52 protein-coding genes (1 of these 52 cut by a window edge) are annotated in these 57,671 nt (G+C 49.8%); 32 read left to right on the top strand and 20 right to left on the bottom strand.

Features of this window, described 5'->3' with window-relative positions; translation table 11 throughout:
• Window positions 1-170: the final stretch of a YcnI family copper-binding membrane protein gene (locus JFN88_RS22050; RefSeq protein WP_199021499.1), read on the top strand. Its footprint begins 490 nt before the window's first position; 170 of the gene's 660 nt are visible here — the last part of the coding sequence; its start codon lies beyond the left edge, outside the window; it ends in the stop codon at window positions 168-170.
• 134 nt (window positions 171-304) lie between these two features.
• On the opposite strand, the gene JFN88_RS25510 is transcribed toward JFN88_RS22050, so the two are convergent.
• The 4 genes from JFN88_RS25510 to JFN88_RS22030 all read right to left on the bottom strand — a co-directional run bounded on the left by JFN88_RS25510 (window position 305) and on the right by JFN88_RS22030 (window position 4,730).
• The gene (locus JFN88_RS25510; RefSeq protein ID WP_199021498.1) at window positions 305-505 is read right to left on the bottom strand and encodes a bacteriocin-like WGxF protein; all 201 of its coding nucleotides are present in this window, start codon (window positions 503-505) and stop codon (window positions 305-307) included.
• Window positions 506-555: 50 nt separating this feature from the next.
• Window positions 556-1,173, bottom strand: coding sequence for an ABC transporter ATP-binding protein (locus JFN88_RS22040; protein ID WP_199021497.1), 618 nt, complete (start codon window positions 1,171-1,173; stop codon window positions 556-558).
• Entirely contained in the window at window positions 1,170-3,347 is a 2,178-nt protein-coding gene (locus JFN88_RS22035; protein ID WP_199021496.1) for a DUF1430 domain-containing protein, read from the bottom strand. The genes JFN88_RS22040 and JFN88_RS22035 overlap by 4 nt, the downstream gene beginning before the upstream one ends.
• A gap of 537 nt (window positions 3,348-3,884) precedes the next feature.
• Window positions 3,885-4,730 carry a helix-turn-helix transcriptional regulator gene (locus JFN88_RS22030; protein WP_199021495.1) on the bottom strand — a complete coding sequence of 282 codons (846 nt, stop codon included), beginning with the start codon at window positions 4,728-4,730 and terminating at the stop codon, window positions 3,885-3,887.
• Between the two features lie 134 nt (window positions 4,731-4,864).
• Between JFN88_RS22030 and JFN88_RS22025 the strand changes: the two genes are divergently transcribed.
• The gene (locus JFN88_RS22025) at window positions 4,865-6,139 is read left to right on the top strand and encodes a TolB-like translocation protein (protein WP_199021494.1); all 1,275 of its coding nucleotides are present in this window, start codon (window positions 4,865-4,867) and stop codon (window positions 6,137-6,139) included.
• Window positions 6,140-6,281: 142 nt separating this feature from the next.
• On the opposite strand, the gene JFN88_RS22020 is transcribed toward JFN88_RS22025, so the two are convergent.
• The 4 genes from JFN88_RS22020 to JFN88_RS22005 form a co-directional block, all read right to left on the bottom strand.
• Window positions 6,282-7,835 carry an extracellular solute-binding protein gene (locus tag JFN88_RS22020; protein WP_199021493.1) on the bottom strand — a complete coding sequence of 518 codons (1,554 nt, stop codon included), beginning with the start codon at window positions 7,833-7,835 and terminating at the stop codon, window positions 6,282-6,284.
• 132 nt (window positions 7,836-7,967) lie between these two features.
• Entirely contained in the window at window positions 7,968-8,840 is an 873-nt protein-coding gene (locus JFN88_RS22015) for a carbohydrate ABC transporter permease (RefSeq protein WP_199021492.1), read from the bottom strand.
• Window positions 8,841-9,743 carry an ABC transporter permease gene (locus tag JFN88_RS22010; RefSeq protein ID WP_199021491.1) on the bottom strand — a complete coding sequence of 301 codons (903 nt, stop codon included), beginning with the start codon at window positions 9,741-9,743 and terminating at the stop codon, window positions 8,841-8,843. It abuts the gene before it with no gap.
• Window positions 9,744-9,761: 18 nt separating this feature from the next.
• A complete protein-coding gene (locus tag JFN88_RS22005; protein WP_199021490.1) occupies window positions 9,762-12,098 on the bottom strand; it encodes an AraC family transcriptional regulator in 2,337 nt (778 codons plus the stop codon).
• 374 nt (window positions 12,099-12,472) lie between these two features.
• Between JFN88_RS22005 and JFN88_RS22000 the strand changes: the two genes are divergently transcribed.
• Genes JFN88_RS22000 through JFN88_RS21975 form a run of 6 tightly spaced genes read left to right on the top strand, consistent with a single transcriptional unit; the run spans window position 12,473 to window position 19,664 of the window.
• Entirely contained in the window at window positions 12,473-13,933 is a 1,461-nt protein-coding gene (locus JFN88_RS22000; RefSeq protein ID WP_199021489.1) for a PTS mannitol transporter subunit IIBC, read from the top strand.
• Between the two features lie 34 nt (window positions 13,934-13,967).
• The gene (locus JFN88_RS21995; protein WP_199021488.1) at window positions 13,968-16,037 is read left to right on the top strand and encodes a BglG family transcription antiterminator; all 2,070 of its coding nucleotides are present in this window, start codon (window positions 13,968-13,970) and stop codon (window positions 16,035-16,037) included.
• Window positions 16,034-16,471: a PTS mannitol transporter subunit IIA gene (locus JFN88_RS21990; protein WP_199021487.1), complete on the top strand. Its 438-nt coding sequence runs from the start codon at window positions 16,034-16,036 to the stop codon at window positions 16,469-16,471. Before JFN88_RS21995 ends, JFN88_RS21990 begins: the two co-directional genes overlap by 4 nt.
• A complete protein-coding gene (locus tag JFN88_RS21985) occupies window positions 16,468-17,622 on the top strand; it encodes a mannitol-1-phosphate 5-dehydrogenase (protein ID WP_199021486.1) in 1,155 nt (384 codons plus the stop codon). Before JFN88_RS21990 ends, JFN88_RS21985 begins: the two co-directional genes overlap by 4 nt.
• Before the next feature lie 2 nt (window positions 17,623-17,624).
• Entirely contained in the window at window positions 17,625-19,382 is a 1,758-nt protein-coding gene (gene ptsP, locus JFN88_RS21980) for a phosphoenolpyruvate--protein phosphotransferase (RefSeq protein ID WP_233168285.1), read from the top strand.
• 18 nt (window positions 19,383-19,400) lie between these two features.
• Window positions 19,401-19,664 (top strand): HPr family phosphocarrier protein, encoded by a 264-nt coding sequence (locus JFN88_RS21975; RefSeq protein WP_199021485.1) that lies wholly within the window; start codon window positions 19,401-19,403, stop codon window positions 19,662-19,664.
• A gap of 77 nt (window positions 19,665-19,741) precedes the next feature.
• Here the strand turns inward: JFN88_RS21975 and JFN88_RS21970 are convergent, their stop codons facing one another.
• From JFN88_RS21970 to JFN88_RS21945, 6 genes are all read right to left on the bottom strand, one after another.
• Window positions 19,742-20,692 (bottom strand): ABC transporter ATP-binding protein, encoded by a 951-nt coding sequence (locus tag JFN88_RS21970; protein WP_199021484.1) that lies wholly within the window; start codon window positions 20,690-20,692, stop codon window positions 19,742-19,744.
• Entirely contained in the window at window positions 20,685-21,764 is a 1,080-nt protein-coding gene (locus JFN88_RS21965) for an ABC transporter ATP-binding protein (RefSeq protein ID WP_199021483.1), read from the bottom strand. Before JFN88_RS21965 ends, JFN88_RS21970 begins: the two co-directional genes overlap by 8 nt.
• A gap of 14 nt (window positions 21,765-21,778) precedes the next feature.
• Window positions 21,779-22,696 (bottom strand): ABC transporter permease, encoded by a 918-nt coding sequence (locus tag JFN88_RS21960; RefSeq protein WP_199021482.1) that lies wholly within the window; start codon window positions 22,694-22,696, stop codon window positions 21,779-21,781.
• 3 nt (window positions 22,697-22,699) lie between these two features.
• Entirely contained in the window at window positions 22,700-23,635 is a 936-nt protein-coding gene (locus JFN88_RS21955) for an ABC transporter permease (RefSeq protein WP_199021480.1), read from the bottom strand.
• 52 nt (window positions 23,636-23,687) lie between these two features.
• Window positions 23,688-25,370: a peptide ABC transporter substrate-binding protein gene (locus tag JFN88_RS21950; RefSeq protein WP_199021479.1), complete on the bottom strand. Its 1,683-nt coding sequence runs from the start codon at window positions 25,368-25,370 to the stop codon at window positions 23,688-23,690.
• A 588-nt stretch (window positions 25,371-25,958) separates the two neighbouring features.
• Window positions 25,959-26,441 (bottom strand): glutathione peroxidase, encoded by a 483-nt coding sequence (locus JFN88_RS21945; protein ID WP_199021476.1) that lies wholly within the window; start codon window positions 26,439-26,441, stop codon window positions 25,959-25,961.
• Between the two features lie 239 nt (window positions 26,442-26,680).
• On the opposite strand from JFN88_RS21945, the gene JFN88_RS21940 reads away from it, so the two are divergent.
• The 7 genes from JFN88_RS21940 (at window position 26,681) to zapA (ending at window position 36,433) form a co-directional block, all read left to right on the top strand.
• Window positions 26,681-27,139, top strand: a complete 459-nt coding sequence (locus tag JFN88_RS21940; RefSeq protein ID WP_332908532.1) for a MarR family winged helix-turn-helix transcriptional regulator — start codon at window positions 26,681-26,683, stop codon at window positions 27,137-27,139.
• 149 nt (window positions 27,140-27,288) lie between these two features.
• Window positions 27,289-28,326 carry an FtsH protease activity modulator HflK gene (gene hflK, locus JFN88_RS21935; protein ID WP_332908537.1) on the top strand — a complete coding sequence of 346 codons (1,038 nt, stop codon included), beginning with the start codon at window positions 27,289-27,291 and terminating at the stop codon, window positions 28,324-28,326.
• Complete coding sequence (hflC, locus tag JFN88_RS21930; RefSeq protein ID WP_199021473.1) at window positions 28,323-29,192, top strand: protease modulator HflC; 870 nt, start codon at window positions 28,323-28,325, stop codon at window positions 29,190-29,192. The genes hflK and hflC overlap by 4 nt, the downstream gene beginning before the upstream one ends.
• 372 nt (window positions 29,193-29,564) lie before the next feature.
• Window positions 29,565-30,599, top strand: coding sequence for a phenylalanine--tRNA ligase subunit alpha (gene pheS, locus JFN88_RS21925; RefSeq protein WP_199021472.1), 1,035 nt, complete (start codon window positions 29,565-29,567; stop codon window positions 30,597-30,599).
• Between the two features lie 44 nt (window positions 30,600-30,643).
• Window positions 30,644-33,085 (top strand): phenylalanine--tRNA ligase subunit beta, encoded by a 2,442-nt coding sequence (pheT, locus tag JFN88_RS21920; protein WP_199021471.1) that lies wholly within the window; start codon window positions 30,644-30,646, stop codon window positions 33,083-33,085.
• 147 nt (window positions 33,086-33,232) lie between these two features.
• Window positions 33,233-33,460, top strand: coding sequence for a hypothetical protein (locus tag JFN88_RS21915; protein WP_199021470.1), 228 nt, complete (start codon window positions 33,233-33,235; stop codon window positions 33,458-33,460).
• 27 nt (window positions 33,461-33,487) lie between these two features.
• Entirely contained in the window at window positions 33,488-36,433 is a 2,946-nt protein-coding gene (gene zapA, locus JFN88_RS21910; RefSeq protein ID WP_199021469.1) for a cell division protein ZapA, read from the top strand.
• A gap of 425 nt (window positions 36,434-36,858) precedes the next feature.
• Here the strand turns inward: zapA and JFN88_RS21905 are convergent, their stop codons facing one another.
• Both JFN88_RS21905 and JFN88_RS21900 read right to left on the bottom strand, forming a co-directional pair.
• Window positions 36,859-37,236 (bottom strand): cupredoxin domain-containing protein, encoded by a 378-nt coding sequence (locus JFN88_RS21905; protein ID WP_199021468.1) that lies wholly within the window; start codon window positions 37,234-37,236, stop codon window positions 36,859-36,861.
• Window positions 37,237-37,442: 206 nt separating this feature from the next.
• Window positions 37,443-37,799 carry a phage holin family protein gene (locus JFN88_RS21900; protein WP_199021467.1) on the bottom strand — a complete coding sequence of 119 codons (357 nt, stop codon included), beginning with the start codon at window positions 37,797-37,799 and terminating at the stop codon, window positions 37,443-37,445.
• 148 nt (window positions 37,800-37,947) lie between these two features.
• Here JFN88_RS21900 and JFN88_RS21895 point away from each other — a divergent pair, with 148 nt between their 5' ends.
• From JFN88_RS21895 to cysK, 5 genes are all read left to right on the top strand, one after another.
• Complete coding sequence (locus JFN88_RS21895) at window positions 37,948-40,311, top strand: endonuclease MutS2 (protein ID WP_199021466.1); 2,364 nt, start codon at window positions 37,948-37,950, stop codon at window positions 40,309-40,311.
• Between the two features lie 11 nt (window positions 40,312-40,322).
• Window positions 40,323-40,742: a DUF350 domain-containing protein gene (locus tag JFN88_RS21890; RefSeq protein ID WP_199021465.1), complete on the top strand. Its 420-nt coding sequence runs from the start codon at window positions 40,323-40,325 to the stop codon at window positions 40,740-40,742.
• Window positions 40,743-40,882: 140 nt separating this feature from the next.
• The gene (locus tag JFN88_RS21885; RefSeq protein WP_199021463.1) at window positions 40,883-41,398 is read left to right on the top strand and encodes a hypothetical protein; all 516 of its coding nucleotides are present in this window, start codon (window positions 40,883-40,885) and stop codon (window positions 41,396-41,398) included.
• Between the two features lie 89 nt (window positions 41,399-41,487).
• Window positions 41,488-42,777 (top strand): MFS transporter, encoded by a 1,290-nt coding sequence (locus JFN88_RS21880; RefSeq protein ID WP_332908531.1) that lies wholly within the window; start codon window positions 41,488-41,490, stop codon window positions 42,775-42,777.
• A 1-nt stretch (window position 42,778) separates the two neighbouring features.
• A complete protein-coding gene (gene cysK, locus JFN88_RS21875) occupies window positions 42,779-43,696 on the top strand; it encodes a cysteine synthase A (protein ID WP_199021461.1) in 918 nt (305 codons plus the stop codon).
• Here cysK and JFN88_RS21870 read toward each other — a convergent pair.
• Together JFN88_RS21870 and JFN88_RS21865 are read right to left on the bottom strand one after the other, a co-directional pair.
• Window positions 43,672-44,778, bottom strand: a complete 1,107-nt coding sequence (locus tag JFN88_RS21870; protein ID WP_199021459.1) for a CotH kinase family protein — start codon at window positions 44,776-44,778, stop codon at window positions 43,672-43,674. The genes cysK and JFN88_RS21870 overlap by 25 nt on opposite strands.
• A gap of 93 nt (window positions 44,779-44,871) precedes the next feature.
• Window positions 44,872-45,312 carry a hypothetical protein gene (locus JFN88_RS21865; protein WP_199021457.1) on the bottom strand — a complete coding sequence of 147 codons (441 nt, stop codon included), beginning with the start codon at window positions 45,310-45,312 and terminating at the stop codon, window positions 44,872-44,874.
• 349 nt (window positions 45,313-45,661) lie between these two features.
• Between JFN88_RS21865 and JFN88_RS21860 the strand changes: the two genes are divergently transcribed.
• From JFN88_RS21860 to JFN88_RS21805, 12 genes are all read left to right on the top strand, one after another.
• Window positions 45,662-46,345 (top strand): YwrJ family protein, encoded by a 684-nt coding sequence (locus JFN88_RS21860; RefSeq protein ID WP_199021456.1) that lies wholly within the window; start codon window positions 45,662-45,664, stop codon window positions 46,343-46,345.
• A 113-nt stretch (window positions 46,346-46,458) separates the two neighbouring features.
• Window positions 46,459-46,686, top strand: a complete 228-nt coding sequence (locus tag JFN88_RS21855) for a hypothetical protein (RefSeq protein WP_199021454.1) — start codon at window positions 46,459-46,461, stop codon at window positions 46,684-46,686.
• Window positions 46,687-46,708: 22 nt separating this feature from the next.
• Entirely contained in the window at window positions 46,709-47,125 is a 417-nt protein-coding gene (locus tag JFN88_RS21850) for a spore coat protein (RefSeq protein ID WP_199021452.1), read from the top strand.
• A 128-nt stretch (window positions 47,126-47,253) separates the two neighbouring features.
• Window positions 47,254-47,745 carry an Lrp/AsnC family transcriptional regulator gene (locus JFN88_RS21845; RefSeq protein WP_199021450.1) on the top strand — a complete coding sequence of 164 codons (492 nt, stop codon included), beginning with the start codon at window positions 47,254-47,256 and terminating at the stop codon, window positions 47,743-47,745.
• Between the two features lie 20 nt (window positions 47,746-47,765).
• Entirely contained in the window at window positions 47,766-48,986 is a 1,221-nt protein-coding gene (locus JFN88_RS21840) for an aminotransferase class I/II-fold pyridoxal phosphate-dependent enzyme (RefSeq protein ID WP_199021566.1), read from the top strand.
• 344 nt (window positions 48,987-49,330) lie between these two features.
• Window positions 49,331-49,573 carry an aspartyl-phosphate phosphatase Spo0E family protein gene (locus JFN88_RS21835; protein ID WP_199021448.1) on the top strand — a complete coding sequence of 81 codons (243 nt, stop codon included), beginning with the start codon at window positions 49,331-49,333 and terminating at the stop codon, window positions 49,571-49,573.
• 326 nt (window positions 49,574-49,899) lie between these two features.
• Window positions 49,900-50,472, top strand: coding sequence for a cob(I)yrinic acid a,c-diamide adenosyltransferase (locus JFN88_RS21830; RefSeq protein ID WP_199021446.1), 573 nt, complete (start codon window positions 49,900-49,902; stop codon window positions 50,470-50,472).
• Window positions 50,469-51,437: an RluA family pseudouridine synthase gene (locus JFN88_RS21825; protein WP_199021444.1), complete on the top strand. Its 969-nt coding sequence runs from the start codon at window positions 50,469-50,471 to the stop codon at window positions 51,435-51,437. The genes JFN88_RS21830 and JFN88_RS21825 overlap by 4 nt, the downstream gene beginning before the upstream one ends.
• A 12-nt stretch (window positions 51,438-51,449) precedes the next feature.
• Window positions 51,450-51,812: an arsenate reductase family protein gene (locus JFN88_RS21820; protein WP_199021443.1), complete on the top strand. Its 363-nt coding sequence runs from the start codon at window positions 51,450-51,452 to the stop codon at window positions 51,810-51,812.
• Window positions 51,809-52,894 (top strand): site-2 protease family protein, encoded by a 1,086-nt coding sequence (locus JFN88_RS21815; RefSeq protein ID WP_199021565.1) that lies wholly within the window; start codon window positions 51,809-51,811, stop codon window positions 52,892-52,894. Before JFN88_RS21820 ends, JFN88_RS21815 begins: the two co-directional genes overlap by 4 nt.
• Window positions 52,894-54,120, top strand: a complete 1,227-nt coding sequence (locus tag JFN88_RS21810) for an aminotransferase class I/II-fold pyridoxal phosphate-dependent enzyme (protein WP_199021441.1) — start codon at window positions 52,894-52,896, stop codon at window positions 54,118-54,120. Before JFN88_RS21815 ends, JFN88_RS21810 begins: the two co-directional genes overlap by 1 nt.
• Window positions 54,117-54,998: a 5'-3' exonuclease gene (locus JFN88_RS21805; RefSeq protein WP_199021439.1), complete on the top strand. Its 882-nt coding sequence runs from the start codon at window positions 54,117-54,119 to the stop codon at window positions 54,996-54,998. Before JFN88_RS21810 ends, JFN88_RS21805 begins: the two co-directional genes overlap by 4 nt.
• A gap of 335 nt (window positions 54,999-55,333) precedes the next feature.
• Here the strand turns inward: JFN88_RS21805 and JFN88_RS21800 are convergent, their stop codons facing one another.
• Window positions 55,334-57,166 carry a S8 family peptidase gene (locus JFN88_RS21800; protein WP_199021438.1) on the bottom strand — a complete coding sequence of 611 codons (1,833 nt, stop codon included), beginning with the start codon at window positions 57,164-57,166 and terminating at the stop codon, window positions 55,334-55,336.
• A 35-nt stretch (window positions 57,167-57,201) separates the two neighbouring features.
• Entirely contained in the window at window positions 57,202-57,450 is a 249-nt protein-coding gene (locus JFN88_RS21795; protein WP_199021437.1) for a hypothetical protein, read from the bottom strand.
• Window positions 57,451-57,671 lie beyond the last annotated feature (221 nt).

Here is a 57,671-nt window from a genome sequence, read left to right as displayed (position 1 = left end):
CAAGCGTCGGCACAACCACTCAGCAGCCGGCAGATCAGGCAGGCGGTCAAGAGGAGAAGGCCGCAACAGCAGGCTCCAACAGTGTGGACCGTGGAATGGCAATTGCGGCGCTGGCACTGGGCGTAATCGCAGTTATTATCGCGCTTGTGCGCAAGCCGCGCAAAGCTTAGTTAATTGGCTGGGGAGAAGGTTGGCATACGAGCTTCAGTTTAACGAAAGTTTGACCAGATATTTTCTGAATATTTTAATGAAGCGAAATACCGAATACTGCTCCCTGGGCTTAGGCGCAGAGAGCAGTATTCGATTACATGTTTCGCGATTTTTCTTTTGAGAAGATTAAAGAAATTAATAATGTAAGTACAAATATTATTGCAATGAATATCCCCCAATAAATAAAAACATTTTCAAAGGAGATATTAAAAACACGAAAAATAATCCGATGTAAGACCAAAGCAACAATAATAATTATACAATTAATTAATGATATCCCTAGATGTTTCAACATTTTATCCTCCAGAATATTATATACTTACAAGAGTTACATCCTATTGATTTCTACAGTTCGATATTTTTATCAGATTGTTTAGCAATCTCTGCATCATGGGTAACACATACAATTGTTTTTCCTTTTTGCTGTAATTCATGGAACAAGGAGAGTATTATTTTTTTGTTGTGATGATCTAAATTTCCTGTCGGTTCGTCAGCAAAAATAATATCACATGGTTTTAAAATTATTCGGGCAATTGCTAATCGCTGTTGTTCACCGCCACTTAATTGATAAATCCTTTTCTTTAAGTAGCTCCCGTCAAGTTTTACTTTTTCGAGCACTCCTATCAACTCATTTGAACTTACCTTTTTAGAGTATTGGGTTGATAAAAGAAGATTTTCTTCAACAGTGTTTTGATTCATAAGTACATAATTTTGGAAAATATAGCCAAAATGAAATCTTCTTAACCATTGGGTTTTCTTACGATCCGGATTTAAAATATTTCGAACTTTAACTGTTCCTTTATCAGGGACGTCTAATAAACTCATTATATTTAGAAGTGTTGATTTTCCTGAACCACTTCTACCTGTAATTGTAACAAATTGATTTGTGTCTATATTTATTGAGAAGTTTGTCAACAGTGGTCTTCCTTCATAAGATTTATTTACATCCTCTAGTTGAATCATAAACTTTCTCCTTTAAGAATTTTTCCCATATGCTGACGATTTAAGTATCTGCTATATAAATAAATAAGGATCATGTCAGTACCAATTAATAATAGTGTAGATAGTATAACAATTTCTGTATGCAGCCAAAAGAAAACTAATATACCTGAAATAAAATAAATACAAATAGAACTCAAAATTAATAGCTTATTTGTTTTCCAATAAGAATATCCAAATAAAAATTTAAGATAAAGTTGGTTGGCATTTGACATGTAGTAGCTCCAAACAAATACAATCAAAAAAGCACAAGAGAGAATAAACATAATAGAGAGTGCGACAATTTGCTGTAACAGTTGTTGTGTCAACCTCACTATCTCTGCGTTATTTTCTTGATAAACAGATGTAACATAAGGAATGTAGCCTAAAGTTCTTGTTTCTTTTAAATATCCAATAATATTATTATATGCATTCCCTTGTGAGTCATCGTAAAAATATAAACTGGTTGTCGTATAAGCACCAATAAAAGATGAGTCCACACTCTCATTAAAAATTATCGCTATAGGATCTACAATTTTATTTTTATTTTTAGGATCCCCTAAACTAGAGTTAAATGTAAAGTAAGACTGTGAGTTACTGGTATATATAATATTTATGTCTAAATCTGTTATATCAATTGTATTTAATGGAGCCCCTAATTCTTCATTATATATATTGTTCACTCTTACCTTTTGAAAGTAAAAATTCTTTAGATAATTCTGTTTTATTGATTGCTCATATTTCTTGAATTTTTCAGGTACTAAAAGATTCAAAATCATCGGGTTAGAGTTCAATTGATCCAGAATCTCTCTCTGATTGGCAGCAAGTATGGGGTTAATTTTTAAATAGTTTTCATTAATAACGATACTACGACCACGCGGTAAATAAAATTGTTCCTCACCTTCTGAATTATATTCAAACAGATATTTACCTCTTATATCCTTGTGATAAATTTTAACAAAATTAGCTGCATAAATAAGGAATAAGTCTTTATTAATTTTCAAAGATTGGTATAAATTTTCGAATTGATCATTAAGATATTTTTCTTTTTTTAAATCTCCGGATATATTTAAAGGACCTACTTGAATTCTATATATGTTTTTGGTTTCATTCCAATATGTTTGATTGGCTAATTTTTGATTTAAGTCCAATGCTTTCATAAATGAGAAAGCCGTAATCGATAAGAGTATCATGCTAAATATAGCTTTAAGAATTACAGAGGATATTTGGTAATTTTTAAAAGGCGGGCTTCCTTTCAGACTAACACTATCAATACCTGATTGACGAATAAAAAAGAGGCTGATTCCCAATAAGACCACTGTAACAAGCAACATTATCAACGAAATAATTATAGAGACAACTACAATATCAATCAAATAGTAGGTCTGGTTATAATATATAGTTAAAGTAATAACTAGAGCTTGCCCAGTAACAATAATTATAAGAATTGATTTAAATACTGGTCTAATAAAAGCAAGAAAACTACTGAAAACAGTATAGCCCCACAATTGGTGAAGATAAAACTGTGTCCGATTTTGAATCATATAATAGAAGATAATTATACTATAAGAAACGAGTGCAAATAGCACAACAAGAAATAGAGTTACATTTACCATTAAAAACGGGTTAGTTTGAACTTCTTCAAAACGAACTTCACCAAAAGATGAAAATGCTTGACGGGCTCGCTCAAGTAATTCATTATCCGATTTCGATAAATAAAAACTTCCACCTAATCCTACATTTCTAAGTTGATGAAAGTCAAAGTATTTAACCTCCAAGTTAGAAATAGGGAATGCAATAGTCCCGCTTTGATTCTGATCTATCACTGATTTGTTAGAAATGTAATTATTATCATACGGCCATTCACCACTGATAAGGCTAATATGAGAATCGCTCTGAATGTTAGATGAGTATATATGAAGAGTATGCTCATTAATGAAATGGTAACGGGATATATTTACTCCTTCATCCACAGAAAAGTCCACTAACTCTTGAATTACATTTGTTGATGTAGTTCTTTCTTCTTCAAAATAATGTATAGTCATGAGTTTATAATCATCATAAAGTATATTGGCAATTTGTTTTTTGAACAAGGCATCAAAGCTGAATAAGCTGATGGCTACTATTAAAAGTAGAAATGTTAGTAAGACTTTCTTCATAATGACTGCTCCTCTACGAAAACGGATTTGTCATCATTATGATGACAAATCCATAAATCCTAATTTCTACCTGGTATCCCAATTTGCTTTATTGCCTGAAGGAGTTGAGTAAATCCATGAATACGAAGATCCTTCATCCTTTTCTTTCCATGGTCCTTGAATAGTAGAATGAAAATTTCTCCTCATCACACATCACTCTTTTTTGCATGTGATAAAGTAATTGGGGCATACTCCCAGAAGAAACCCAACTAAAAGTATAAATCAAAATAAAAGATAGTTTCAACCTTTATTTTGATATTTTTATAAAATAGTTCTATTTTACCATGTAAAGGATAATTATCGAAAGAGACATATTCGATTTTCCAGCATCTCATATACATAAACCATATTACTCTAAAATAGAAAATATTGGTTGATTCTTGAGTTGTAAAACGGGGAGCTTGGTGAGGAGCGAATGATAGCACTCACATTAAAAATTTCTTTGAAGTTGGATTAAAACATTCCATTCATGACCAAGAACAGCAATCCGGACTGTGATCACTCCCCAAAATAAACATCCTTCCTCACTCCGCCTTGCTCCTTCTGCCGCCATCCTCCAGGGCTAACGCCTTCCAATTCCTTGAATACCCGGTTAAAATGATAGATTGTCTTAAATCCGGTTCGCTCCGCAATTTCTTTCAAGCTGAAGCTGGTGTCAGCCAGGAGCTCCCGGGCTTTGCCAATTCGCAACCGGCGCAAGTACTGGGAGAACGTGCAGTCGTAACTGCTGCGAAACACACGGCTCAGATAGCTGCGGTCATAGCCGAGCTGGGCGGCGATGCTGTGCAGGGTAATGTCTTCGGCATAGTGAGCTTGAATCATGCTTTCAACTTGCCGCGCCGCCTCCTGCGGCTCATAGGTCATTCCCGCAGGTACGGGGAGGGACGCCGTCTGCTGCTGTGTCAGCTCTGTCTGTGAACGTGCAATCAGGTAGAGCAATTGCAGTAAGTGGAGGGCAGCCAGGTGACTGAAATAAGGGCGCTTGGTTAACCCTTCATTTCGAATCGCCTCCAATAAGGCGCGCACGTTCTGCCCATCATCCAGGTGCGAGCCGGGAACCTTGGCGACAAGCAACTCCAATTCCTTGTTGATGATATGGAATTTCAAATCGAGTGTCTTGATTACGGAAGCGCGGTGCGCTGTGAAGCCGTGACGGACATGGGGCTTGATAAAGAAGAAGGCTCCCGGAGCAATCGGATAATCCTGCCCGTCCAGACTGAACCTTCCGCTACCGTCGACAAAATAGATCATTTGATAGAAGCTGTGGTCATGTATATGAAGATTGCCGCCTTGCTGATATTGATAGCGGGCCGTCCACTGAATATCGATGCCGAATTCTTTCATGTGCACCTCCTGTTATGCGTAATCGCACCAGATGTCATCTGCAGACAAAAGCAGTCTGTTTGCAGATAACACATGCTGCCGGGTCTGTATTTACAATAAATATGAACATCATAGATAGCAAAGGAGCGATTATATTGATCATTAGTGAACGATTTCCCCGTTATACGGCGTACGATCCGCTTGTGCCGGTGTGGTGTTTGACCCCGAATAGCAAAGGAAGCTTCCACCGCTTCTTCGATACTTCCCCTGTCAGCCCATCGGGCAGATACGTTGCCGTATTGCAAATGCCGCAGGAAGAGCGCTTGCCGCAGCCCGGCGAGCAAGCTGTCATTGCGCTCATCGATCTGCATACCGGGACAGAGCGCCCGATTGCAGCCACCTGTGGCTGGGAACCGCAGCTTGGCGCCAATCTGAACTGGGGGACAAGCGATGAGAAGCTCTACTACAATGATGTCGAACCAGGAGAATGGGAGCCCTATTGTGTGGAGCTGAATCCCTTGACCGGCGCGAAGCGCAGGCTTGAAGGGGGCATCTACCGGATTTCCCCGGACGGAAAGTCCATCATCTCTGCTTGTATGAAGCGAATGCGGCGTACGCAATACGGGTATGGTGTGATGGTACCTGATGATCGGGTTCCGCGCAACTTCGGATTTAGCGAGGACGACGGATTGTATGTGACCGATACCGAGACAGGCAAAAGAAGACTGCTCGTTTCTATTAAAGAAGTATTCGACCGGGCGCAGCCTGCTATTGATCGGCAGTTGTACGCCCATGGCGAATGCTATGGCTTCCATTGCAAGTTCAATCCGCAGGGGGATCGTCTGATCTTCACAATGCGCTGGTTCCATACGGAGGAAGAGCAGCCGTGGAACATGCTGATGAAGCACAATCTGAAATTTTGGGTCATTACGATGAAGCCCGATGGCAGCGATATTCATGTTGCGGTCGGTCCGGAGCAATGGGACAAAGGCGGTCATCATATCAATTGGTACCCGGATGGCCGGACATTGTCGATGAATCTGTGCCTGGATGGCGACCGCAAGCTCAAGCTGGTGCGTGCTGGCTACGACGGGTCCGGGCTGAGTACAATTATTGAAGGAATTCCCGGTTCCGGTCATCCGACGGTCCACCCGAACGGCCGCCATATTCTAACGGATGCCTACGAGCAGGAGCATGTCGCTTACGGTGACGGCACGGTCCCTTTGAGGCTCATCGATTTGAAGGGAGGCAGTGAGCGGGCGATTATCCGGATTCCGGTGGGCAACCCTGGGACGAAGACGACATCGGCGCTGCGGGTAGATCCGCATCCTGCCTGGGCCCCCGACAACCGGCATGTAATCTTCAACGGCTTTGTAGACGGCACTCGTCGGGTATTCCTTGCTGATCTTGGCGGCGTAATCCGTGAATAAGCAGCTTGCGGCTGCTTGCAATACAGCATGAAGAAGTGTCCGGCCCGCTGGTCAATCAATCGACCAGCGGGCCGGACACTATTTGTGCCTGGATACGGGCAGTCGCATGCGGTAATCAATAGATGCGGCCGTCCGGAGAAGCTTATTGCTTTCTTGCAGCGAACGCTTCGTTCATTTCATCAATAACCTTCGTATAGTTCGCGTCCGCCTTCAGGCTGGCTACATATTTGTCCCACGCCTCAATCGGCTCCTGTCCCATAATAATTTTGGTTTTGAGGTCGTTCATTTTCTTAGTGTAATCCGGTCCGATCTTCAGCCAGGTTTCCGAGATCAGGCCGACGCTTGGATCATCAACCGAATGCGTCTGGCGCTCGTCAACAATCTTCTTGTTGCGTTCGAATACTTCCTTCGGCATGCCCGTGCGGTAAGCCCAGAGATATTGGTCGAACCGCTCGAAGATTTTACCGAAGGAGCTTTGGGAGACACTGTCCTTGAAGGCCTGATCCGTGGCGACCTTGAAGCCGTCTTCCCCGACTGTATAATGAATGCCTTCGATGCCGTAGCAGGCCAGAGTAAAGCCTTCTTCGGAAGCGCCGTAATCCATCAGCTCAAGAATTTTCTTCACTTTCTCTTCCGGTACCGATTTCGGAATCAGGAACACGCCATTGAATCCAGGCGAGGAAGGAGCATAAGTGCCGGCATCGGATTCCAGGTAGCTAAGCGGCAGGAAGTCCGCTTCCGGGTTCGTCTTGATCAGTTCCGCCTGCACCCTCCATATGGCTTCAATCGTATTCGGGTACATGCCTACGCGTCCTGTCTTGGCCAAGTCCTCGGATTGGGTTTCTTTCATCACCGCATAATCTGCCGGCATGTAACCTGCCTTATACACCTTGTTCAGCCATTCCAGCGCTTCTCTTGTGCCAGGCTCGAAGGTTGTATCGATCAGCTTGCCGTCCACTTGTTTCCATTTGCCATTGCTGTGGTTCAGCACTCCCTCGGCCCAGCCGAGATCGTTGCGCGGCAGCAGCGGAATTGTATCCTTAACTCCGTTGCCATCCGGGTCCTGCTCGGCAAAAGCCTTCATGACATTGAACAAATCGTCAAGTGTCTTCGGCACTTCCAGTTGCAGCTTGTCGAGCCAGTCTTTACGGACAATCGGCATCCATGGTCCGCCGTGCAACGGACGCACAGAAGGGATGACGTAATTTTTGCCGTCAATTTTCGTCTTTTCCCATACGCTCTCAGGATACTCCATCAGGTGAGGGTAATCGGCGAGGAACGGACTCAAATCCCAGAATGCGCCCTGCTTGACCATTTGTCTCATCAGGGAGCTATTGAAATCCAGCACCTTAACCAGATCAGGCATATCCCCGGAAGCCAAAATCAGATTCACCTTGTCTCCGTAGCTGTTGGGGGACGTCCACATAATATTGAGCTTCGTGTTGGTCTTTTTCTCGAATTCCTTCTGCACCGGATTATCTGGCCCAGGAGCCTCCGGTGTATTGAATTCAGTTATAATGCTGATGGACACAGGCTGTTCGCTTGTTCCCCCCGTCTCTTTGCCGGCGCCGGTATTGCTCGGGGTATTCCCATTCCCGGACCCTGGAGCCGGGCTGGATGTGCAGGCCGAGAGCAGGGTCAATGCCAGTAGGGCAGTGCCTGCGGTTTTGGCAAATTTGCTAAGCGAGTTTTTCATCGATATAGATCCTCCCTTTTGATTGCGATGTCTGTTTGTTGAAACTGCGAATTGCAAGCCAAATTCCTCTGATGATTGGCAGCCTCAGGAGCCAGTGGTCACCCCCTTTATCGTAATGGGCAATCACTGGAGCTACTCTTTGATGGAACCGAGCATGACCCCTTTGGCAAAATGCTTTTGCAGCAGTGGATAGACGAACAATATCGGAAGCGTGGCAACGACCACCGCCGCCATCTTCAACGTCTGGGCGGGGAGCTGCTGCTCGTTCATCAGCTCTGCCGCTCCCGAGCCGGATGAGGATGTTGAAGAGTCGATCAGAATGTTTTGCAGCAAAATTTGCAGCGGCCACTTGGTTGAATCATTAATGTACAGTACAGCATTGAAATAGGTGTTCCAGTAGCCGACCGCATAGAACAGTCCGAATGCGGCGATCGCCGGCAGAGACAATGGCAGAATAATGCGGAAGAAAATTCTGAAATCATTGTAGCCGTCTACCATGGCAGCTTCCTCCAAGCTTGGCGGAATGCTGTCAAAAAAGCTTTTCATCAGGAAGACATACCATCCGCTGCTTAGCGAAGGGAGAATGAGCGACCACAGATTATTGATCAGGTTCAAATCGCGAACGAGAATATAATGCGGAATAATGCCCGGACTGAACAGCATCGTAAAAAGTACCATCAACATGAGCGGCTTGCGTATGCGCAAGCGCTTTCGGGATAGTCCGTATGCGAGCGCGGCTGTGACCATCAGACTGAGCGCCGTTCCGACAGTAGCCAGGAATGTGCTGACCCCCGTCGCTCGCAAGTAAGAAGAGGTCGACAAAATGTATCTGTAGGAAAGCAACGACCATTTCTCAGGAAACAGGACAAAGCCTTGCTTGGCGATATACTCTGCCGGATCGGTGAAGGAGACGACAAAGACGTAATACAGCGGGAAGAGCGTGAGGGCGCCGATGACGGCGAGCAGCGACCCGTTGATCAATCCGAATATTCTACCCTCTTTCATCTAGTACAGCCCCTCCTCTCCGTAGCGTTTGGCCAGCTTGTTAGCTCCTACGACCATAATGAGGCCGATGACCGATTTGAACAGTCCGACAGCGGTGCTGTAGCTGAATTGTCCTTGCTGAATGCCGTTGCGGTAGACATAGGTTTCGAACACATCGGCTACATTGGATACCGCACTGTTCATCATTAGAAACACCTGCTCGAAGCCGACGTCCATAATGCTCCCGAGTCTTAAAATAAGCAGGGTGACCATGACATGGCGGATTCCGGGAAGCGTCACATGCCAGATTTGACGCACGCGGCTTGCCCCGTCCATTCTAGCCGCCTCGTACAGCTGCGGGTCGACGCCAGCCATCGCGGCCAGGAAGATAATCGTTCCCCATCCGGTCTCCTTCCAGATGCTTTGAACAGTCAGCATCTGCCAGAATACATTCGGGTTCGTCAGAAAATCAAACGGCTGAAATCCCAGCTTGATTAACATCATATTGATGATTCCGGTGCTCTGAGAGAGCAGGAGGAAGGAAATCCCGGAGATAATAACCCAGGACAAAAAATGCGGCAGGTAAACAATCGATTGCAGAACCCGCTTGTACCGCTCTGTCCTCAGCTCATTGAGCATCAGCGCCAGAATAATCGGCATCGGAAAATAGAAGACGATATTCATCAGACTGATCATCATCGTATTGCGGAACAGGATCGGAAAATCTGGATTTTTAAACAGATTCGTGAAATGCTCGAAGCCCACCCAAGGGCTCTTCCAAAAGCCCATATAAGGGGAGTAGTCTTGAAACGAGATGACAATTCCCCACATCGGCACATATTTGAAAATAAGAAAATAGAGTACGCCGGGCAGAATCAGCAAATATAGAAACAAATCCTTGCGCAGGCCGTCCAGCAGCTTCATTATTGTGTTCCTCCTAAATCAAGCTCCATCGGTATGCTTTTCGCGGAATTGACCGGGTGTCATACCTTCGTGCTTTTTGAAAATGCGGTTGTAGTAGGTCGGCTGATATCCGACCTGTTCAGCGATGTCGTTAATTTTCATTTGGGTGCTGATCAGCAGCTCCTTGGATTTATCCAGTCTCAGGCGGGTCAGATAATCGATGAAATTGATCCCGATAATTTGACGGAAGCTGGCGCTCAGCTTTTGGGCATAAGTTCCGAAGCGGTCGGCGCACATCTCCAGCGAAATATCGTGCATGTAATTTTCCTGCAACATGACCAGCACTTTATCAATGATTTGCTTCGATTTCAGATCTTTAATCGATTGCATCTCCCGGATCGTCGGTGTAATGATCATCGATTTGAACCAGGACAACATGCCAGCGGGCTCGCGAATGTGCAACAATTGATCGAACAGATTGACCCCGCGATGCATCTGCTGCAGATTGCAGCCGATTTGCAGCATAGCGAACTGAACATTGCCCAATAGTTGCAGCATTCCTTGCTGAATCGCAAATTCTTTAGTTGAATGGGACTGCAAGGCTGCCATGAACGCATCCGCCTGCTCAAGCGCCTGCTCTTCGGCGCCGATCTGAATCAATTGAATTAATCCTTTCTCTGCAATGAATGGATACGGCGTTGAATGATCCCCTCTCAGAACGATATCCTCCGCGTCGATAACGGCATTATCCGCTGCGATGTCCCGATGGGAAATCGCATGGCGGGCATCTTCCAGTGCGGACGGGATTTGCTTGAGCACCGTGGCGATGGGGCTAAGGCTGACGGCAACCTGAAGCTTCAAATAAAGCTGCAAAGGTGAGATTACCGCATGGGCCAGCTCGAACAATCCCGACTTGATGTTCTCTCCTGACTGGTCGGCAGGGGAGAGAAGCAATACGCCGATGGTCAAGTCCTGAAAGTTGATGACAAACGCCTTCAATGCCTGCTGTTTCAATATTTCATCGATAATGTTAGCGGCCGCGAAGGAAATGAGTTGCTCATCTCCTTTGGCCAAATTGGCGTAATAATGCGTAAATCCGTAGAGCTGAATGAGCAGCATGGAAAACTGCTGATCCTGAGTATGGATATCATACTGGATCAATTGCTCGCGAATTCGCTGCTCGGATAAGGAATCCAGATGGCCCTGTACAAGTTGAAGCAGAAAGCCCTCTCGCAAGGCGGGGGTAGCTTGCTGCAATTTGGCCTGCAAGTGGCTGCGTTCCCCGATCAAATAGTGCCAGCGTGACTCGATGAAGTGAAACTCGCCTCTACGCTGCTGGTCTTTGCTGTACTCATAGCCGAATACGCGTGTCAGCTGCTGCAAAGGGCGGTACAACTGCTTGGACCCGAGCCAGGACAAGACAAGGGCGAACAACAGTCCAAGCAGAATAGAGAACAGCGGTATTTTAAGCAGATGCTTCACCGGATTCAGCAAATGGGACAAGGGAGCAGCAGACACATACAGCCAATCCGTATTGTCCAAATGGTCGTAAGTGACAACATAATTATCGCTTCCCGAACTGAAGGAAAAGGTTCCGGAGCGTTGACCGGTTTGCAGCACGGTTTGCCGAAGCTCATCGTTAAGCCCGTTGTCGGCAGCTTCGGTTTGCTCGTCATTGGTGACGAGGTAGGCAGCTCCTTCATCCAGTATAAAAGCAGTTCCTTGTTCAGGCGGACTGAGCACCTTCAGCATGGACCTTAGCTCATTCTTGTTCAACTCTACAATTAGCGCGCCAAAGACAGGTTCCATTGTGACCGGTATTTTCTGAATCAAAGCGAGTGGAAATATTTTTCTTTTTTCCTCTTCCTGATTCGCTGCCAATTCAGGATTAGTCCCCCAGAAAATGCTGCGCTGATGTTCCAACAGCGATTGATAGCGACGTTCAAGTTGGTCATCATCAATCGTACGGATGCCGTTCTCGCCTTCAATCAGAAGCAGCGATTCCTGCTGAAGCAGCAGGGATACTTTCTCGATCAGCGGATCGGCGTTCTTCATGACGATTAATTGATTGAATAAATCCAGCGTAAAACGAACGTCCCTGCCGACCGTATACTGTTTGTTCAACTCCATCAAAAACGGGTGATAAGCCCATTGATTGACGGTCAGTTTGAGCCGGTTCAACTGGGCATCCAATCTTTCGGCTGCTTGTGCATATTGGAGCTGTTGAGTTCTTCCGACCTCCTGCCTGATTTCCCGGACACCGATGGAATAGGTCATTATCGATAGCGCAGTGACCGGTATAATGGATATGAGCAGTGTGATGATCAAGCTTTTGTGGAAAAAGCTGAATTTGTTAAAGCGTTCGCGAATCTTCATTCTTCTGTACCCTTTCCCCATCTGCTTACGATTCACTATAAAAGTGATAACGCTTACACTCAATTGGATTTTTTTATTTGCTGCGTTTTCTCGCTTGCACTTTTTTATTTCCTGGCCTTGCACTTTTTAAACACTAATTTTTTTGTCCAAAAAAGCAGCCTTTTACACGTATTATACAGGTTGTTCCCACCTGAAGGCTCGGACAAAGAAGTAAAAAAACGCTCCCCATCTGAACTTCATGAATGAATTATTAAATCCTGTCAACATTATTCATGACGGAATAGAATTTTCCTTTTGTTGAAGCGAAACGGATTGTGGCCTATTATTTTGGTGTAAACAAGTATGAAAACGTTATTATAAAAGGAGGAGCTGCAGTGACAACGACTGACGCAAAGAAGCAGAGAGCAGGCGGCGCTAAAGTAGGCATACAGCGTGTCGGAAGATTCCTGAGCGGGATGGTAATGCCGAATATTGGTGCATTTATTGCATGGGGGCTGATTACCGCTTTATTTATTCCGACCGGGTGGTTTCCCAATGAGAGCTTGGCCAAACTTGTTGAGCCTATGCTGTTCCACCTGCTGCCGATCTTGATTGGCTATACAGGCGGCAACATGATTTACGGCGTTCGCGGCGGTGTCATTGGAGCTGTGGCCACTACGGGCGTTATCGTCGGCGCAGATATCCCGATGTTCCTGGGAGCTATGATAATAGGACCATTATCGGCATGGATATTGAAGCAGTTTGACCGTTTGCTGGAAGGTAGAATCCGTTCCGGCTTTGAAATGCTGGTGAACAATTTCTCTTCGGGTATCATCGGCGGGCTGCTTGCCATCATCGCTTATGTTGCTATCGGACCAGTTGTACAAGGAATCAGCAGTGTGCTGGCTAATGGCGTGCAGTTCCTGGTTGACAACGGCTTGCTTCCGCTGGCGAACATTTTGATCGAGCCTGGCAAGATCTTGTTCCTCAACAATGCGATCAATCACGGCGTACTCGGTCCGATCGCGCTGGATCAGGCAGCCAAGGCGGGCAAGTCCATTATCTTCATGTTGGAGTCCAACCCGGGTCCTGGGCTTGGCATTCTGCTGGCTTATATGATTGCCGGCCGCGGGTCTGCCAGACAATCTGCTTCAGGAGCGGCTGTTATTCACTTCCTGGGCGGGATTCATGAAATTTACTTCCCTTACATTTTGATGAGACCTCTATTGATTGTAGCTGCAATTGCCGGGGGGATTACGGGTACATTTACTTTCTCCCTGTTCAACGCAGGTCTTGTTGCAACGCCATCGCCAGGCAGTATCTTTGCTTATGTGGCCATGGCGCCTAAGGGCGGTCTGCTGGCAGTGTTCTCAGGCGTTATCACTGCAACGGTTGTTTCCTTCCTCGTCGCGGTATTAATTCTCAAAACCTCGCGCAAAAACGCTGACGAGGATGATCTGGAGCAGGCGCAAGCGAAGATGAACGAAATGAAGAGCGAGGCTAAAGGAACTTCGTCAGGTGCTGCGACAAGCACAGCCGGAACTGCTCAAGCACAAGCAGCAGGCGCTGCAAAAGCGAAGGAGGACGTTCGCAAAATCGTCTTCTCCTGTGATGCCGGAATGGGCTCCAGTGCAATGGGAGCTTCCATCCTGCGCAAAAAGATGAAAGAGGCCAATGTCGATGTTGCTGTAACGAATACCGCGATCAGCGACATTCCGAATGATGCAGATATCGTCATTACCCATCAGACCTTGACTGACCGGGCGAGAGTAAAAGCGCCAAGCGCAGAGCATATTTCCATTGACAATTTTCTGAAAAGTCCCGAATATGACAAACTGGTTGAGCGCTTGAAATAAAACAATGCTGTTTTAGAAGAGGACTATGATGCCGATGAAGGTAACAAACAGGCAGCGGCAGCTTCTTGATCTGTTGCTGAATAGCAAGGAAGAAATCACGGCTGCGGACATTGCCGCTGCAATTAATGTCAGTGCCCGCACTGTGCATCGAGAGCTGCCGGAGCTTGAGCTGTTGCTGGAGAAATACGGCATCGAGCTTCAAAGAAAGTCCGGGATTGGCATCCAGGTTAGCGGGCAACCGGCGCAGCTTGACATGCTCAAGCAGGAGCTCTCCCGCATGAATTATACCGAATATACGGCGGAAGAGCGCCGGATATTTATATTATGCATGCTGCTGGAGAGTGTCGAGCCGGCCAAACTGTTTGCACTGGCCCATAACCTGCATGTGACAGTTGCTACGATGAGCTACGATTTGGACGAATTGGAAAAGGGTATAATCAAGTATGACCTGCAGCTTGTTCGGCGCCGCGGCTATGGCGTCCTGCTCGAGGGTTCCGAGCACGTGAAGCGCGAACTGCTGCTGACTCTGGCTCGGCAATACATCGATAATTCCGACCTGTTCGGCAGCTCGCTCAGGTCGCAAGAGCAGCCGGTCATTAGTCTGATGCTTGATCAGATTGGCAAGAGCAACTTGCTCCAGCTTGAGCAGGCGCTTTGGGAGCTTGAGCAGAAGCATCCGCTCGAGCTGACGGATCAGGCTTATACGAAACTTTTGCTCCAGCTCTCCATTGCCCTGCGAAGAATACATGACGGCCATCTTATCGCTCCGTCAGATGAGTCTCCGGACGCTTGTCTTCGTCCAGAGATTGCGTCATTGCTGCGGCAGCTTGAAGAAGAGTTTGCAATCAAGCTGCCTGCGTCGGAGCAGCGCTACATTAGCGGTCTGATCCGGCAGTATTCCGAGGAAGAGAGCGGCTACGAGCTTCTGCCGCATGGCGATCTGGATGTGCTGGAGAAGACGGTTCAACTCATTGGCTTTATGGATCGCCACTATGATGCAGCCTTTCACAGGGATTATTCCCTGCGTGACGGGCTGCTTCGCCATTTGGTTCCGGCGCTGATGCGTATCCGGGAGGGGAGTGAAATCCGCAATCCACTGCTGCCCCAAATCAAGGCGGACTACAGCGCTTTGTTCGACCGTGTCCGGCAGGGAGCGGACGAAGTGTTCCCTGAGTTGAAGATACCCGATGAGGAAGTTGGATTTCTTGTCATGCATTTCGGCGCTGCGCTTGAGCGGGGGACACAACCTGTCCCTCCAGTCCGCGCGATCGTCGTATGCAGCAGCGGGATCGGCTCTTCCAAGCTGCTGGCTGTGCGCCTGGAGAGGGAACTGCCGGAAGTTGTTATTGTCGGCAATGTGCCCTGGTATGAAGCCGCCAGAATACCGGAGAACGAGTACGATGTTATTATTTCAACGATTGATTTGCCGTTGCAGCCAGATAAATATTTCAAGATTAGTCCGCTGCTCACGGATAACGAGGCGAGCCAGTTGCGAAGATTTTTACAGCACTGGTTCCTGTACGCACAGCAGCGCACGCAGAACGAACAACTTGCAGTCAAGAACGCTCCATCACAGCGGCTGAAGCAATTGAAGGCGTGTCTCGACGAAATTTGTTTCCTGCTGGAGCGATTTCATCTATATAAGCTGCCGGATACCGAAGGACTTGATGTGGGGCAAGTTTTATTTGATGCCTGCAAGCTTGCTGCGGCAAGCGGCGCGATAAACGATATAGATGCTGTTGTTCGGCAATTGCTGGAGCGAGAGCAACAAGGAAGCGAGATTGTGACGGATACAGGGCTAGCCCTGTTCCATGCGAGAAGCAAAGATGTTTTGCAGCCGCTGGTTGTCATGTTTCAATTGAAACAGCCCATGCTGCTTCAGGCGCACAGCGTCCGCCCGGCATCCTATATGATGCTGATGCTTGGACCGCTTGCGCTTGGCAAGGAGAGCCTGGAGGTGTTGAGTGAAATCAGCACTTTGCTGCTGCTTCCTGAGCTGCCGGATGTATTGGCAACAGGCAATGAGCTTGCGATTAAGGATTTTATGGCGAATGCGCTGCTTGGCTATTTTTACACAAAAACAGAAGCGGAGATGACGTGGTGAGTATTCTATCTGTAGATAAGGTAAAGTTGAATGCCAAAGTCGAGGATAAATGGGAAGCGATTCGAATAGCAGGCCAATTGTTGGTCAGCGGCGGACACGCGCTGCCTGGCTACGTGGATAAAATGATTGAGCGCGAACAAACGCTGTCTACTTACATGGGCGGAGGCCTGGCCATTCCGCACGGCACGAAAGATTCCAAAGATTTGATCCAATCTACAGGCTTGTCCATTGTGCAATTCCCGGACGGCATTGATTTTGGTGATGGAGAGAGGGCATATCTGCTGGTCGGGATTGCCGCTGAAGGTGATGATCATCTGGACATTTTAACCAATGTTGCGATGGTCTGCTCCGACGAAGACAATTTGGAGCAGATCCTGAAGGCATCGACAGCCGAGGAAATGATTCGCATCTTTGAAAGCGGGATGGAAGCATGAGAGCCGTCCATTTTGGCGCAGGGAATATCGGAAGAGGGTTCATTGGGCTGATCCTCTCCCGTGCAGGCTACGAGGTATGCTTTGTGGATGTAAATGAGGAACTGGTATCCCAACTGAGGGAGCGGGGCTCCTACAAGGTTGTGCTGGCAGACGGCACCGGGCATGCCGAGCAGGTGACAGGGGTGACCGCCATTAACGGCGCCGATCTGGAGCTTGTGGCTCAGCATGTAGCCGAAGCCGATCTCGTCACAACAGCTGTCGGGGTCAACATTCTGAAGCATATTGCTGCCGGAATTGCCGAGGGTATTGCCAGACGGGTGAAGCAATCCAAGTCGTCTCTTCATATCATTGCCTGTGAGAATGCCATTGGCGGGAGTTCGCGTCTGAAGGAGCATGTTTACGGACTTCTGGATGAGGCGACCCGGCAGCAAGCGGACCGGATTGTGGCATTCCCGGATGCCGCCGTTGACCGGATTGTGCCGATTCAGCACCATCAGGACCCGCTGGAAGTTACAGTCGAACCGTTCTATGAATGGGTCGTGGACCGCAGCGCTGTGCTGGAGGGTTATCATAAAATTGAAGGCGTCCATTATGTGGACCGCCTGGAGCCTTATATTGAGCGCAAGCTCTTTACCGTGAATACCGGTCATTGCTGTGCAGCCTACGCCGGCTATTTGCGTGGTTATGATACGATACAACAAGCTATGGCAGACCAGTCTATTGCCGGGGAAGTGAGATTGGTTCTGGAAGAGACTGGTGCTGTATTGGTACGACGCTATGGTTTTGACAAGCAGGAGCATGAGCAATATATCGGTAAGATTCTGGAGCGGTTCCGCAATCCGCATCTGACCGATGAGACGGTGAGGGTAGCCCGTTCGCCAATCCGCAAGCTGTCACCGGAGGACCGTCTTGTCCGTCCTGCGCTCCAGGCTGTAGAGCTTGGTTTGGAGCCGATTCAGTTGGTAAAAGCAATGGCGTCAGCTCTTCATTTCGATTATCAGGATGACCCGGAGGCATTGGAACTTCAGGAAACAATTCAGACGCAAGGAATTAAGCAGGCCATAACCCGTTATACCGGGATTGAAGCTGGACAGCCGCTTTTTGCCCTTATCCTGGACAATTATCATCATTTGAATAAAGGAGCGCATTAACGATGAAAGGAGTTATGGAGCCAATGACTGAGCATACAGCAAGAACCGCAACAATTGGCGGTATCGCCGCATCTCCCGGCTATGCGATTGCCAAGGCTTATCGCTTGCAGCGAGACGAAATCAAGCCGGTGCAAAAACAAGTCGCAGATGCGGCGGCAGAGACAGATCGATTCAGGCAGGCAATCGGCAAGGCGAAGGCAGAGTTAAAGCAAATTCATGAACTGACGCGCCAGAGATTGGGCGAGGAGAAAGCTGAAATTTTCGAGGCCCATTTGCTGCTGCTTGAAGACCCGGACCTGATTGATGTGGCAATGGAGCAAATTGAACAGGACAATGTCAATGCAGATTTTGCGCTTCACAGTGTCGCGGCAACCTTCATTGACGCATTGCTCGCTATGGACAATGAACTGCTCCGTGAGCGTGCGGCAGATATCCGCGACGTATCCGGGCGTGTCATTGCGGCGCTGCATGGCGCTGCCTATACGACAGTCTCCGGCGTGACGGAGGAATCGGTCATTATTGCCGAAGACCTTGCGCCATCAGATACTGCTTTGCTGGATGTCAATATTGTGCGCGGCTTTGCTACTGAAATTGGCAGCCGGACTTCCCACTCTGCGATTATGTCCCGTTCGCTTGGTATCCCGGCAATCGTTGGCGCCGGGTCATCCTTGATGGATATTGAGACAGGCACAATGATTATTCTCGATGCTGTCAAAGGGAAGATTATTGTGGCTCCAAGTGATGGGGAGTTAGAGCAGTATCGTCACATTCAGGAGCAATACGAGCAGCGGCGTGCTGAGCTGGCCGGGTTGAAATCGGAGCCGACCGTATCCGCAGACGGCGCGCATATGGAGCTTGCCGCTAATATTGGGAGCGTGGAGGATGTTCAGAAAGCGCTGGATAACGGAGCAGAGGGCATCGGGCTTTTCCGTACCGAATTTCTGTATATGGGGCGCAGCGCGCTGCCGACAGAAGAAGAGCAGTTCAACGTCTATAAGTATGTGCTGGAGAAAATGGACGGCAAGCCTGTTGTCATCCGCACGCTGGATATTGGCGGTGACAAGGAGCTCCCATATATGAAGCTGCCGAAGGAAAGCAACCCGTTCCTTGGGCTTCGCGCCGTAAGGCTCTGTCTGCAGGAGCAGGACCTGTTCCGCACTCAGCTTCGTGCGCTGTTGCGGGCAAGCCGCTACGGCAATCTGAAGATTATGTTCCCGATGATTGCGCTTCGGGAGGAGTTGCGCGAGTGCAAGCGACTGCTCCAGGAAGAGCGTACAAAGCTGATCGCCGAGGGCATTGAGGTTGCAGAGCGGATTGAAGTGGGGATCATGATTGAGATTCCGGCAGCTGCGCTGGCGGCCGATCAATTTGCCAAAGAGGTCGATTTCTTCAGCATCGGTACGAATGATCTGATTCAATACACCATGGCGGCCGACCGTATGAATGAGACCGTATCCTATCTGTATCAGACTTGCCATCCATCCGTGCTGCGTCTGATCCGCATGGTCATCTCCGCTGCAAGCAAGGAAGGCAAGTGGGTTGGCATGTGCGGCGAAATGGCGGGCGACGAGTCGGCGATACCGCTGCTGCTAGGCATGGGACTGCATGAGTTCAGCATGAGCGCAAGCTCCATCTTGCCGGCCAGAGCGCAAATCCGCAGTTTGTCCAGGCAGCAATGGGCAGAGCGGATCGACAGCGTGCTGGAGCTTGGAAGCGAGCAAGAGATTAAACAAGTTGTGCAGCAACATGTAAACAGTTAATAAGGAGTGATGAGAGAAATGGCAACTGGAACTTTTACTGTACTCAATCCATCGGGGTTTCATGCCCGTCCGACGAAAGTGTTCGTTCAAGCGGCTACCGCTTTTCAATGCAAGGTGAGTCTGAGCAAGAACGGCAAAAAGGTAAACGGCAAGAGCTCTCTGAGCATTCTGACGCTCGGAATTGCCGTAAATGATGAAGTGATTTTGGAGACAGACGGTGATCAGGAAGAGAAAGCGCTGCAAGAACTGGGCGCATTGCTGACCAAGATTTACGAGGAATAGACAACCGGCGATTTATTCATCGAGCCTCCGTAAATGAGCAAAAAGGAGAGGCCGCTCGGCCTCTCCTTTTTGCTCATCTATCCGCCCACTCTCGCCATTGCCATTCTTGAGGTATATTGTTCCAGTTCCCTCTCCGAGCAATAAACGAAATGCCCTGGTGTGACCTCATGCATCTGCGGTTGTTCCAGCACTGTGTACTGGTGAATGGTCGGATCATACAGTTTGCGCCGGCGTGCCCGTTCTGCATCCGGGTCGGGGACCGGAATTGCCGACAGCAGCGAGCGCGTATATGGATGAAGCGGGTTGTTGTACAGCTCATCCGCCGGCGCAAGCTCGACTAGTTTGCCGTAATACATCACGCCGATCCGGTCGCTGATGTATTTGACCATCGACAGGTCATGGGCAATGAACAGGTAAGTCAGATTGTTCTCACGCTGCAGCTTCTTCATTAGATTGACGATCTGGGCTTGGATGGACACATCCAGCGCCGAGATCGGCTCGTCCGCGATGATAAACTCCGGGTCCACGGCGAGCGCGCGGGCAATGCCGATCCGCTGCCGCTGTCCGCCCGAGGCTTCATGCGGGTAGCGTCCGGCGTAATCCCGGTGCAGCCCGACCTTGTTCAGCAGTTCATGAACCTTGGCCGTACGTTCCTCCCGATTCTTTGCCAGACCGTGAATATCGATGCCCTCTGCGATAATATCTCCAACCTTCATACGCGGGTTCAGCGAGGCATAAGGGTCCTGGAAGATCATTTGCATCTTGCGGTTGAACTTCTTGAGCGCGGACCTGCTTTTGCGGCCATGGACATTCTCGCCTTCATACAAGACCTGGCCTTCTGTGGCCGGATACAGCCGGATAATGGTTCGCCCGGTCGTCGATTTGCCGCAGCCTGATTCACCGACAAGTCCGAGCGTCTCTCCGCGGTAAATATCAAAGCTGATGCCGTCTACCGCTTTCACGATATTGTTCTTGTCCATATGAAAATGCTGCTTCAAGTTTACAACCTCAATCAGCTTCTCAGCCATGATGCCTTCCTCCTTCCGCAAGCAGAGGCTTGTCGTAGTTCGTAGCAAGCTTGCGCATCCGCCGTCTGACCGCTTCGGGTATTTCTACCTTGGGGGCTTCCGGATGAAGAAGCCATGTCTTGGCAAAGTGGGTGTCAGATACTTGGAACATTGGCGGCTCCTGTTCAAAATCAATCTCCAGCGCGAACCGGTTGCGCGGCGCGAACGCATCACCTTTGGGCGGATTCATCAAATCAGGCGGCGTACCGGGAATATCCATGAGCTCCGTGGAATTGTCTGTATCCAGATCGGGCATCGAGGCCAGCAGTCCCCATGTGTAAGGATGACGGGGATCGTAAAAGATTTCATCGACGGTTCCGACCTCGACAATTTGCCCGGCATACATAACGGCAACCCTGTCAGCGATATTGGCGACAACACCCAGATCATGGGTGATGAAAATAATCGACATGCCCAGTTGCGCTTGAAGCTCCTTGAGCAGTTCCAGGATTTGCGCCTGAATCGTCACATCCAGAGCTGTAGTCGGCTCGTCGGCAATCAGCAGCCGCGGATTGGCGGCCAGCGCCATGGCGATCATCGCCCGCTGCCGCATGCCTCCCGACAGCTCATGGGCATACAGGTTCATCCGCGTCTCCGGCAGGGCAATGCCGACGAGTTTGAGAAGTTCAATCGCTCGTGCCCTAGCAGCGCCGGAAGACATCTTCTGATGTTTTGCCAGCACCTCGGTAATTTGCCTGCCGATTTTCATCGTTGGGTTCAGCGAGGTCATCGGGTCCTGGAAGATCATGCTGATCTCTTTGCCCCGGATTTTCTCCATCTCCTTGCCTGATTTCGATACAAGATCGATGCCGTTCAGTAGAATTTCCCCGCTCTTGATCTGTCCCGGAGGCATCGGAATCAGCTTCATGACCGACTGGGCGGCCACGCTCTTCCCGGAGCCGGATTCGCCAACGACCGCCAGTGTTTCTCCTTTGTACACATCAAACGAAATATCGCGCACAGCCTGGACCTCTCCGCCGTATGTTCGGAAGGACACCTTTAAGTTTTTGACCTCTAGCAGCTTGTCTCTCATATTCCGGCTCCTCCTTATTTCCGCAGTTTCGGGTCCAGTGCATCACGCAGACCGTCTCCGATGACATTGAATGCAAAGATTGTCAAACAAATGAACGCTGCCGGGAAGAACAGCCGCCACGGATAATATTTGATGGCGGGCAGCCCGTCGGAGGCCATCGTTCCCCAACTCGCCAGCGGCGGTGACAATCCGAGCCCAAGATAGCTCAGAAACGATTCGGTGAAAATCGCCGTCGGAACGGTAAGCGTCATGGTAACCAGAATAGGGCCCATCGTATTGGGGATGAGATGCTTGCGCATAATTCGACTCATGCCTGCGCCAAGTGTCCGTGCTGCGAGCACATATTCCCTGTTCTTGAGCGACAACACTTCGCCGCGTACAATCCGGGCCATATTGATCCACCCGGTAATCGTCATCGCCAGAATCATCGTAGCCAGGCTCTGGCCGAGCACCACCATGAACAGAATTGCCAGCAGCAGATAAGGCACGCCATATAAAATATCTGCGGCACGCATCATGGCCTCATCGGTTCTCCCGCCTCTATAGGCGGCAATACCGCCCCAGATGACACCGATCAGCAGATCGATGAGCGCCGCAGATACGCCGATAAGGAGAGAGATGCGCGCGCCTTCCCAGGTGCGGGTAAATACATCGCGTCCCAAATCATCCGTGCCGAACCAATGCTCGGCGGAAGGAGCGAGATTCTTCTGGCTCAGATTGTTCGTACGGTAATCATAACCGGTCATATGCGGACCGAAAACGGCCATAAATACCAGTCCGATCAGCAGCGCCAGTCCGATCATGGCCAGCTTGTTCTTGTAGAAACGGGTCATTACATCCCGCCAAAAAGAGAGGCCGCTTCGGGATACATTGTCCGCATCCTGATGCTTGATGCCTGCCAGCTTGAATTTGTCTCGAAGCACCGGTTCCATCTGTCAGGCACTCTCCTTTCTGCCGGTCAACTTGATCCGCGGGTCAATCAGCACGTACAAAATATCTACAAGCAGGACGCACAGAAGCAAGATAATACTGTAAAACACGGTAACGCCCATAATGACGGTATAGTCGCGATTGCCGATGCTCAGCACGAAGCTGGAGCCAAGTCCCGGAATGCCGAAGATTTTCTCAATGACGAAGCTTCCGGTAATAATGGTTGCTGCAAGCGGTCCCATGTAAGAGACGACAGGCAACATGGCATTGCGAATCGTATGGCGGACTGTAATTGATGATTGACTGAGGCCTTTGGCCCTGGCTGTCTTGATATAATCGTTGCTCAGCACTTCCAGCATGCTGGAGCGGGTCAGCCTGGCGATGAAAGCCGTTGGCGTCGAAGCCAGCGCCAGCGCCGGAAGTACCGTATGCATGAACGACTCCCAGCGGGCGACCGGGAAAATGCCGAGCTGGAGGGCGAATACGTATTGCAGCACGGTCGCCATAATGAAGGAGGGGACGGAAATCCCCGCTACGGCGATAATCATGGCGCCGTAATCCTGCCATCGATTATGCTTAAGCGCAGCAATTGTCCCAAGAATGACGCCGACTGCCAGCGCAATGAAGATCGCCATCAGGCCCAATACAGCTGATACTTGGAAGCCGTCGGCAATGAGCTGATTAACCGTTTGGCTCTTGTATTTGAATGAGGGACCGAAGTCCCACTGTGCAATCTTGACCAGATATTCCCCGTACTGCACGTACCAGGGCTGATCCAGTCCGTAATGTGCTTTCAAGTTTGCTTCAATCTGCGCAGGAAGCCGCTTCTCTGAGGTGAATGGATTGCCGGGCGCAAAGCGCATAAGGAAGAACGTTGCTGTCACAATGAGCCATAGAGAAAGCAGAATATACAGCACGCGCTTGCCGATGTATCTCAACATGATGGCCGGACACCTCCGTATTTATTGATAAGGATTGTGTTCAGCATGAGGGTCAGGCCTCAAAGTAAGCCCATTTGAAATAAATATTGGACAAGCCGTCAATAAAGACATCCTTGAGCTTGTCGTTCACGACCCAGTTATTCGTATAGAAATAGATCGGCAGCACCGGTACTTCATCCATCAGAATAGCTTCTGCATCTTTCAGGAGTTGCGTGCGCTTGGCAGCGTCTTTTTCAGTGGAGGATTTGGCCAGCAGGTCCTTGAACTGTGCATTTTCCCAGCCGGTATCGTTGTTGCCGCCGTCCTTGTCGCGGAACATCTCCAGGAAATTGACCGCATCGTTGAAGTCTGCTATCCAGCCCATGCGCCCGACTTGATAGTCCAGGGAGTGAAGCTTCTCAATATAAACCGCCCACTCGGAGTTTTCCAGCGTGACTTCTACGCCAAGATTTTTCGTCCACATGTCCTGAATCGCCTGGGCGATCTTCTGATGGCCTTCGCTTGTATTGTAGGAGAGAGTGATGGCAGGAAGCTCGGATACGTCTTTATATCCCAGCTCTTCGAGACCCTTTTGGAGGAACCCCTTGGCCTTGTCGATATCATTGTCAGCAAAGAATCCCTTGCTGTTATCCGCAAAAATGGAAGGCGGTACAAAAGCGGTCGCCGGGAACTGGCCGCCCTGCGTCACGTTGTCAATGATGGCTTGTCTATCGATAGCATAGGCGAAAGCTCTTCGAATATTCGCATTGTTAAACGGTTTCTCTGTGGTATTGAATTTATAGAAATATGTCGAGGCAGCGGCCTGTGAATGAAGCTTCCCGGAATCGCGCAGCGACGGAATTGCATCTGTCGGCAGGGCGCCGATCGGGCTGCCGGCCCAATCCAGCTCATTTTTCTCAAACATGCCGAGCACGGTATTTTCGTCATTTACGATTGTCATCGTAATTTTATCCAGCTTGACGGTATTCTTGTCCCAATACGAATCGTTTTTTAACAGCACGACTTTGTCGTTGTGGGACCACTCAACCAGCTTGAAAGGACCGTTGGAGGTATAGAGATCGCCCGCATTGTCCGCCCAGTTTTTATTGGCTTCCGCAATTTTGCTGTTAATCGGCAGATACGTATAGAAGCTTGTCAGCTCCAGGAAGAATGGCGTTGGATTGACCAGTTTGACTTCCAATGTTTTCTCATCCAGCGCGTTGATACCGATGGCATCATCCGAGCCCTTGCCCGTATTGGCCTGTTCTGCGCCTTCAATATAATAAAGCTGATAAGCATATTTGGCCTCATTAGCGGGGTCCAGTACCCATTTCCAGGCGTATTCGAAATCATGAGCCGTGACCGGGTCGCCATTGCTCCATACTGCATCACGAAGTTTAAAGGTATACACCTTCTGATCATCCGAAACATCAATTTGCTCGGCTATCGCCTTCTCGGGCTTGCCGCTTTTGCCGATTGTCGTCAAACCTTCAAGAATCTGATTCAGCACGCCGCCGGATACATTGTCATTTGCAAGTCCCGGATGAAGGCTAGGAGGCTCTGAGTGCAGATTATACCGCAGCTCCTGGCTCGCATTGCCACCCGCATCTCCTTGTGCAGGGCTTTCTCTTTCGCTAGTTGTTCCCTTGTTGTTGCCGGTATTGCCAGGCTGATTGTTTGTCGGCTTGGAGCATGCCGCAAATACGAGACTTGTCATTAATAACATACTGAGAACGATCATGATTCTTTTCTTCATAAATATGCCTCCTTGTTTTTTTTATATTTCAAATGGATCAGGCAGCAGTCCCCCCAAGCAATTCAAGCATTTTACATAAATAAATGGGAAATATAATATTCATAATATTGAATACAACATTACTGTCAAAATATAAGATCACATTGCTCTAAATCTACTAACGGAAAAAATAGATGCTCGAAGAGGGGATGACCCGTACATAATCCATCTGATAGCCTTGGTAAAAAGGAATGCCAAGTCAAGTTGGATAAAGACCGTCTTGGTTGTAAAATGAGGCGAGTTTTCTCGAACTGTGATTTACGTGTGAAGTTGACGGACGAGGAACATTGGTGTAGTAATATGCTGATTCCTGATTTTGAAAACATTCGTACTATTAGGAATAATATCCTCATTTTTGTAAAAATAGCATTAACAAACTCAGTATAAATGATAAATTAAGAGAAAAATGTCGAAATATAGGATTTGTAAAATAAAAAATGTACCCGATCAAATTTACACGCCTTCTTGTAAAATCTGATATTCTAAAAAAAAGACCAAGCAAAGCGCAAAAAGCGCTGCTTGGTCTTTATGGAAGTAAATGACGGATGCTTAGCGGGCGAGCAGGTCTTTAATATATTGTTCAATGCTCTCCGGTGTGTCAGTTGGCGCGAAGCGCTTCAAGACACGGCCGTCGCGATCTACGAGAAACTTGGTGAAGTTCCATTTGATCTGCTTGATGCCAAGCGCGCCGGGAGCTTCGCTTGTCAGGTGCTTGAAAAGCGGGTGCGCGTTTTTCCCGTTGACATCGATTTTGGAGAACAGCGGGAAGGTGACGCCGTGATTGATTTCGCAAGCTTCCGCAATCTGGTCATCCTGGTCCAGCTCCTGATTCATAAATTGGCTGCTCGGGAAGCCCAGTATGTTGAAGCCTTGATCCTTGTAGGTCATGTACAGCTTCTGCAAGCCTTTGAATTGCGGGGCAAAGCCACATTTGGTGGCTGTGTTTACAATCAGGAGCACCTGACCTTTGTAATCGGTCATGGTTTGCTCAGTTCCACGAATGGTGCTGACTTGAATGTCATATAAACTCATTGTATAGTCCTCCTTGTGGGTGGCAGCCACATAAATTGGTTTATTGTCGTGCGATTAAGGTGGTATCGCAGTCATGCTATTCCATCATTATTGCTTGCAATTAAATTGTATACAATCTAAATTCACTTGTCAACAGGTTGCCATTAAATTAATTGTATACAATTAGATTGTAAATCATCTATTAAATCACTATAATGGAGCTACAACATGAACATGTGGTAGAGAAAGGAGAAAATCATATGATGGAGCAACAGGATTTGTTCTTGAAGCTGGAGCAGCATCTGTGCTTCACAGCTTATGCTTGTTCGAAAGAGATGACTAAGCTGTACCGGCCTATTCTGGATGAGTTCGGCTTGACTTATACGCAGTATATTACGTTAGTGGTGCTATGGGAGCGACGTAAGCTGCCCATGAAGGAACTGGGCGCGCGTCTGTATCTGGATTCTGGCACCTTGTCGCCGCTGCTCAAGAAGCTGGAGGGGATGGGGCTGATTACACGCATCCGTGACAAACAAGATGAGCGCACTGTCTTGGTCGGACTGACAGAGGCGGGAACAAAGTTGAAGGATAAGGTGAAAAATATTCCGCTGCGTCTGTTCGATCAGAGCGATGTGTCGGAGGAGAAGCTCCTGCAAATTCATACCCAAATGAATGACTTGTTAAACATGCTGGAGGAACTTAATCCGAAGAAGGACTGATTTTTTTGAAACGTCTGGCTGGTTGATGCGTATGGATGTATCATACGGCTTTTATAAGGAAGCGTTATAATTCCGTACCATTAGAGAAAGGGTGTGAACAGATGGAGGTTTTTCCCGGGGGGAGAGAGAACCAGAGCCCACAGAATGGAGTGCCCCAGTTGCCAAAGGGCTCTATTCAGAAGATTATTGCCGGTATTATTGTAGTGGTGGCGCTGGCTATCGGGTGGAGTTCATTTTACACGATTCAGGAGCAGGAGCAGGCCGCGATATTGACCTTCGGCAAATATTCGCATACGGAGGAAAAGTCCGGGCTTCATTTTAAATTGCCTTATCCGATTCAACAGGCAGTTATTGTACCGGCTAATTTGACGCAGCAGCTTCAGATTGGCTACAGACAGGCAGACGGGCAACAAAATATCGGGATTGAAGAAGAAGCGCTTATGATCACAGGGGATGAAAATCTCGTTTCTGCTGATGCAGTCGTAGAGTGGAAGGTCTCCGATCTGCAAAAATTCCTCTATAATATTGAAAATCCGGAGCAGTTTCTCCGCAATTCCGCTGTATCTGCCATTCGTTCTGTAATCGGCTCAACCAATTTGGATTTTGCGATCACAGAAGGGAAGACGGTCATACAAGGCGAGGTCAAAAAGCAGCTTGAGGAGCTGCAGCAGCATTACAACACCGGTATTCATATTGTCGACTTGAAATTCCAGGACATCGAGCCGCCGGAGGGCACGGTGCAGCAGGCGTTCAGAGAAGTGACGAATGCCCGCGAAGAGAAGAATACGAAGGTCAACCAGGCGCAGAAATATGTCAACGACAGGCTTCCTAAAGCAAGAGGGGAAGCGCAGGCGCTGATTGAGCAGGCCGAAGCGGAGAAGCATTCCCGAATCGTGAACGCTCAGGGGGATGTCGCCAAGTTCAACGCGGTCTATAATGAATATGTGAAAAATCCGGATATCACGAGCGATCGTCTCATCCTGGAGACACTGGAGAAGATTCTTCCAAATGCGAAGGTGATCATTACCGATGGCGGCGGGGATACAGTGAAATATTTGCCGCTGAACGAGTTGCTTGGCCCATCCCGTTCGAATCAGTCCCAAGCGGTTGTGCCGCCGGCGGCGCCTCAGGCTCCATCGTCTCAGGGACAGTCATCCGAGGATGAAAAGGGAGGAAACACGCCATGAATAAGAAATGGATTCCCGCAATAGTTGGCGCTGTCGTCCTGGTCGTACTGTTGTCTGGTTCACTGTTTGTCGTAAATGAAGGCGAATACAAGGTTGTGCTCCAGTTCGGGGAAGCGAAGAGAATTCATCAAGATCCGGGCATCAAGGTAAAAATTCCGTTTATTCAGACGGTGACGAGCCTGCCGAAGTACCAGCAAATTTATGAGAGCAACCCGACACCGATTTTGACCAAGGATAAAAAACCGATCAACGTCGACAACTACACAGTCTGGCGGATCAAGGAGCCGCAGAAGTTTCTGCAAACGCTGCGCACCGTATCAGCCGCTGAGGGACGTATCGGCGACGCCGTATACAACACAGTCAGAAGAAAGCTCTCCGAGGTGGAGTACGGGAGCATTATCAGTGAGGATACGGCGCGTGGCAATCTAAATGATGATATTACCAAAGATGTATCCGAAATGTCGGAGCGTCAAAGCTACGGGATTGAAATCGTAGACGTTCGCATCAAGCGCACCGATTTGCCGAAGGAGAATAAGGAGAGCGTATACAACCGGATGATTTCCGACAGGCAGTCGATTGCCGCAGGATATTTGTCTGAAGGGGATGAGGAATCCCGCAAAATTACGTCCAATGCAGATCGCCAGGCCAGAGAGCTGATTGCCAAAGCTGAGTCCGATGCGAAGAAAATTGTCGCTGAAGGCGAGCAGGAAGCAGCGAGAATTTATAATGAGTCTTACGGTAAGGACAAGAATTTCTATAAGCTTTACCGTACGTTGGAAAGCTATGTGACGACCATTCAAGGGGAGACGATAATTATGCTGCCGATCGACTCGCCGTATACCCAAGTGTTGCTGGGCAATAAATAAGAAGCCCCTCTTGCATCGCCAACGAGCTTTGCATATAATGAAGAAATGAAATGAAATGCAATGAAAGAGAAGAGTACGCAGTGCCTTCATTCAGGGAGAGGACACCGGAGACTGGAAGTGTCTTTATGAAATCAGGCTGCCGAAGTTCGCTCTTGAGCAGGTTGCTGAACGGTCGTCATTTTGTTCAAAATGAGTCCCATTAGGATAACCCGGCGCCGAACCGTTAGTCGGATTTTGAGGGATTGAGGTTTTGGCTTTTCGCCGGGGCTGACAATCTGAATTAGGGTGGTACCACGGTCTTTCCGTCCCTTGCGGGGGAGGAAGGGCCTTTTTTTATTTTTCACTTGCATATCCAGTTGAGGAGGGCTATTCATGAAGGAACGATTGGAAGCATTGCGCCAGGAGGCGCTGGAGGAGCTGAAGCAGGTTGCCGATCCGGGTGTGCTCAATGATTTGCGGATCAAGTACCTGGGCAAGAAGGGGGCGCTGACGGAAATTTTGCGCGGCATGGGCAGCCTGAGCAATGAAGAGCGTCCGATTATCGGACAAGTGGGCAATGAAGTGCGCGCGGCAATTGAAGCGGTCATCAGCGAGAAGCAGGAGCTGTTCATTCGTCAGGAGACGGAAAACCGGCTGCGTGCGGAGACGATTGACGTGACGCTGCCTGGAACAAAGACAGCTGCCGGGGCTGTTCACCCGCTGAACAAAGTGGTTCAGGAGATCGAGGATATTTTCATCGGCATGGGCTATACGGTCGCGGAAGGCCCTGAGGTGGAGACCGATTATTATAACTTCGAGGCGCTGAATCTGCCGAAAAATCACCCGGCCCGCGATATGCAGGATTCGTTCTATATTACGGATGAAATTCTGATGCGTACGCAGACGTCACCGGTACAGATTCGTACGATGAAGGCAATGAACGGCAAGACGCCTGTTAAAATCATCTGCCCGGGCAAGGTATACCGCCGCGATGATGATGATGCGACACACTCCTTCCAGTTCAATCAGATTGAAGGGCTGGTTATTGATAAAAATATCCGCATGAGCGATTTGAAGGGCACGCTGCTTCAATTCGTGCAGCAAATTTTCGGCGAACAGACGCAAATTCGGCTGCGCCCAAGCTTCTTCCCGTTCACGGAGCCTAGCGCCGAGGTGGATGTGACTTGCGTACAATGCGGCGGACATGGCTGTCGGATGTGCAAGCAGAGCGGCTGGCTCGAAATTCTCGGCTGCGGCATGGTTCATCCGCGTGTACTGGAGATGGGCGGCTATGACCCGAACGAAGTTAGCGGCTTCGCGTTCGGAATGGGTGTTGAACGGATTGCGCTATTGAAATACGGCATTGACGATATTCGTCATTTCTACACGAATGATCTGCGCTTCTTGAGCCAGTTTGCAAGAATGTGACCGTGGGAATCCAGCGATAAGAGCGAAGAAAGAAGGGGTATAGAATGAAGGTATCGTATAAATGGTTGAAAGATTATGTGGATGTGTCCGGATTCAGCGCCCAGGAGCTGGCGGAGAAGCTTACTCGCGGCGGCATTGAGGTAGACGGCGTCGAGGCGCGCAACCAGGGCGTGACCGGTGTTGTCGTCGGCTATGTGAAGTCAAAGGAAAAGCACCCGGATGCGGATAAATTGAATGTATGTCAAGTAGATGTAGGTACAGGCGAAGAACTGCAGATCGTCTGCGGCGCACGCAATGTGGATGCCGGACAGCATGTACCGGTAGCGACAGTAGGCGCGAAGCTGCCCGGAGGCTTGGCCATCAAGCGCGCCAAGCTGCGGGGCGTGGAATCACAGGGAATGATCTGCTCTGCGAAGGAATTGGGTATTAACGACAAGCTGCTCCCGAAGGAACAGCAGGATGGCATTCTCGTGCTGCCGCAAGGCCTTAAGCTAGGTACGCCGATTGCGGACGTGCTCGGTCTGGATGACGAGATTCTCGATCTCGATCTGACGCCGAATCGCTCCGATGCGCTGAGTATGCTCGGTGTTGCTTATGAGATTGCTGCTCTTACCGGTGGTTCGGTCAAGCTGCCGGAATTTCAGATTCCTGCTTCCTCGGCCAAAGCAGAGGATCATATTTCTGTTCAAATCAGCTCGCCGGAGCAGTGCTCCCACTATGCTGCGCGCTATATTAAAGGCATCAAGCTGGCTCCGTCCCCGCAATGGATGCAAAATCGCCTGATTGCAGCTGGTGTCAGACCGATCAGCAATATCGTCGATATTACCAATTATGTCATGCTTGAATACGGACAGCCGCTGCATGCATTTGATGCGGACAAGGTAGCCGGCGGCAAAATCGATGTCCGTCTGGCCCGCGAAGGCGAGACATTGGAGACATTGGACGGCCAATTGCGCAAGTTGGAGCCGCATATGCTCGTCATTACCGACGGTACGCAACCGATCGCCCTTGCGGGTGTTATGGGCGGTGCAAATTCCGAGGTGTCTGAGGACACGGTCAACATCCTGCTGGAATCCGCCCATTTTGACGGAGGTACAGTTCGTAAAACATCACGCCAGTTTGGCCTTCGCTCCGAAGCAAGCATCCGCTTCGAGAAGGAAGTTGATCCGGCAGTTGTGCTGAAGGCGCTGGAACGCGCAGCTTCTCTGATAGCTGAATATGCAGACGGTCATATTGCAGAAGGCGTCGTAGCCGCCGGCTCTGAAGCGATCAAGTCTGTGCAGATCAGCGTATCCCGTGAACGGATCAACCGTTACCTCGGTACAGAGCTGTCGGGACTCGAGATCAAGACAATTTTTGGCCGTCTGAATGTGGAGTATGAAGAGCCGCAGCCGGACAGCTATGTGGTGAGGGCGCCAAGCCGCCGCGGCGACATCACCCGCGATGTCGATATTATTGAAGAAATTGCCCGTCTGTACGGCTACGACAATATTCCGACGACGCCAATCGAGGGCGCGACTACACCGGGCGCACTGACCGCATCCCAGGCAATCCGCCGTCAGATTCGCAACCGCCTGACCGATGCCGGCTTGCATGAAGTAATCAGCTATTCTTTCACTTCACCGGAGCGTACTAGCTTATTCCCGGCCATCTCAGGCAATGCGGTGCCGGTCAGATTGTCCATGCCGATGAGCGAGGACCGCAGCGTGCTGCGTACAAGCATCCTGCCGAATCTGCTGGACATTGCGGCGTACAATCGCAACCGCAAGAACGAGAATATCGCCATCTTTGAAGCAGGCAGCGTGTTCCTGACAGACGAAGCCGAGCTGACACGCCAGCCGCATGAGCGCCAGAAGCTGGCTGCGCTGCTGACCGGCAGCCGCCGCCATCCGCAATGGAATGTGAAGGCGGAAGCTGTGGACTTCTACGATATCAAGGGCGTTCTGGAAGCCGTCATTGAACTGCTCGGATTGTCCGGCAAGGTGAATCTGCAAGCGGCTGCGCCGGAGCAGATGCATCCGGGGCGTACGGCCGCGATTCTGCTGGATACGCCTCGCGGCAGTGAGACGATCGGCTATATTGGACAGCTTCACCCGGATACGCAGCGTGAGCTGGACCTGGCCGATACGTACGTCTTCGAGCTGAACCTCGAGGCGCTGTATGAAGCTGCCGACAGCTCAATTGTATACCGCGCGCTGCCGCGCTTTCCGGCGAGCACTCGGGATATTGCCGTGGTCATTGACCGGAAGCAGGAGACAGGCAGTCTGAAGACGGCAATCGTGGAGACGGCAGGCGAGCTGCTGGAGTCGGTCGAGGTATTCGACATCTATACCGGCGAACGGCTCGGAGCTGACAAGAAGAGCGTGGCGCTGTCCCTTGTATACCGCCATGCCGAGCGCACTTTGACGGATGAGGAAGTTACGGAGCTTCACGCCAAAGTCGTCGAAAGATTAGAACAATCTTTTCATGCGGAATTGAGAAAATAGGCAGGAAACCGCTTGGGCCATATCGAATTAGTTCTTTGGAACTTTTCGATATGGCTTTTGTTTTTTTAACGTTTTTTTCGCTTTGGGGCGGCGCGTGTTAGGCTGCGGATAGAAGGGTTCTACGGTTCATCATGAAGGATGCAAGGCATGAAACAGGTTTTGAACAGATATGATTCTCCAGAACTCTTCATTTCTATCACTTCGTTACTTGAATCGCAGCAAGCGCTTATTTACAAGTCCCGCTATTTTATCGACTTCAGGCTTTCTACTAAAAACGAATGTTGTCATGACTTCTTAGGATATATGGCATTACTTTTGTCGGGCTGCTGCTTACCAGGCTGCCGCTCGCTTGGGCAAGGCGCGTATATCGATTGAAAAGTTATTTGGGGAGGTACAAACGTGATGGATGCTGAACGCACAAAGGTTACAGTTGACATATATGGGAATCAGTACAAGCTGGTAGGACATTCAAGCGTTGAATATATCAAACAGGTCGCCATGATGGTGGATGAGAATATGAACAAGCTTGCGAACGCCTATAGCCGGCTTGATATGCCGCGGATTGCGGTGCTCGCCGCTGTACATATGGCTGATGAGGTCAATCGGCTTAGGGAAGAGAATAGGCAGCTGGCGGTCGAAACTGAGCGCAACAGGAAGCTGACCCGGGAGTTGGAGGCTGTACAGACGGCAATGGGCGACCTGCGGGAAGAGCTTGCCGGACAGGAGGCGCGCAGCCGGGCCGAATTGGAGCGCCTGCAGACAGAGCATGGCAGGCAGCTGGAGGAACTGGAAGCTAAGTGGAACAGCAAGCATGGGCTTGCGCTGGAAGGCTTCGAGGAGGAACGGCAGGAAACAGAGCGTCAGTGGCAGGCTGTTCAAGAGCAGCATGAGCGGCGTCTGGCGGAAGAACGGGCTGAGCTGGAGTCGGAGCTTGCCCGACGCGAACAGGAGTGGCTAGAGTTGAAGGGCGTGCTGGAGCTGGAAGCGGCTGAGCGCGAGTCAACGCTGCAGGAGCATCAGCAGCAGTGGCGGTCCGAGCGCGAGAACCAGATTGAGGAATGGCAGTCTGCTATGCAGCGCCAGGAACAGCAAGCGCAGGAGCGGCTTGGACAACTGGAGCAGGAGCATGCCGCGGCATTTGCGGAGCTGGAAGCCCGCGGCAAAGCAGACCTTGAGGCTGCAAGGCAGGAGGCGCAGCAGCGGGAGCAAAAGCTGCGTGACAGCTTTGCCAGCCAGCGTCAGCAGAAGGAAGCCGAATGGCAATCCAAGCTGGAGCAGATGGAAAGCGGCAGAATTGCTGATCTGGAGCAGCATGAGGAACGCTTGGCTGCAGCCAAGCAGGCCGCCGCAGATGAACTGGCCCAACACGGTCAGGAATGGGATGCCCGCCGCCAACAGCTGGAGCAGAAAGCCGAGCAGGAGAAGCTCAAGCTTGAGGAGCTGGAATTGCAATGGCTGGCCGAGCAGGAACAGTATGAGCAGCAGAGCAAGACTGAACATGAAAGGCATGAACAGGCCCTGGCTGCCCTAAAGCAGGAGCAGGAAATTCAACTGGCGCGACGCGATGAGGAGTGGCAAGCGGAGCGTGAGCAGCGCAAGAAGCAGGAGCAGCAACTTCGTGAGAGCTTCGCTCATCAGCGCCAGGAGGTCGAGGAGCAATGGCAGCTCAAGCTTGAAGAGCATGAACAGGCGCTCGCTGCACAGCAGGAGTTAGCTGCGGCCGAGCTTGCCCGCCGCGAGGAGCAGTGGGTGGCTGAGAAGCTGAAGCTGAGTCAGGAGCAGGAGCAGATGCTTGCCGAATTCGAGGAGCATTGGAACGAGGAGCAGGAACGATTCCGTACCGACGCCGAGCAGCGAGAACAGGCCCTGCTTGAGGAACAGACGGCTCTGCGTGCGGAACTTGAGCAGCAGCGGCTTGCCGAACTTGAACAGCAGGAACAGGCATGGACTGATGAGCGGAAGAAGCTGCAGGAAGTGAAAGAGACTGAGCTGTCTGAATGCGAGCAGTACTGGAAGTCGGAGTTCGACCGTGCTGAAGAAAAATGGGCGCAGGAAAAACAAGTTCTGGAGCAGGAGCAGTTGCAGGCGCTGGAGAAGAGTCAGCAGCAATGGCAGACAGAGCTTGCCCGCCGCAGCGAAGAGTGGAATGAGCAGCAGCAGGCGCTCGTGCATGAGAAGGAAGCGGCGCTTGCCGAATGGGAGCAATATTGGCAAGACGAACTACAATCCGCACAGCAGCAGGCTGAGGCCGAAAAACAGGAACTGCTTAACCGGCAGGAGTCAAGCCGCATAGAGTTTGAGCAGCAATGGCAGTCCGAGCTGTCCAGGCAAAAGCAGGAGGCGGAGGCTGCACAGCAGCGTGTCGTCAAAGAACAATGGAAGGCGCAGCAGGATCGGGAACAGTATTGGGAAGGCGAACTGGAGCGTATCCAAAGCGAGGCGGCAGAGCAAGCTGCCCAGAAGCAAAAGCAGTGGCAGGACGAGAAGACGCATCTGCTCAAAGAATTAAAGGAAGAATGGAGCGGACGCTTGTCGGCGGCTTCAAGCCAGTGGGTGATGGATCGTGAGCAACTGGAAGAAATGAATATGGCTTCACGTAAGGAAGCAGAGGATATTTGGCAAAGCAGCTTCGCCGAGTTGCGAAAGCAATATGAGCTGGACTTGAATAAGTGGAGCGTCCGCTGCGATGAGGCGGAGAATCGCACGCTGGAACTGATGGAGCAAGAAGACGAGCTTAGAAGCCAATTGCATGAGCTTGAAGCAGAGATGCGCAAGCATCAAGCCATCGAGCAGGAGATTCAGGGAGCTGTCGAGACGTATAAGCGCAAAGAAGAAGAGCAATTGCAGAAGCTCCAGCAGCTCGATGACCAACTGATCAAACAGCGGGAACAGTTGTCCGCAGCTTACAAGCTTGGCAATGAGCAGAAAGAGCAGTACCGAGAGTTGACGGAGCAGTACACCCGCTTGAAAGAAGAGCAGGAGCAGCATGAAGCCCGCGAACAGGAGCTTACAGATAAGTATCAGCAGCTCGAAGCGAAGCTACAGGAAGCGCTGGAACTTGCAGAACTGTCCCAGGATGAGGAGGGAAGATTGCAAAGGCGGGAGACGGAGCTGAACGGGCAGTTGGAGGAACTGAACAGACAGTCGGAGCAATCTGAGGCCGAGGCGACGCGTCTGTCCGAGGAACTGGAGCGGCTGCAGGATATTCTTGTTTCCCGTGAGCGGGAGGAAGGTTCTTTGAAGCAGGCCCATGATGCGCTGCGGCAGGAGCATGACAAGCTGCGGATTGAATATTCGAAGCTTCAGACAGAATATAATGAATGGATTGAGCTAATCGAACAAAGCTAGATCCGGGATCATGGCACAATGGGCAGAGAAGACGGCAAGCGGGCTTCTCTGCCTTTTTGTTTTCTTGAATTTTTGACCACTAGCCAGAGGACATTTAGTTATGACATTCGCATAAAAAAAGGCGATGAATGCGTCTGTCGCATTTACCGCCGAAATAGTAGCAGTTCCTTCGCTAGAGGTTAAACACTGATTTGAGCTAATTTTATGACTCCCCCTTAAAATCAGTGCTTGACAAACAGGAGAAAGCAGCGAAGGGGCAGAGGAATTCTGGAGAAACGATAGTGGTCGCCTTTAAAGCCCGATTCCCCCTGCTAACCTCCATGAAATCAAGGAATCGGGCTTTAACAGCGATCGGAAGAATCCTCTGCCACGCAGCGTTCCACGCCTCCCTAGAGGTCAAGCACTAATTTTGGTTTTAAGCTAATTTATTCCACAATAAGTGTTGCTTTCATATTGGCATGGCCTGATCCACAAGGGATATTGCAATGAATTTCATAGGTGCCAGGCTCATTGATGGTAACGGTCTGTGGCTTCTTCTGTGTAACTTTAATGTTCAGATTGGAAATTTCAATGCCGTGGGTACCGGAAGTGTTCTTCAAGCTGATTTTAACAGGTTCTCCTTTTTTGACCCGGTATTCCTTTTGATCAAATTCATAATTTTTGGCTGAGATGACAATGGCTTGTCCGGCAGTATCTTCAGCTGCCGAACTATTGTTAGCCTGCTCCCCAGCTTTATTGCCGCAGGCAGCCAGTACGAGCATCATCGCAATAATTGCTGAGAAGAAAAATAGCTTTTTATTCATGAATCGCGAGCCCCCAGTTTGAGATAGTAAAATATTCTACCTTATTATTGTACTGTTTTTTTATCGGTTATAAAGTGACAAACTGTTGAAGTTAATATGTATAAATGATGAACGCGCTTTAAATAAGTACGAACAGCTTATACCGAAACTTATGTAAAGAGCCTTTATCACAAAAGGACAAAGGCTCTTTTGGCTTGCAATCGGAGTTAGCTGCGGCTGCGTCCAGCTTCATAAGGCGTGCTGACCGGAATGAACAAGTCGATGATCCCGATTACCAGGGCTGCAAGGACTGCTCCAAGCATCGTTACGGCAACACCGCCTACAATGAACTGGGCAAGCCAGATTACGAATGCGCTGGCGATAAAACCTACAATTCCGCGGCCGAATGGAGTTACCTTTTTTCCGAAGATGCCCTCGATTACCCAGCCGAGAGCGGCGATGACCAAAGCGAGGAAAAATGCGCTCCAAAAGCCGCCGACGCTAAAACCGGGAACAATAAAGCCAACAACCATCAGCACAAGGGCTGAAACGATAAATCGAACAAGATGTCCAAGGAAATTCATTATTTGCTGACCTCCTACACTTGAGTTGATGTGCTTGGTTATACTATTCCCTTAAAAGAAGGAATCATTCGTGGATGTGATTGTCTCCGGTCATGGCGCTTGCACCATTCATCCGCTATAATAAAAGCTGAGAGGAGTTGTGCTCGATTTGAACGATAAAATACTGACTACCCTTGAATATTCCAAAATTATAAATAGGCTCGGCTCTCATGCGGCCACCTCTCTTGGAAAAGCTGTCGTGGAAGCGTTAAAGCCAAATCCCGACCTTGAACAAGTGAAGCTTTCGCTGCAAGCAACAGATGAAGCTTATAAAGCAGATCGTCTGAAAGGCAGCGCTCCGTTCGGCGGTATTACCGATATTGCGCCTGCCCTACAGCGAGCTAGAATTGGCGGCACATTGAATCCCGCTGAATTATTGGCGATTTCCACGACGGCGCGCGGCTCCAGGCAGATCAAACGCCATATCGGAAACCTGCATGAAAATGATCCGATTCCGCTGCTTCAATCACTTGCTGACCAGCTAAGCGAGGTAAAGGATCTGGAGAATCAGATTAATGCCTGTATTGACGAGCAGGCCGAAGTTATGGACAGCGCCAGCACAGAGCTGGCAGCAATCCGCAGGGAACTGAAGAACGGCGAATCCCGTATCCGGGAAAAGCTGGAGCAATTAATTCGTTCCTCCTCTGTGCAGAAAATGCTGCAGGATTCCTTGATAACGCTGCGCAATGATCGTTATGTCATCCCGGTCAAGCAGGAGTATCGCTCCCATTTTGGAGGAATCGTGCATGATCAGTCCGGCTCCGGGGCGACGCTGTTTATTGAACCGGAAGCGATGGTTGCGATGAATAACAAGCTTCGCGAGCTTAAGGTTGCCGAAACCAGGGAGATCGAGAAAATCTTGCAGAAGCTGACGGCTGCCGCAGCTGAATACGAGCCTGATTTGATGATCGACCTTGATCTGCTCGGCAAGCTGGATTTTGCTTTTGCCAAGGCGCGCTATGCGCATGGTCTGAAGGCGACGCTTCCGCGGATGAATGACCGGGGTTTCCTGAAAATTAAGCGCGGACGGCACCCGCTGCTTGATCCTGCTGCTGTCGTCCCGCTTGATGTTGAGTTGGGCAATTCCTTTACAGGCATTATTGTGACCGGACCGAATACGGGAGGCAAGACCGTTTCCTTGAAAACGATCGGCCTGTTGAGCTTAATGGCCATGTCGGGCTTATTCGTTCCGGCGGAGGACGGCACGCAGCTTTGCGTATTTGATGCCATTTATGCAGATATCGGAGATGAGCAGAGCATCGAGCAGAGCCTTAGTACGTTCTCCAGCCACTTGACGAATATTATCCGAATCTTGAAATTCATGACGCCCAAGAGCCTTGTGCTGCTTGATGAGCTTGGGGCTGGGACAGATCCTGCGGAAGGCTCTGCGCTGGCGATTGCCATTCTGGAGCATATCCACAAGACCGACTGCCGTCTTGTGGCAACTACCCACTACAGCGAGCTAAAGGCATATGCGTACAACCGTAAAGGTGTCATCAATGCCAGTATGGAATTCGATATTCAGACGCTTAGTCCTACATACCGGCTGCTTGTTGGCGTGCCGGGGCGAAGCAATGCCTTTGCTATTGCCGAGCGGCTCGGATTGTCGCGTAACATTATTGATCATGCGCGCGGCGAAGTTAGCGAAGAGGATATGCGGGTAGAAAATATGATTGCCTCGCTTGAGGAAGACCGTCTGGGTGCGGAAGCAGAACGGAATACGGCAGAGGCGTTGCGCCGTGAGCTTGAGGAGCAGCGCAAGAAATTTGAGGAACAGCGTGAACGATTTGAACAGCAGCGTGATCGTATGCTGGCCAAAGCTCAGGACGAGGCAAGAGAAGCGATTGTCAAAGCCAAGCGTGAAGCAGAGCAGATTATTGCTGATTTGCGCAAGCTGGCTCTAGAGGAGGGCGCTTCAGTCAAGCAGCACAAGCTGATTGAGGCCAAGCGGAAGCTGGAAGAAGCCGAGCCTCAACTCAAAAAGCAAGGCGGCAACAAGCCTGCCCAAAACAAAGCGTCGCAGAAGATCGAAGCGGGCGATGAGGTTATGGTCTACAGCTTGAATCAGAAGGGTCATGTTGTGGAAGTTTCTGGAGGTGAAGCACAGATACAGCTTGGTATTCTGAAAATGAAGGTCAGCTTAAGCGATCTGGAGTTGATCAAGCAAGCACCTGCCAAGTTGCAGCAGCCCAAACAGGCGGCGAGTTTGAAGCGGAGCCGTGACGATCAGGTTCGTGCGGAGCTTGATTTGCGAGGGGCGAATGTTGAAGAAGCGATTATGGAAATTGACCGTTTCCTGGATGAGGCATTCCTGTCCAATATGGGTCAGGTCTACATTATTCATGGCAAAGGAACTGGCGTGCTCCGTATTGGGGTCACGGACTTCTTGCGCAAGCATAGGCATGTGAAAAGCTATCGCTTGGGCAATTACAATGAAGGCGGAGCCGGTGTGACGGTGGCCGAGCTGGAATAAGGAGGGACAATATGCAACGAGAGGTGGATTGGCTGCTAAGCAACCCCTATACCTCTACACTTGCGTTTGTATCGGTTGCCGTAATGGCCTTGATATTTTGCCTGTTTTGCTTTGAGCTGGTGACCCGTTACAACTGCTGGGACGAGATCAAAAATGGCAATGTGGCGGTCGCTATGGCGACAGGCGGTAAAATTTTCGGCATTTGCAATGTGTTCCGATTTTCGATTGAGGCCAATGACACGGTATACCAGAGTATGATTTGGGCGTTGTTTGGCTTTGCTATTTTGCTTGCCGCCTATTTTTTATTTGAGTTTTTAACTCCTGTATTCAAAATCGATGAGGAAATCAAAAATGACAATCGGGCTGTAGGCCTTATTGCGATGATTATTTCGGTTTCCTTGTCCTATCTGATCGGGGCAACCATTATTTAAGGCAGCTTCTAAGTAAATAACTGCTGCAGGGTACTGGAGGAACACAGGCAATGAAATATTTATGGGGAACTTTATTTGCGCTCGCGATATTGTTCGTCGTGCTGGGCGTATTGTATCTGCTATGAAAGGGGCTGTAACTTGTGACTGAATCAACTGTATGTCCCTGGTGTCAGACAGAAATCGTCTGGGATAAGGAACTGGGACCGGAAAAGCATTGCCCTCATTGTGACAACGAGCTTGATGGCTATCGAACCATCAGCTTGAACCTGGAGGAAGATGAAGAAGAGCTGGATGAGGAACTCGGACCTTCGGAAGAGGAGTATCCGGTAGAAGAAGAGGACGAGGCATCAAACCGGCGTCCTCCGCATCAGGCTATTCTTGCATTAGAAGATCACGTGCAGCAACTGCTGGCCGAACAGGAGGACATGCCTGAGTGCTCGAGCTGCCGGGAGTTTATGATTGAAGTTGGACGGCAAAAAAACGACAGCGCTGCCGGCTTTACGCTGCGTGAGACGGGAGAATCGGCCAAGCCGTTATTGCGCAATGCATTTGAAATCGTATGGTATGTATGCCCGTCCTGCTTTGAGACCAAGAGCAGATTGTCTTATGCCGACCAGCACTTTTTTGCCCAGCGACTGAGCGAAGCTACAGAATAGTTCTGAGCTGGTAATCAATGTACAGCATTTCCCCCCTCGCTTTAGGGAACCTTATGGAAGAGTTTTTCCAGCAGGCAGGAGGGAATGATGTGGAGCGTACCCGATCGGTTTGGCAAGCGCCGTTTCAGAAGAACACTGAAACAATAGTTACCGTCCCTAGAGGCGGCAGAAGCTTTGACAGAAAGCCTGGAACATTGGACAAGCAAGCGGCGCTTTTGCTCGCTGTACACGCGTTGTTTGCAGTGGCCAATGCGTTGTCCGGAACTTTCGTGCCGGTCTATCTATGGAAAGCCAGTCAGTCCTTTATGGTGATCGGCTGGTTCACCTTATGTCAGCATTTTATTTCCGGCCTGACATTCTGGCTTGCGGGCAGATGGGTCAAGGAACATAACAAAATGAACTGTCTGCGGGTGGGCGTTATGCTCTCCGGTATCTTTTATCTGACCGTCTTAATGCTTGGTCAGGCAGCCAAAGCGTATGTGATTCCGCTTGGAATTCTTAATGGCATGGCATCAGGTTTTTTTTGGCTTGCATACAATGTTGTGTATTTTGAAATTACCGAGCCTGATAATCGCGACCGCTTCAACGGGTGGGCCGGCTTGCTCGTTTCAGGGTCCGGAATCGTCGCTCCCTGGATTTCCGGGGTGCTTATAACAGCTTTTGCAGGCAATCGCGGGTACCAGATTATATTTACTATCTCTCTGTTTGTATTTTGTTTGGCTGCTGTCATTAGCTTCTTTCTGAGGAAGCGAGAGTCCAGCGGAACCTATGACTGGTCTCTCCCGTGGCGCAAGCTTAAGGACAGCAGTCTGCCATGGCGCAATGTTTTTTTTGCCTTGATGGCGCAGGGGCTGCGGGAAGGCATATTTATGTTTCTCGTCGGTCTGATGGTATTTATCGCTACATCGAATGAGCGCAAACTGGGTGACTTCACATTATGGACATCCCTTGTCGGTCTGGTTGCCTTCTGGTTGATTGGACGCTGGATCGGGAGGACATGGCGCAAGCAGGCGATGCTGGTTGGCGTCATCATGCTCGTAGTCGTCATTTTTCCTCTGCTATGGAAAATGAACTACATAACGCTGCTCTGGTTCGGAATCGGCACCGCCTTGTTCATCCCGTTGTATTCCATCCCGATGACCTCTTCCGTGTTCGATATGATCGGCCAATCGGAGGACAACGCCAGTCAACGGGAGGAATACGTAATATTGCGCGAGCTCGGTCTTGTGCTGGGCAGGATGCTCAGTCTTATGATTTATCTGCTGGTCATGTCATGGGCAAGTTCGCCTCAGGCCATGGTTTGGCTGTTGCTCGGCGTTGGAGCAGCGCCGCTGATTGGCTGGTGGTTTATGAAGGATAATTTGCAAAGGGTGAGTTAATATGCCGCGTGTAGTACAGCACATTACAGATTTAATTGGTGAAACACCAGTCGTTCGGCTCAGCCGCCTGTCGAACCTTGAAGGGGCAGAGGTGCTGGTTAAGCTGGAGCGCTTCAATCCGAGCGGGAGTGTAAAGGATCGTGCCGCATTTGCGCTGATAGACCGTGCGGAGCGTGAAGGGAAAATTGTCCCAGGCGCTACCATTATTGAGCCGACAAGCGGCAACACGGGGATCGGTCTGGCGATGAATGCCGCAGCCAAAGGCTACAAGCTTATTCTTATCATGCCGGACAATATGAGTGTGGAACGGATTCGCTTGCTGCAAGCGTATGGGGCTGAGGTTGTGCTGTCTCCTGCGTCCGAACGGATGCCGGGAGCGATTCACAAGGCACTGGAACTGCAAGCTGGTATCCCGGGCAGTTTCATCCCCAACCAGTTCGAAAATCAGGCGAACCCGGATATTCATCGGATCACGACAGCGCAGGAGATTTTGCAGCAAACGGATGGCAAACTCGATGCTTTTATTGCCACTGCAGGTACAGGGGGCACAGTGACCGGAACAGGAGAGACGCTGAAGGAGCAGCTTCCATCCCTGCATATCGCCGTAGTAGAGCCAAAAGGGTCTCCGGTGCTTTCCGGCGGAGAGCCTGGCCCGCACAAGCTGGTAGGCACAAGTCCGGGATTCATACCCGCTATACTCAATACATCTGTCTACGATGAAATTATACAGGTTGCAGATGAGGATGCGTTGACAACGACACGGGATTTGGCCCGAATGGAAGGGCTGTTGCTTGGCCCGTCATCAGGCGCATCGGTTTGGGCAGCTATGCAGGTCGCCCGGCGTCTTGGGGCAGGTAAAACTGTGCTTTGCATCGCTCCGGATACAGGAGAACGCTATTTGAGCATGGGAATCTTTTGACGATCGGCGCGTCTCCACTGCTTTAATTCCTTCTGGATCACGCGCCTTCGTTCACGTATATAATTCATAATCATGCTGTATTCATTCTCGAAAGCAGTATAAGACCATTTGCGTGTAACATCTCGCTGGATATTCTGAGCAATGGATTGATGCATGGCTTGCACGAGCGGGCCAAGCTCTCTTTCCGTGAATGAGGTGTCCAGCAGTTCGGTCAGCAGATTGCGATAATAGCTGCGGCAGGTTGGAACGGCGAGCACCAATTTGGTCAGCCTGTTGTATCCCTGAACACGGACAAGTTCTGCTCCGCAAGGCTTGCCGTAGCAATTTCTTCCCCATGTCCCTTCATAATCCCACGGAGCAATCCGGTATTTGCCTCCTTGCTTTACCTCATACAATGCATAATTTTGGTCAAATCCGTCATAATTCCCTGTCAGCACGGCTCCTGCCAGCCATTTCAAATACTGTGGCGTATCAAGCCGTTCCAGCAAATGGCTTCTCAGTTCCCGTCCCTTCGTCTGGTGCAACTTCCTTATAAAAGCAATCAGGCGGCTACGGTCCGCTTTTTTCCCCAGTTTCAGTTCATAGCCTTCATACCAGGACGTCTTCCGCTTCCGGGTTATTGGATCTGTCAGACGGAAGTTGGCGCTGTCGTTGACCGCATAGTGGATGGAACGGCATTCCAGGCCACGGCGTTCGAAGAAAGCCTGGTCTACCGATTCGATTTCCAGGTATACGCCGAGCGGCTGCCCGTTCCATTCTACATTGCAATGTTTTGTTCCGGGCGCTTCTACCCCGATTGTATTGAAATAGTGAAAAGACAACGCATTGCGGAGCATGGACGGATCATCATATTCCGCATTCCATTGAAGAGCAGTCCCGTTATCCAGGACGACCTCGTATGATTTTTTCGGATAAAGCCTGGTATGTCCTCCGCGGTGACGGATACGGGCGGGCATCGCTATACCATCCATCTCCAAAGTTACCTGGATGAACCGGGTGCTCCAGACATCCTCTTCCTGCATCCGTTTAATTTCATTTGAATCAATATGGATACTGCGCAATGGCAATGCTTCAACCGGCATGGCTGTTCCTCCTGAACAAACAAAGTGAAGCCTATCGCAACGGATAGGCTTTATCACTTTACCTTATTCAGGACGAATGTCTATGGTCACTCGTTATTCCTGGCCTTCTTGAGCATCTTGCGAATACCAGTGCGGCGGCCAGTTAGCCGGGAGCTGGTAGAAATTATTGCCTCTTTCTCCTTCGATACGGTCGCCGCGGCTGCGGTTGCCCTGAGAACGATGTCCATGGCTGCGTTTTCCCTGGGATTGATGTCCTTGACTGCGATTCCCGTGACTGCGCTGTCCTTGACTGTGATGTCCTTGACTGCGCTGTCCATAGCCATGGTTGCCTTGGGACCGGTTGCCCGGCGAGCGCACGCCTGTTGTCCCTTCTACCCGGTTGCCCTCGGACCGTTTGCCTTGCGTGCGATGTTCCCAAATATGACTGCGATGTTTATGCTTGTGTTTGTGTTTGCTGCGGTTGCCAAGTCCTTGCCGATTAGCGCCCTTTACTCTGCGATTAATGCTACGGACATTTCTTTTCTTTACCGTCATTCTATCATCTCCTTATTTCGTTCTATTACACGCTATGCAATAGAACTATGATTGGCACTGGTCAAATGCAGCAGTTTGCTAGGGTCGGACAAGAAACAGGCGGAATTACTAGGAGTCGGTGGTCGGAAGAACCCTCTATCCTGAAGCGCTTCTCCTTCGATAGAAGTCAAGCGCTGATTACGATTTTGAACTTTATACCTAATAGCAGTCTATAAAAATCCTCATTTATCTTGTACAGGATAGTTGGAAGATACATATACATACAAGAGTAATCACGAGACGTTACAGGTAGAGGAAATGGTCCAGACCGCATCATAAGCATGGCTGCTTGCAGAAAGGAGAGGGTTGAATGGAACGGTTTGGTTCATTAATGGGCCGGAGGGTCGAGCTTAAGTTGGGAGGACTGGCTGCTGCCATTGAAGGGACTGTGGCCGGATGGGGACAGGATATATTGGTCTTGTTCAACGGTTATCGCTATATCTATGTCCCATTTCGTCATGTTGAACAATTGGCTCCGGGAACTTATGAGACGGAAACAAAGATAGACGCTGCAGAACCGGTCTATTCCAAGGAGGGCGCGATCCACGGGAACCAGCCGTCCTGCCGCAAGATTTTGACGGCTGCCCGGGGCGTTTTCTCAGAAATATATTTTGCTTCCGGACGTCCCGTCCACGGTTATGTTTCAAGTGTCATGAATGATTATTTTATATTTTGCACGCCTGTGCATCATACGGTTGCGGTATCGCTTCAGCATTTGAAATATATGTCGCCCTACGCGCCTGATGCTTCCGCCCCTTACAACCTGTCTCCGGGAAAATTGGCTCCCCGCCCGTCACCGGTTACATTAGCCCGAACATTCAATGTCCAGCTCAGAAAGCTGGAGGGAGAACTTATCGTGTTGAATATGGGGCTGCTCCCTTCCGATACAGGGGTACTGGCAGCAGCAGGAGAGCAGATGCTGGAACTTACGGGAGAGGCAGGAGGGAGAAGTTTTATTGCGTATGAGCAGGTACAGAGTGTACATGTTCCTTAGGCAGGGCGTTAATTGAAGCAGTTGGTGCATAAGCGGCAAAGGCCGGGGACATAATACGAAAGTCGTTTAACAAAAATGAAAATATATGCCAGGTCAGGCGGAAGGGATATTACATGATGCAGCCATTAACGGGCAAGGAAGTGGAGTATATTGTGGATTCCATCTCTAATGAAGACTTGCTTATCAAACAAAACGCAGTAGCTGCTACAACAGCAACGAATCCGGCAATTCGTCAGATTTGTCAGCAATTCCAGCAGGTGCATGAGCAAAACTACAATACATTGCTTAATGCGCTGAATGCCCATCTACCACTTGCTCCAACACAGCCAGGCAATCAATAACCGCACAAGGAGGAAGCCAAACATGTACCAAAATCATCATCAAGCGCTGCTGCCCGACGAGGATTTGGCCTATACCATTCTTGCCGACTTGAAGCGCGTCACTCGAGAGTACGCAACCGGAGCAACCGAAGCCAACTGTGACAATGTCCGTCAGTTGTTCACCAATTTGCTGAATACGACGCTGCATTTGCAAGGTGATCTGTACAGGGTAATGAAGCAAAACAATATGTACAGCACATCCTCTCCAGCTTTGAAGCAGGATATTGACAAGCAGATTCAACAGAACAAGCAAAACCTGCAAAAGACACAGCAGCTGGTACAGAGAATTACCGGCGGACAGCAGCAGCAACACCCTCCGGGCTTTGCCAATCTGGTAACGCCAGGGCAGGTACATCAGGGCCAACTGCAGCAGCCGCAAAGTCCCGCCTACTACAGCTAGTTTCACCAGAGAGCCGCCGGTTTTCGGCGGTTTTTTTGTTCCCGCCGCGCCGTCTCTTGATTGCAGGAACCCCTGTTTCGTTGTAATATAAAGATTATGTATTTAGACGGTTGCTGGGAGGGCTAGACATGGTAGAGCTGAAAAATGAAATATTGAAGCTGCTGAAGGAAGACGCGCGGCGCGGACCGGATCTGATCGCGACGATGCTGAATGTGGAGCAGGCGGACGTTATCCGAGCGATTGATGAGATGGAAAAGGACCATGTCATTGTGAAATATGCGGCGGTAGTCAACTGGAGCAAGGTAAGCGAGGAGAAGGTAACGGCCTTGATTGAGGTGCAAATTACGCCGGAGCGCGGACGCGGCTTCGAGGGCATTGCTGAACGGATCTATCTATACCCGCAAGTGAAATCGGTCTACCTGATGTCCGGAGATTATGATTTGCTCGTTGAGGTGGAAGGCTCGACATTACGTGATGTCGCTTCCTTCGTTTCCAACAAGTTATCTCCGATAGATTCGGTGTTGTCGACCAAGACCTTCTTTATATTGAAGAAATATAAGCAAGACGGCATTATCTTTGAAGAGCATGAAGATGATCACCGTTTGCCTATTTCTCCGTAAATCCAAGGGTGGTGAAGATGATGATAAAAGATGAAGAGTTAAAAACTTCCCTGCCTGGACAGCGCTCCTCCATGGCCGATTATCTGTCTCCTATGGCCAGATCCATCAAGCCTTCGGGAATCCGCCGTTTTTTTGATATGGTTAGCGAAAGCAAGGACGGGGATATTATTACGCTTGGCGTGGGTGAGCCGGATTTCGTGACGCCTTGGCATGTGCGTGAAGCCTGCGTGTATTCCTTGGAAAGAGGCAAGACGCAATATACTTCCAATGCCGGGATGCCCGAACTGCGGGAAGCCATATCCGGTTATTTGTCTGACCGTTTCAATGTTGCCTATGACCCGGCCAATGAAATTATTGTTACCGTCGGGGGCAGCGAGGCGATCGACTTGGCGCTTCGCGTGCTGATCAATCCGGGAGATGAAATTCTCGTGCCGGAGCCTTGCTATATTTCTTACTCTCCGATTACAGCGCTCAGCGGGGGGATTCCGGTAGGTATTGAGACTTTTGCCAAGGATGATTTCAAACTGACGGCTGAATCTTTGCAGGCCAGCATCACGCCGCGCTCGAAGGTGCTGGTGCTCTGTTACCCCAGCAACCCGACTGGCGGAATTATGACGTATGAAGATTGGCTGCCGATTGCCAAGGTTGTTGAGGAGCATGATTTGATCGTCATTTCGGATGAAATCTATGCCGAGCTGACTTACGGTAGCAACCATGTCAGCTTTGCCTCGATTCCGGGCATGAAGGACCGGACGATTCTGGTTAGCGGGTTCTCCAAGGCATTTGCCATGACAGGCTGGCGGATGGGCTATGTGTGCGGACATCTGGAATTAATTTCGGCCATGCTCAAGGTTCATCAGTATACGGTAATGTGCGCCCCGATTATGGGTCAAGTTGCCGCTCTGGAAGCTCTCACGAACGGTATCGATGAGATGAAGAAGATGATCGATTCCTATAATCAGCGCAGAAGGCTTGTCGTCCGCGGGTTCCGGGAAATTGGCCTGGAATGCCATGAGCCGCAGGGAGCATTCTATGCCTTCCCTTCCATCGAGTCGACGGGGCTTTCATCCGAAGTGTTTGCCGAGCGCCTGCTGAAGGAGCACAAGGTTGCGGCGGTTCCAGGCAATGTATTTGGCAAAGGCGGAGAGGGCTTTATCCGCTGCTCGTATGCAACTTCGGTCGCTCAATTAACGGAAGCGATTGAACGAATCGGAAAGTTTGTCCATTCTTTGAAAAGTTAAAGAATCCTATTTGTTCTTATAAAGAAATTCTGATATAATTTAGCAAAATCCGATTTTAATAAGACCTTCTTAAAATGTAAGAATTTATTCTTCTCAGGCCCAGCCAAAATAGTTAGCAGACATCATGTAGCGAATTTACAACAGTAATTTTAGAACAATAACTTTAGAACGGTAGTTGAAGTCTTCAGCATTTCGGTTGAATAAGGCGGAGTATAAGCCTCCAGGTTTATACTTCGTCTATCATTCGCTGCAAGCGGAGCACATGTACCTTTGATCAAGCGGGACGCCGCAAGCATGCCGGGCATTCTGCGCCATATGAAGCGTGGGGATAAGGAGGGATAGAGATGGCTTATGCGGGAGAGGGTTTTTCCTTGTCGAAGGATCAAGATGCCGTCAGGTCTTCGAACCATTTATCCCCCACTATTCGAAGGCTGGAGGATGAAATCTATCAGCTGCGCAAAGTTATGGAACAGACTTATTTGCAAGATTCGACGTTAAATTCAGAGATTATTATCGAAATTAGCCGCAAATTGGATACGAAGATTAATGAATACATGAGAGCCAGGCGGATTTATGCCACGACCTGATGGGGGGCTGTCTATGCTTCTGACAATCGAATATATTCATCGCTAACCGTGAGACGGATACTTCTTAATAGTACCGCTTGCGGTTTTTTGTTTTTAAATAGCTTCTATTTCTACCCGAAATGGAATGTTTGCCAGTCAAAGGACGACAATGTCGTTGACGCTTGTAAATGATGCTTGGACTGATTTTTCATCCTTTGCCGGCGCTAGCGCTTTTTCAAAAGAATAGGGATATGGTATAGTAAGCCTAGTAGTATTGCTGATAGTTGCAGGGTTTGTAGGCGTACATTCGATTACCCCGGCTATCAGAAAGAGAGGGCGATTGGCAAATGAAATTATATACCCGTACCGGGGACAAAGGGCAGACGGCGCTGATCGGCGGCCGGGTGCCGAAGGATCATCCGCGTGTCGAGGCTTACGGCACGATTGATGAGCTGAATGCCTTCACCGGACAGGCGCTTGCGGTGATCGAGCCGCTCCCGGAACTTGCGGAAATGGCGGCGCGTCTGAAGGTAATCATGAATGAACTGTTCGACTGCGGCTCCGACTTGTCCTATGATGATGAGCATCAGCCTGAATATAAATTGACCGAAGAGTATGCAATCCGCCTGGAGCAGTGGATTGATGATTATCAGCAGCAGGCGCCTGAAATCCGGCAGTTTATTTTGCCTGGAGGGAGTGCTGCCGCCGCGGCGCTGCATGTATGCCGGACGGTATGCCGCAGAGCTGAACGCGCAGTGGTCGCACTTACCGGACGTCATACAGTGAATACAGAGGCTGTGACTTATCTGAACCGGCTGTCCGATTTTTATTTTGCGGCGGCCCGTGCGGCCAATGCGAAGCTTGGGATACCCGATGTATCCTATATTCCCGGGCTGAGGGCGGATGGGCTGTCACGATGACCGACATAAATTACTATGATCCGCTAATTGTTGATGTTCTTCCCCATGAGGAGGGGATGCAGGTACGGACAGTCCTGGAGCGCAGACTGGGCGTGTCCCGCAAGCTGCTCTCTAGGCTGAAGCTGACCGAACAGGGCATTACGCTCAATGGCAACCGGGTGTATACCTCCGAGAAGGTAAACGCGGGAGACCAGCTCGCAATTCGCATGGAGAAGGAGCGGTCAGACGATATTCTGCCCCAGCCGATGGAGCTAGAAATTCTATATGAGGATGACGATCTGCTTGTTGTCAGCAAGCCTGCGGGAATCATTGTGCATCCGACACACGGTCATTATACGAATACACTGGCCAATGGCGTCGTCTATCACTGGCAGCAGCGCGGCGAGCAGGTCAGGTTCAGACCGATTCACCGCCTGGATCAGGACACCTCGGGAGTAGTGGCTATTGCCAAAAATCCGTATATTCATCAGCAGCTGTCCGAGCAGATGCAGCGTGACGAGATGGATAAGGAGTATTATGCTTTTGTATTTAATGTGCCGACTCCTGCCAGCGGGACGGTGAATGAGCCGATTGACCGCGACCCGGAGCAGCCGCATATTCGAATTGTAACTCTGGACGGCTATCCTTCCGTTACACACTATGAGACCTTGCACAGCTATGGCAACGGTGCGGCGGCACTGGTCGCTTTGCGGCTGGAGACCGGACGGACACACCAGATTCGCGTGCATATGCAGCATCTCGGCTGCAATCTAATTGGCGATCAGATGTATGGACGGACAGAAACGCATTTGGTACCTTGGATGTCGGAGGCCGAGGCTGCTGCCGGCAGACAGGCGCTTCATGCACGACGTCTTGCATTCACTCATCCGGGGACCGGACAGCGGATCTCCTTTGCAGCGCCGCTGCCGTTTGATTTGCTCAGACTGGAGCAGCAGCTCCTGGCGTTGCCAAATGAAATCGATTAGGGGGCATCAATCATGTTAAAATTACAAGTCTATCATTATGCCAAATGCGGTACCTGCCGCAATGCGATCAAATGGCTGCAAGCGAAGGGACATGAGCTTGAGCTTCATGATTTATTCGAGCAGGCGCCTTCAGAAAATACGATTCGTGAATGGATTGCACGCAGCGGACTGGATAGCAAGAAGTTTTTTAATGTCTCCGGTGAAGTGTACAAGGAGTTGAAGCTCAAGGACAAGCTGCAGGAGATGAGCGAGGAAGATAAAATTAAACTGCTCGCTTCCAACGGCAGGCTGATCAAGCGCCCGGTCATTACGGATGGCGGCACGGTTACCGTTGGCTTTAAGGAAGCGGAGCTGGAACAGGTCTGGGGTGAATAATGGAACAGAGCAAACAGGGTGAGAGCAAGGGGCGCAATCCGTGGTGGTTTATTGGCGCGGCGCTGCTGTTTCTTGCAACAAAAGGGAAGACCTTGCTGCTGCTGCTCGGCAAGTTTGCCGGCCCGCTTATCAGTATGGGAATTACAATTGGAGCCTACGCACTGATCAGTCCGATCTGGTTTGCGGTCGGATTTGTATGCCTTATACTTGTGCATGAGATGGGGCATGTGCTGGCTGCAAAGCGTAAAGGACTGCCTGTGAGCGCCCCGCTATTTATTCCGTTTATCGGAGCATTGATTACAATGAAGCGCCATCCCAAGGACGCGGAAACAGAAGCCTATATCGCTTTCGGAGGGCCGCTCATTGGCACAATCGGAGCTTTGGCGGTCTATGCGGCAGGTTATATCTTTGACAATCCGCTTCTCTTCGTACTGGCGAATGTAGGCTTTCTGATCAATCTGTTCAACCTGCTGCCGATTCATCCGCTGGACGGCGGGCGTATTGCGACGGCAGTCAGCCGCTGGCTATGGGTTGTCGGGCTGATTGGCGGGGCTGTACTCATTGTGTACTGGCGCAGCTTTTTGCTGATCTTGATTTGGTTGTATTTTGCCTGGAATATGTATCAGACCTATTTGAAATCTTCAAAAAAGACGAAGCCTCTTTCTATTGGCGGCGTGTATGAGGTGGATATCCGTCATTTGCAGCTTCCGGACTGGTATTTTTCGGGACAGGAGCATAAGCGCGATCTGCCGTTCACTAGCTACTGCAAGCTGACGGGAGAGCATATGGTGCAGTTTGAGTGGGATGTGATTCAGTTCCGCGGTGAGCTAGAGCTGCCTATACCCGCTACTGTCCGTCAAGTTCGGCTTGAGAAGAGCAGGATGGTGAAAAAAGATGACGGCGAGGAAAAGTTCCAGATTCTTGTCCGCGTCGACTACGATAAATATGAGAATGACCGTTATTATGAAGTTCCTGCGGCAACGCGCTGGAAGTTCGGATTCGCGTACGGCGGTCTGGCAGTATTTCTGCTCCTGATGATGTGGAACATTCATGAGATGAGCCTTAGCCAGGGAATTCGGTGATGGAGGAGACTAGCGTGAAGACAGGAACAACATGGCGCTCCAGACGACTGGATGCGCTCGGTTCGGCAATCTTTGCCGAAATTGCAGGATGGAAGGCGGAGGCGCTTCGGAGCGGAAAGGATGTCATTGACCTGGGTATTGGCAGCCCTGACCGACCGCCCTCGGAGTTGATTCGGGAATCGCTTGGCGCCGAGGTGCTGCGCCCTGACTGTTATGGTTATCCGGCCTCGCGGGGCAGCGCCGCATTTCGGGAAAAGGCTGCGGAGTGGATGAACTGGCGCTTTGGCGTCAAGCTATGCCCGGAGCAGGAGGTTGTTGCTCTGATGGGCTCTCAGGACGGACTGGCCCATCTGGCGCTGGCGGTTACAGACCCCGGAGACGGGGCCCTCGTCCCGAATCCCGGCTACCCAATCTATGCGGCGGGACTTGCTGTGGCAGGCGTGGAACCGATCTACATTCCGCTGCGTGCGGAAAACGGCTTTCTCCCTGATCTTGATGCCATCACTGATGAAGAATGGGAGAGGGCGCGATTTATTTTGCTTAATTTTCCCAGCAATCCTGTTGCTTCTGTAGCGGAACTTCCTTTTCTGGAAAAGCTGGTTGCGTTGGCGAAGCATCATCACGTGCTTGTTGTGCATGATCTCGCCTATTCGGAGATGGCCTTTGACGGCTTCAGGCCGCCAAGCATTCTGCAAGTTCCCGGAGCGCTCGATATTGCGGTAGAATTCCACTCTTTATCGAAGAGCTTCAATATGGCCGGCTGCAGAATCGGTTTTCTCGCAGGCAACCGTGAGGCAATTGCGGCGCTGCGAGACTTGAAGGCGAATCTGGACTATGGCGTGTTTGATGCCGTGCAGCAGGCGGCGGTGGCGGCTTTGGAGGCGGATATGCGTCAGGAGTTGGAGCCGGTCGGCCCGCTCTATGAGCGGAGGCGCAATATATTCGTACGCGCTCTGGCAGAAGTAGGGTGGGAAGTGCCTTCGCCGCGCGCCACGATGTTTATATGGGCTCCGCTGCCGCCAGTAGCCGTGTCGAAAGGTTGGAGCTGCCGTCAGATTTCCCGGGAAATGGTGATGGAGGCCGGAGTGGTTGTCGTACCGGGCGAGGCCTTTGGCGCTGAAGGGAAAGGCTATGTGCGGATTGCTTTGGTAGAGGATGAGTCCAGGCTGCTTGAGGCAGCGCGGTGCATCGGGAAATTTTTGAGGAAACTGGAGGATGAACAATGAACGGGACACATGAGGGGCGCGAGCGGCTGCTGTTGGTAGACGGGATGGCTTTGCTGTTTCGCGCATATTTTGCCACTTCGTTTACAGGCTCCATTCGCCGGACGAGCGCAGGGATACCGGTCAATGGCGTACACGGTTTTGTCCGTTATTTTCTGGATGCGGTGAAGCGCTTTGGCCCCACGCATGTCATATGCTGCTGGGATATGGGGAGCACGACCTTTCGGACGGAGCAATTCTCGGATTATAAAGGCAACCGCCCGGACGCGCCGGACGATTTGAAGCCGCAGTTCGATCTTGTGAAGGAGGTTGTCGACAGTTTCGGTATTCCCAATGTTGGCATCGTCGGCTATGAAGCGGATGACTGCATCGGTACGCTTGCCAGATTACATAGCGGCGCTGCAGATGTGTTCGTCCTGACGGGCGATCATGATATGCTGCAACTGGTGAACGAGCGCGTAACCGTAGTCATCATGAAAAAGGGGTATGGCAATTATGCTGTTTATACGCCATCCTTTTTATTGGAGGAGCGCAATCTGACTCCAGCCCAGATCATCGACCTGAAGGGGCTTATGGGCGATACGAGCGACAACTATCCAGGCGTAAAGGGCATTGGCGAGAAGACGGCGCTCAAGCTGATGCAGGAATACGGCACGATTGAGAACATTCTGGACAATCTGCCGCAGCTGTCCAAGAGCATCCGGGCCAAGATTGAGGCTGATCTGGACATGCTGCATCTGTCACGCGATTTGGCCACAATCCGCTGTGACGTTCCGCTGGAGCTGGCATTGGATCAGTGCCTATGGAAGCTAAACCGCAGCACGGTAGAGACGAAGTTTGATGAACTGGAGTTTGGAAGTTTGGTGAAAATGATTGGATGATTGATTGAGAGCGTTAAGTGTGCGTCTCTAAAAAAAGTTTATATTCATATAAACAGTGGTAGATTTAACTTGTCTCAAATTAACTTCTCATAGAAATGAGCTATACTTATAGATTGCACTATTAATATATCTGTTCGCTTCGCAACGTTAATATTGTTCAGCGTCCAGGAGGAAGGATAAACAATTTGCGGATTTAAACCCAATTAATTGAATATGTCATAAACAAACGTCCGTTTGCAATATGTCGTGCATTTTTGACAAAACGGACGTTTGTTTAAATTTCTGCTCTCTGATATGCCAATTGATAAGTGTGCACCATAGCGACCGTTAGATACTTAATGCTTGATGAACTGAGCCCGTGTCAGACCATCAGCTGCAAGTGAGGCAGGAACTATAAATGAACCAGCGATAGGACCAGGGGCAAACCAATTCTGCATGCGAAGATTTGGCTCCAAGTAAAACGATGCTTGACCCTGTATGGGGGCTGCTGCAAGATTATTTGCATTGGAGAATGCGACAATCGGCGGTGTGATTCCGAAAGGTGCTGTTTGATCAGCATTTGTTGTGGAAGCGATACTCCCCAGAAGAGTCGATAGAGTAGGAATAAGACCAGGCAATCCCGCACCTGTCCTATTGTTGTCAAATGCTAAAGGTATACAGATAGAGCGAATCATATTGAAAAGCGCAATGACTCTTTGCGTGTCCTTTGCTTTATACTGGCTTTGAAACAAAGGGTGATGCGCAAGAAGAAGAGCAGCTAACCCGGTGATATGAGGAGCAGCCATGGAAGTCCCCGATTCTGCTTTATAAGCTCCACCCGGTACCGTAGAAACAATAGATACCCCTGGCGCACACACTGAAATTTGTGGCCCGAAGCAAGAGAAGTTGGGTGAGAAAAGGCCATTTGCATCGAGGAAATTTTGCTGAACGGTTGTGCTATCCCATGTATTGGGCTGTAATTCAGAAAGATTTCCAATAGCTGCAACTGCAAATGTATGCTGGGAAGATGCTGGATATTTTACAGCATCACCTGAATTTCCGGCTGCGACTATGCAAACAATTCCCTTTTGTGCAGCAGCAGCAAGACTTTGCTCAACGACCGGGTTAATTTCTGAATCTCCACCCAGACTCATATTAATGACATCAATCCCGTGTTCAACGCAGTAATCCAGAGCCTCAATCAGGCTGCTATAGCTGCCTCCAGGGAAAATCTTGAGAACGTGTATTTCTGCTTCTGGTGCGAATCCCCTCATTTTACCCCCGTCAACACTGCGTGCAGCGATTATTCCGGCACAATGTGTTCCGTGACCGATTTGATCCGAGTTCCAACCGCTTGATTGAGAATCTCCAGAGAAATCTTGACCCAACTGGATGTGTTTGAGCAGTGGATGTTCATTGTCGCATCCACTATCAATAATAGCAATTTTAATGCCAGAACCGTTTATTTCCTTGGGTATTTGTTCAAGACCCATCATGCGCTGCCCCCATCCGCATTTGAATTGATCCGGGAATTGGGGAATCGTCTCCGATAATGAACGCATTCGAATAATATTAATCGATTCAGCATTAAGCTGAGGGTTCGAAAGGTAAATATCCCAGTAACTATCAGGCGCTGTTACAATAATTAAACGTGGTGGCCTAGAGCCGAGTGTAACCAGTTCAAGTTCAGCTTCACCCGATTCGTCGGTAATCTTTTGAGCGGGGAACGCATCTCCAGCTAATTGAATGGTTACTTTCGGTAAAGGTTTCTCCCCCAATCCAATTACACGAAAACGATATTTGCGAGTGGTTACCTCTGCAGTTGGTGAAATGGAACCGATGCTTGCTAATTCGACTGTACGGTTAAAAGATAGAGGTTTATCTTCAACAATCATTAAATGAGGTGGAACGGTTCTTTGTAGAAGCTCGGCACGATCAGGGGCTAAATTGGCGATGACGATATCCGTGGCTTCATTTGTATTGGCTCCTAATGTCCGCATGGTCTCAGTATGGCGTTTGATTCTGCGAACAACATCAAGACTTAAAGTAGAAAGTATTTGATCCATTGTTCCTGCAGCCATTGGTTGTAAGCCAACTGCTTTAGCAGTTTGTCCGGGACGGGGGGCTATCATATATTGTTTTCGTTCCTCAAGTGGAAGTGTGCTTAACTCGTTGCTGTCTTGGGGCATGATGCTCATCTCACTTTACATTGGATTGTTGGAAGCTAAAAGAGTTGCAATGGCTTATCTGGTGCGATAATGACATTTTCTCCAAAGAGATTTTGCAGCGATTGAACCGTACTTGCAGTGGCTTGGATGACGATTTGACGAGGGGAATTTTCACCATCAATCACCTTCATTATTGTCATCTCAGTTCTTTCCGAGATTAAACGGATCACATTTTGCATGACATTATTAGCAATGTTTGGGTCCGTACTGCGAGCGGTCAATAACCATTGCTCATCTCCATACATGGGATTCTCAACCTCCTGACTTTCAGAAAGAGTTAAATACGATCACTGGGACAATGACGTCCCAGTGATCGTCGTTAATGCATAATAGTTGTGGCACCTTGAAGAGAGTTTGTGGATTTACTGCAAAGGGAGTGTTGAACTTGCATAAAATGGAAGGTTTCCAGCAAGCTGCGCTCCAACCTGGAAAGGAAGGACTTGTCCGGCCAGGGTGCCAGCCGAAC

The organism is Paenibacillus roseus (assembly GCF_016424485.1).
In the GTDB taxonomy this organism is placed as follows: domain Bacteria; phylum Bacillota; class Bacilli; order Paenibacillales; family Paenibacillaceae; genus Paenibacillus_D; species Paenibacillus_D roseus.
Note: the sequence above shows the minus strand (reverse complement) of the source record. Positions and strands in the feature narration are given on the sequence as shown.

Coding starts and splice junctions, on each gene's coding strand:
- JFN88_RS21845 (WP_199021450.1), top strand. CDS start 47,254: ATGGTAGAGCTGAAAAATGAAATATTGAAGCTGCTGAAGGAAGACGCG.
- cysK (WP_199021461.1), top strand. CDS start 42,779: ATGCCGCGTGTAGTACAGCACATTACAGATTTAATTGGTGAAACACCA.
- JFN88_RS21835 (WP_199021448.1), top strand. CDS start 49,331: ATGGCTTATGCGGGAGAGGGTTTTTCCTTGTCGAAGGATCAAGATGCC.
- JFN88_RS25510 (WP_199021498.1), bottom strand. CDS start 505: ATGTTGAAACATCTAGGGATATCATTAATTAATTGTATAATTATTATT.
- JFN88_RS22015 (WP_199021492.1), bottom strand. CDS start 8,840: ATGAAAGAGGGTAGAATATTCGGATTGATCAACGGGTCGCTGCTCGCC.
- hflC (WP_199021473.1), top strand. CDS start 28,323: ATGAATAAGAAATGGATTCCCGCAATAGTTGGCGCTGTCGTCCTGGTC.
- JFN88_RS21855 (WP_199021454.1), top strand. CDS start 46,459: ATGATGCAGCCATTAACGGGCAAGGAAGTGGAGTATATTGTGGATTCC.
- JFN88_RS21865 (WP_199021457.1), bottom strand. CDS start 45,312: ATGACGGTAAAGAAAAGAAATGTCCGTAGCATTAATCGCAGAGTAAAG.
- JFN88_RS21805 (WP_199021439.1), top strand. CDS start 54,117: ATGAACGGGACACATGAGGGGCGCGAGCGGCTGCTGTTGGTAGACGGG.
- JFN88_RS21800 (WP_199021438.1), bottom strand. CDS start 57,166: ATGCCCCAAGACAGCAACGAGTTAAGCACACTTCCACTTGAGGAACGA.
- JFN88_RS21860 (WP_199021456.1), top strand. CDS start 45,662: ATGGAACGGTTTGGTTCATTAATGGGCCGGAGGGTCGAGCTTAAGTTG.
- JFN88_RS21840 (WP_199021566.1), top strand. CDS start 47,766: ATGATAAAAGATGAAGAGTTAAAAACTTCCCTGCCTGGACAGCGCTCC.
- JFN88_RS22030 (WP_199021495.1), bottom strand. CDS start 4,730: ATGAAAGAATTCGGCATCGATATTCAGTGGACGGCCCGCTATCAATAT.
- JFN88_RS21985 (WP_199021486.1), top strand. CDS start 16,468: ATGAGAGCCGTCCATTTTGGCGCAGGGAATATCGGAAGAGGGTTCATT.
- JFN88_RS21975 (WP_199021485.1), top strand. CDS start 19,401: ATGGCAACTGGAACTTTTACTGTACTCAATCCATCGGGGTTTCATGCC.
- JFN88_RS21795 (WP_199021437.1), bottom strand. CDS start 57,450: ATGTATGGAGATGAGCAATGGTTATTGACCGCTCGCAGTACGGACCCA.
- JFN88_RS21830 (WP_199021446.1), top strand. CDS start 49,900: ATGAAATTATATACCCGTACCGGGGACAAAGGGCAGACGGCGCTGATC.
- JFN88_RS22040 (WP_199021497.1), bottom strand. CDS start 1,173: ATGATTCAACTAGAGGATGTAAATAAATCTTATGAAGGAAGACCACTG.
- ptsP (WP_233168285.1), top strand. CDS start 17,625: ATGAAAGGAGTTATGGAGCCAATGACTGAGCATACAGCAAGAACCGCA.
- JFN88_RS22010 (WP_199021491.1), bottom strand. CDS start 9,743: ATGAAGCTGCTGGACGGCCTGCGCAAGGATTTGTTTCTATATTTGCTG.
- JFN88_RS21900 (WP_199021467.1), bottom strand. CDS start 37,799: ATGAATTTCCTTGGACATCTTGTTCGATTTATCGTTTCAGCCCTTGTG.
- pheT (WP_199021471.1), top strand. CDS start 30,644: ATGAAGGTATCGTATAAATGGTTGAAAGATTATGTGGATGTGTCCGGA.
- JFN88_RS21810 (WP_199021441.1), top strand. CDS start 52,894: ATGGAGGAGACTAGCGTGAAGACAGGAACAACATGGCGCTCCAGACGA.
- JFN88_RS21870 (WP_199021459.1), bottom strand. CDS start 44,778: ATGCCGGTTGAAGCATTGCCATTGCGCAGTATCCATATTGATTCAAAT.
- JFN88_RS21940 (WP_332908532.1), top strand. CDS start 26,681: ATGATGGAGCAACAGGATTTGTTCTTGAAGCTGGAGCAGCATCTGTGC.
- pheS (WP_199021472.1), top strand. CDS start 29,565: ATGAAGGAACGATTGGAAGCATTGCGCCAGGAGGCGCTGGAGGAGCTG.
- JFN88_RS21915 (WP_199021470.1), top strand. CDS start 33,233: ATGAAACAGGTTTTGAACAGATATGATTCTCCAGAACTCTTCATTTCT.
- JFN88_RS21950 (WP_199021479.1), bottom strand. CDS start 25,370: ATGAAGAAAAGAATCATGATCGTTCTCAGTATGTTATTAATGACAAGT.
- JFN88_RS21890 (WP_199021465.1), top strand. CDS start 40,323: ATGCAACGAGAGGTGGATTGGCTGCTAAGCAACCCCTATACCTCTACA.
- JFN88_RS22005 (WP_199021490.1), bottom strand. CDS start 12,098: ATGAAGATTCGCGAACGCTTTAACAAATTCAGCTTTTTCCACAAAAGC.
- JFN88_RS21850 (WP_199021452.1), top strand. CDS start 46,709: ATGTACCAAAATCATCATCAAGCGCTGCTGCCCGACGAGGATTTGGCC.
- zapA (WP_199021469.1), top strand. CDS start 33,488: ATGGATGCTGAACGCACAAAGGTTACAGTTGACATATATGGGAATCAG.
- JFN88_RS21820 (WP_199021443.1), top strand. CDS start 51,450: ATGTTAAAATTACAAGTCTATCATTATGCCAAATGCGGTACCTGCCGC.
- JFN88_RS21825 (WP_199021444.1), top strand. CDS start 50,469: ATGACCGACATAAATTACTATGATCCGCTAATTGTTGATGTTCTTCCC.
- JFN88_RS21995 (WP_199021488.1), top strand. CDS start 13,968: ATGAAGGTAACAAACAGGCAGCGGCAGCTTCTTGATCTGTTGCTGAAT.
- JFN88_RS21905 (WP_199021468.1), bottom strand. CDS start 37,236: ATGAATAAAAAGCTATTTTTCTTCTCAGCAATTATTGCGATGATGCTC.
- JFN88_RS22035 (WP_199021496.1), bottom strand. CDS start 3,347: ATGAAGAAAGTCTTACTAACATTTCTACTTTTAATAGTAGCCATCAGC.
- JFN88_RS21945 (WP_199021476.1), bottom strand. CDS start 26,441: ATGAGTTTATATGACATTCAAGTCAGCACCATTCGTGGAACTGAGCAA.
- JFN88_RS21955 (WP_199021480.1), bottom strand. CDS start 23,635: ATGTTGAGATACATCGGCAAGCGCGTGCTGTATATTCTGCTTTCTCTA.
- JFN88_RS21970 (WP_199021484.1), bottom strand. CDS start 20,692: ATGGCTGAGAAGCTGATTGAGGTTGTAAACTTGAAGCAGCATTTTCAT.
- JFN88_RS21965 (WP_199021483.1), bottom strand. CDS start 21,764: ATGAGAGACAAGCTGCTAGAGGTCAAAAACTTAAAGGTGTCCTTCCGA.
- JFN88_RS21960 (WP_199021482.1), bottom strand. CDS start 22,696: ATGGAACCGGTGCTTCGAGACAAATTCAAGCTGGCAGGCATCAAGCAT.
- JFN88_RS22020 (WP_199021493.1), bottom strand. CDS start 7,835: ATGAAAAACTCGCTTAGCAAATTTGCCAAAACCGCAGGCACTGCCCTA.